The sequence below is a fragment of the Flavonifractor sp. HCP28S3_F3 genome (assembly GCF_052065355.1).
Classification (GTDB): domain Bacteria; phylum Bacillota; class Clostridia; order Oscillospirales; family Oscillospiraceae; genus Flavonifractor.
Map to the genome: position 1 here is coordinate 449,743 of NZ_JBQHUF010000001.1, position 55,783 is coordinate 505,525.

At 56.5% G+C, this 55,783-nt stretch carries 59 protein-coding genes, 1 other RNA gene and 1 riboswitch (2 of these 61 running past the window's edge); of the genes, 48 read left to right on the plus strand and 12 right to left on the minus strand.

Annotated elements, in window-relative coordinates:
• On the plus strand, positions 1–594 hold the 3' portion of the coding sequence (locus ACTNB1_RS02275) for an AI-2E family transporter (RefSeq protein ID WP_441167650.1). The gene continues 576 nt to the left of window position 1, outside the view; only the last 594 of its 1,170 coding nucleotides appear in the window; the start codon falls outside the window, past its left edge; its stop codon occupies positions 592–594.
• Between the two features lie 36 nt (positions 595–630).
• Here the strand turns inward: ACTNB1_RS02275 and dapB are convergent, their stop codons facing one another.
• From dapB to asd, 3 genes are read right to left on the minus strand one after another with little or no spacing between them, the layout of a single operon-like run.
• A complete protein-coding gene (dapB, locus tag ACTNB1_RS02280; RefSeq protein WP_441167651.1) occupies positions 631–1,389 on the minus strand; it encodes a 4-hydroxy-tetrahydrodipicolinate reductase in 759 nt (252 codons plus the stop codon).
• 22 nt (positions 1,390–1,411) lie between these two features.
• A complete protein-coding gene (gene dapA, locus ACTNB1_RS02285; RefSeq protein ID WP_441167652.1) occupies positions 1,412–2,305 on the minus strand; it encodes a 4-hydroxy-tetrahydrodipicolinate synthase in 894 nt (297 codons plus the stop codon).
• 8 nt (positions 2,306–2,313) lie between these two features.
• Positions 2,314–3,399, minus strand: a complete 1,086-nt coding sequence (gene asd / locus ACTNB1_RS02290; RefSeq protein ID WP_441167653.1) for an aspartate-semialdehyde dehydrogenase — start codon at positions 3,397–3,399, stop codon at positions 2,314–2,316.
• Positions 3,400–3,555: 156 nt separating this feature from the next.
• Positions 3,556–3,732, minus strand: a riboswitch (Lysine riboswitch).
• A gap of 89 nt (positions 3,733–3,821) precedes the next feature.
• Here asd and ACTNB1_RS02295 point away from each other — a divergent pair.
• Together ACTNB1_RS02295 and queA are read left to right on the plus strand one after the other, a co-directional pair.
• Complete coding sequence (locus ACTNB1_RS02295; RefSeq protein WP_441167654.1) at positions 3,822–5,516, plus strand: SpoIID/LytB domain-containing protein; 1,695 nt, start codon at positions 3,822–3,824, stop codon at positions 5,514–5,516.
• Positions 5,513–6,544, plus strand: a complete 1,032-nt coding sequence (gene queA / locus ACTNB1_RS02300) for a tRNA preQ1(34) S-adenosylmethionine ribosyltransferase-isomerase QueA (RefSeq protein WP_441167740.1) — start codon at positions 5,513–5,515, stop codon at positions 6,542–6,544. Before ACTNB1_RS02295 ends, queA begins: the two co-directional genes overlap by 4 nt.
• On the opposite strand, the gene ACTNB1_RS02305 is transcribed toward queA, so the two are convergent.
• On the minus strand, positions 6,531–7,604 hold the full coding sequence (locus ACTNB1_RS02305; RefSeq protein ID WP_441167655.1) for a tetratricopeptide repeat-containing glycosyltransferase: 1,074 nt from the start codon (positions 7,602–7,604) through the stop codon (positions 6,531–6,533). The genes queA and ACTNB1_RS02305 overlap by 14 nt on opposite strands.
• A gap of 64 nt (positions 7,605–7,668) precedes the next feature.
• Positions 7,669–8,979 (minus strand): collagen-like protein, encoded by a 1,311-nt coding sequence (locus ACTNB1_RS02310; RefSeq protein ID WP_441167656.1) that lies wholly within the window; start codon positions 8,977–8,979, stop codon positions 7,669–7,671.
• A gap of 167 nt (positions 8,980–9,146) precedes the next feature.
• Here ACTNB1_RS02310 and trxA point away from each other — a divergent pair, with 167 nt between their 5' ends.
• The 24 genes from trxA (at position 9,147) to ACTNB1_RS02430 (ending at position 27,250) form a co-directional block, all read left to right on the plus strand.
• A complete protein-coding gene (gene trxA, locus ACTNB1_RS02315; protein ID WP_441167657.1) occupies positions 9,147–9,461 on the plus strand; it encodes a thioredoxin in 315 nt (104 codons plus the stop codon).
• A 19-nt stretch (positions 9,462–9,480) separates the two neighbouring features.
• Positions 9,481–10,398, plus strand: a complete 918-nt coding sequence (gene trxB / locus ACTNB1_RS02320) for a thioredoxin-disulfide reductase (RefSeq protein ID WP_441167658.1) — start codon at positions 9,481–9,483, stop codon at positions 10,396–10,398.
• Between the two features lie 16 nt (positions 10,399–10,414).
• A complete protein-coding gene (locus ACTNB1_RS02325; protein ID WP_441167659.1) occupies positions 10,415–10,861 on the plus strand; it encodes an RrF2 family transcriptional regulator in 447 nt (148 codons plus the stop codon).
• Complete coding sequence (locus ACTNB1_RS02330; RefSeq protein ID WP_441167660.1) at positions 10,851–12,149, plus strand: redoxin domain-containing protein; 1,299 nt, start codon at positions 10,851–10,853, stop codon at positions 12,147–12,149. Before ACTNB1_RS02325 ends, ACTNB1_RS02330 begins: the two co-directional genes overlap by 11 nt.
• Before the next feature lie 100 nt (positions 12,150–12,249).
• Entirely contained in the window at positions 12,250–13,380 is a 1,131-nt protein-coding gene (gene tgt, locus ACTNB1_RS02335) for a tRNA guanosine(34) transglycosylase Tgt (RefSeq protein WP_441167661.1), read from the plus strand.
• 104 nt (positions 13,381–13,484) lie between these two features.
• On the plus strand, positions 13,485–13,835 hold the full coding sequence (gene yajC / locus ACTNB1_RS02340; RefSeq protein WP_441167662.1) for a preprotein translocase subunit YajC: 351 nt from the start codon (positions 13,485–13,487) through the stop codon (positions 13,833–13,835).
• A gap of 64 nt (positions 13,836–13,899) precedes the next feature.
• Positions 13,900–14,325 (plus strand): TIGR04086 family membrane protein, encoded by a 426-nt coding sequence (locus ACTNB1_RS02345; protein ID WP_441167663.1) that lies wholly within the window; start codon positions 13,900–13,902, stop codon positions 14,323–14,325.
• Between the two features lie 58 nt (positions 14,326–14,383).
• A complete protein-coding gene (gene scfA / locus ACTNB1_RS02350; RefSeq protein ID WP_007489363.1) occupies positions 14,384–14,524 on the plus strand; it encodes a six-cysteine ranthipeptide SCIFF in 141 nt (46 codons plus the stop codon).
• 68 nt (positions 14,525–14,592) lie between these two features.
• Positions 14,593–15,972: a thioether cross-link-forming SCIFF peptide maturase gene (gene scfB, locus ACTNB1_RS02355; RefSeq protein WP_441167664.1), complete on the plus strand. Its 1,380-nt coding sequence runs from the start codon at positions 14,593–14,595 to the stop codon at positions 15,970–15,972.
• Positions 15,973–16,285: 313 nt separating this feature from the next.
• Positions 16,286–16,918, plus strand: coding sequence for a stage II sporulation protein M (locus ACTNB1_RS02360; protein WP_441167665.1), 633 nt, complete (start codon positions 16,286–16,288; stop codon positions 16,916–16,918).
• Between the two features lie 25 nt (positions 16,919–16,943).
• Positions 16,944–17,822, plus strand: a complete 879-nt coding sequence (gene xerD / locus ACTNB1_RS02365; protein ID WP_441167666.1) for a site-specific tyrosine recombinase XerD — start codon at positions 16,944–16,946, stop codon at positions 17,820–17,822.
• A gap of 106 nt (positions 17,823–17,928) precedes the next feature.
• Positions 17,929–18,462, plus strand: a complete 534-nt coding sequence (ruvC, locus tag ACTNB1_RS02370; protein WP_441167667.1) for a crossover junction endodeoxyribonuclease RuvC — start codon at positions 17,929–17,931, stop codon at positions 18,460–18,462.
• Between the two features lie 11 nt (positions 18,463–18,473).
• Positions 18,474–19,079 (plus strand): Holliday junction branch migration protein RuvA, encoded by a 606-nt coding sequence (ruvA, locus tag ACTNB1_RS02375; protein ID WP_441167668.1) that lies wholly within the window; start codon positions 18,474–18,476, stop codon positions 19,077–19,079.
• A gap of 11 nt (positions 19,080–19,090) precedes the next feature.
• Complete coding sequence (locus tag ACTNB1_RS02380; protein WP_441167669.1) at positions 19,091–19,741, plus strand: DUF6054 family protein; 651 nt, start codon at positions 19,091–19,093, stop codon at positions 19,739–19,741.
• 12 nt (positions 19,742–19,753) lie between these two features.
• Positions 19,754–20,809: a Holliday junction branch migration DNA helicase RuvB gene (gene ruvB, locus ACTNB1_RS02385; protein ID WP_441167670.1), complete on the plus strand. Its 1,056-nt coding sequence runs from the start codon at positions 19,754–19,756 to the stop codon at positions 20,807–20,809.
• A gap of 13 nt (positions 20,810–20,822) precedes the next feature.
• Positions 20,823–21,200: an SdpI family protein gene (locus tag ACTNB1_RS02390; protein ID WP_441167671.1), complete on the plus strand. Its 378-nt coding sequence runs from the start codon at positions 20,823–20,825 to the stop codon at positions 21,198–21,200.
• Positions 21,201–21,206: 6 nt separating this feature from the next.
• The gene (glmM, locus tag ACTNB1_RS02395) at positions 21,207–22,559 is read left to right on the plus strand and encodes a phosphoglucosamine mutase (protein ID WP_441167672.1); all 1,353 of its coding nucleotides are present in this window, start codon (positions 21,207–21,209) and stop codon (positions 22,557–22,559) included.
• Positions 22,560–22,634: 75 nt separating this feature from the next.
• On the plus strand, positions 22,635–23,270 hold the full coding sequence (locus ACTNB1_RS02400; RefSeq protein ID WP_441167673.1) for a sigma-70 family RNA polymerase sigma factor: 636 nt from the start codon (positions 22,635–22,637) through the stop codon (positions 23,268–23,270).
• 76 nt (positions 23,271–23,346) lie between these two features.
• Positions 23,347–23,628, plus strand: coding sequence for a zinc-ribbon domain containing protein (locus ACTNB1_RS02405; protein ID WP_087334122.1), 282 nt, complete (start codon positions 23,347–23,349; stop codon positions 23,626–23,628).
• A gap of 124 nt (positions 23,629–23,752) precedes the next feature.
• On the plus strand, positions 23,753–23,959 hold the full coding sequence (locus ACTNB1_RS02410) for a DUF1858 domain-containing protein (RefSeq protein ID WP_130868238.1): 207 nt from the start codon (positions 23,753–23,755) through the stop codon (positions 23,957–23,959).
• A 57-nt stretch (positions 23,960–24,016) separates the two neighbouring features.
• Entirely contained in the window at positions 24,017–24,730 is a 714-nt protein-coding gene (locus ACTNB1_RS02415; protein WP_441167674.1) for a tRNA (adenine(22)-N(1))-methyltransferase, read from the plus strand.
• Positions 24,718–25,515, plus strand: a complete 798-nt coding sequence (locus ACTNB1_RS02420; protein ID WP_441167675.1) for a Nif3-like dinuclear metal center hexameric protein — start codon at positions 24,718–24,720, stop codon at positions 25,513–25,515. The genes ACTNB1_RS02415 and ACTNB1_RS02420 overlap by 13 nt, the downstream gene beginning before the upstream one ends.
• Positions 25,516–25,587: 72 nt before the next feature.
• Positions 25,588–26,316, plus strand: a complete 729-nt coding sequence (locus tag ACTNB1_RS02425; RefSeq protein WP_204883744.1) for a YebC/PmpR family DNA-binding transcriptional regulator — start codon at positions 25,588–25,590, stop codon at positions 26,314–26,316.
• A gap of 73 nt (positions 26,317–26,389) precedes the next feature.
• On the plus strand, positions 26,390–27,250 hold the full coding sequence (locus ACTNB1_RS02430; RefSeq protein ID WP_441167676.1) for a putative ABC transporter permease: 861 nt from the start codon (positions 26,390–26,392) through the stop codon (positions 27,248–27,250).
• Positions 27,251–27,290: 40 nt separating this feature from the next.
• Here the strand turns inward: ACTNB1_RS02430 and ACTNB1_RS02435 are convergent, their stop codons facing one another.
• From ACTNB1_RS02435 to ACTNB1_RS02445, 3 genes are all read right to left on the minus strand, one after another.
• Complete coding sequence (locus ACTNB1_RS02435; protein ID WP_441167677.1) at positions 27,291–27,932, minus strand: MerR family transcriptional regulator; 642 nt, start codon at positions 27,930–27,932, stop codon at positions 27,291–27,293.
• Positions 27,933–28,038: 106 nt separating this feature from the next.
• An RNA gene (gene rnpB / locus ACTNB1_RS02440) (RNase P RNA component class A) lies at positions 28,039–28,388 on the minus strand.
• Positions 28,389–28,444: 56 nt separating this feature from the next.
• Positions 28,445–28,738 (minus strand): hypothetical protein, encoded by a 294-nt coding sequence (locus ACTNB1_RS02445; RefSeq protein ID WP_441167678.1) that lies wholly within the window; start codon positions 28,736–28,738, stop codon positions 28,445–28,447.
• A 237-nt stretch (positions 28,739–28,975) separates the two neighbouring features.
• Here ACTNB1_RS02445 and murD point away from each other — a divergent pair, with 237 nt between their 5' ends.
• The 8 genes from murD to ligA all read left to right on the plus strand — a co-directional run bounded on the left by murD (position 28,976) and on the right by ligA (position 38,166).
• Entirely contained in the window at positions 28,976–30,367 is a 1,392-nt protein-coding gene (gene murD, locus ACTNB1_RS02450) for a UDP-N-acetylmuramoyl-L-alanine--D-glutamate ligase (protein ID WP_441167679.1), read from the plus strand.
• A gap of 24 nt (positions 30,368–30,391) precedes the next feature.
• Positions 30,392–31,426: a M42 family peptidase gene (locus tag ACTNB1_RS02455; RefSeq protein ID WP_441167680.1), complete on the plus strand. Its 1,035-nt coding sequence runs from the start codon at positions 30,392–30,394 to the stop codon at positions 31,424–31,426.
• On the plus strand, positions 31,423–32,448 hold the full coding sequence (locus ACTNB1_RS02460; RefSeq protein WP_441167681.1) for a M42 family metallopeptidase: 1,026 nt from the start codon (positions 31,423–31,425) through the stop codon (positions 32,446–32,448). The genes ACTNB1_RS02455 and ACTNB1_RS02460 overlap by 4 nt, the downstream gene beginning before the upstream one ends.
• A gap of 3 nt (positions 32,449–32,451) precedes the next feature.
• A complete protein-coding gene (locus ACTNB1_RS02465; protein ID WP_441167682.1) occupies positions 32,452–33,447 on the plus strand; it encodes a M42 family metallopeptidase in 996 nt (331 codons plus the stop codon).
• A gap of 33 nt (positions 33,448–33,480) precedes the next feature.
• A complete protein-coding gene (locus ACTNB1_RS02470) occupies positions 33,481–34,734 on the plus strand; it encodes an aminotransferase class I/II-fold pyridoxal phosphate-dependent enzyme (RefSeq protein WP_441167683.1) in 1,254 nt (417 codons plus the stop codon).
• 42 nt (positions 34,735–34,776) lie between these two features.
• The gene (gene yunB, locus ACTNB1_RS02475; protein ID WP_441167684.1) at positions 34,777–35,469 is read left to right on the plus strand and encodes a sporulation protein YunB; all 693 of its coding nucleotides are present in this window, start codon (positions 34,777–34,779) and stop codon (positions 35,467–35,469) included.
• 83 nt (positions 35,470–35,552) lie between these two features.
• On the plus strand, positions 35,553–36,245 hold the full coding sequence (locus ACTNB1_RS02480; RefSeq protein ID WP_441167685.1) for a VanZ family protein: 693 nt from the start codon (positions 35,553–35,555) through the stop codon (positions 36,243–36,245).
• Entirely contained in the window at positions 36,187–38,166 is a 1,980-nt protein-coding gene (gene ligA / locus ACTNB1_RS02485) for an NAD-dependent DNA ligase LigA (protein ID WP_441167686.1), read from the plus strand. Before ACTNB1_RS02480 ends, ligA begins: the two co-directional genes overlap by 59 nt.
• A gap of 37 nt (positions 38,167–38,203) precedes the next feature.
• Here ligA and ACTNB1_RS02490 read toward each other — a convergent pair whose 3' ends face one another.
• Positions 38,204–38,797, minus strand: a complete 594-nt coding sequence (locus ACTNB1_RS02490; protein WP_441167687.1) for a helix-turn-helix domain-containing protein — start codon at positions 38,795–38,797, stop codon at positions 38,204–38,206.
• Between the two features lie 144 nt (positions 38,798–38,941).
• On the opposite strand from ACTNB1_RS02490, the gene ACTNB1_RS02495 reads away from it, so the two are divergent.
• From ACTNB1_RS02495 to ACTNB1_RS02520, 6 genes are all read left to right on the plus strand, one after another.
• Positions 38,942–39,148 carry a 4Fe-4S dicluster domain-containing protein gene (locus ACTNB1_RS02495; RefSeq protein WP_441167688.1) on the plus strand — a complete coding sequence of 69 codons (207 nt, stop codon included), beginning with the start codon at positions 38,942–38,944 and terminating at the stop codon, positions 39,146–39,148.
• Positions 39,145–39,777 carry a 4Fe-4S binding protein gene (locus tag ACTNB1_RS02500; protein ID WP_441167689.1) on the plus strand — a complete coding sequence of 211 codons (633 nt, stop codon included), beginning with the start codon at positions 39,145–39,147 and terminating at the stop codon, positions 39,775–39,777. The genes ACTNB1_RS02495 and ACTNB1_RS02500 overlap by 4 nt, the downstream gene beginning before the upstream one ends.
• Positions 39,774–40,082, plus strand: a complete 309-nt coding sequence (locus ACTNB1_RS02505; protein WP_441167690.1) for an ArsR/SmtB family transcription factor — start codon at positions 39,774–39,776, stop codon at positions 40,080–40,082. The genes ACTNB1_RS02500 and ACTNB1_RS02505 overlap by 4 nt, the downstream gene beginning before the upstream one ends.
• Before the next feature lie 107 nt (positions 40,083–40,189).
• A complete protein-coding gene (locus ACTNB1_RS02510) occupies positions 40,190–41,077 on the plus strand; it encodes a DNA/RNA non-specific endonuclease (RefSeq protein ID WP_441167691.1) in 888 nt (295 codons plus the stop codon).
• A gap of 15 nt (positions 41,078–41,092) precedes the next feature.
• Entirely contained in the window at positions 41,093–42,373 is a 1,281-nt protein-coding gene (locus tag ACTNB1_RS02515) for a 2-hydroxyacyl-CoA dehydratase subunit D (protein ID WP_441167692.1), read from the plus strand.
• Positions 42,370–44,025, plus strand: a complete 1,656-nt coding sequence (locus ACTNB1_RS02520; RefSeq protein WP_441167693.1) for an acyl-CoA dehydratase activase — start codon at positions 42,370–42,372, stop codon at positions 44,023–44,025. The genes ACTNB1_RS02515 and ACTNB1_RS02520 overlap by 4 nt, the downstream gene beginning before the upstream one ends.
• A gap of 273 nt (positions 44,026–44,298) precedes the next feature.
• Here the strand turns inward: ACTNB1_RS02520 and ACTNB1_RS02525 are convergent, their stop codons facing one another.
• The 3 genes from ACTNB1_RS02525 to ACTNB1_RS02535 are packed head-to-tail and all read right to left on the minus strand — an operon-like array spanning position 44,299 to position 47,488.
• Positions 44,299–45,636, minus strand: a complete 1,338-nt coding sequence (locus ACTNB1_RS02525) for an MATE family efflux transporter (RefSeq protein WP_441167694.1) — start codon at positions 45,634–45,636, stop codon at positions 44,299–44,301.
• A gap of 18 nt (positions 45,637–45,654) precedes the next feature.
• Positions 45,655–46,671 (minus strand): asparaginase, encoded by a 1,017-nt coding sequence (locus ACTNB1_RS02530; RefSeq protein WP_441167695.1) that lies wholly within the window; start codon positions 46,669–46,671, stop codon positions 45,655–45,657.
• A gap of 16 nt (positions 46,672–46,687) precedes the next feature.
• Positions 46,688–47,488: a M55 family metallopeptidase gene (locus tag ACTNB1_RS02535; RefSeq protein ID WP_441167696.1), complete on the minus strand. Its 801-nt coding sequence runs from the start codon at positions 47,486–47,488 to the stop codon at positions 46,688–46,690.
• Positions 47,489–47,735: 247 nt separating this feature from the next.
• Here ACTNB1_RS02535 and ACTNB1_RS02540 point away from each other — a divergent pair, with 247 nt between their 5' ends.
• The 7 genes from ACTNB1_RS02540 to ACTNB1_RS02570 all read left to right on the plus strand — a co-directional run.
• A complete protein-coding gene (locus ACTNB1_RS02540; RefSeq protein WP_441167697.1) occupies positions 47,736–49,346 on the plus strand; it encodes an ABC transporter substrate-binding protein in 1,611 nt (536 codons plus the stop codon).
• Positions 49,347–49,442: 96 nt separating this feature from the next.
• On the plus strand, positions 49,443–50,408 hold the full coding sequence (locus ACTNB1_RS02545) for an ABC transporter permease (RefSeq protein ID WP_441167698.1): 966 nt from the start codon (positions 49,443–49,445) through the stop codon (positions 50,406–50,408).
• Between the two features lie 6 nt (positions 50,409–50,414).
• Positions 50,415–51,332 carry an ABC transporter permease gene (locus ACTNB1_RS02550; RefSeq protein ID WP_441167699.1) on the plus strand — a complete coding sequence of 306 codons (918 nt, stop codon included), beginning with the start codon at positions 50,415–50,417 and terminating at the stop codon, positions 51,330–51,332.
• 13 nt (positions 51,333–51,345) lie between these two features.
• Positions 51,346–52,326, plus strand: coding sequence for an ABC transporter ATP-binding protein (locus tag ACTNB1_RS02555; protein ID WP_441167700.1), 981 nt, complete (start codon positions 51,346–51,348; stop codon positions 52,324–52,326).
• A 1-nt stretch (position 52,327) separates the two neighbouring features.
• Complete coding sequence (locus ACTNB1_RS02560) at positions 52,328–53,371, plus strand: ABC transporter ATP-binding protein (protein ID WP_441167701.1); 1,044 nt, start codon at positions 52,328–52,330, stop codon at positions 53,369–53,371.
• Positions 53,368–54,837: a leucyl aminopeptidase family protein gene (locus tag ACTNB1_RS02565; protein WP_441167702.1), complete on the plus strand. Its 1,470-nt coding sequence runs from the start codon at positions 53,368–53,370 to the stop codon at positions 54,835–54,837. The genes ACTNB1_RS02560 and ACTNB1_RS02565 overlap by 4 nt, the downstream gene beginning before the upstream one ends.
• A gap of 4 nt (positions 54,838–54,841) precedes the next feature.
• Positions 54,842–55,783 carry the start of an alpha/beta hydrolase family protein gene (locus tag ACTNB1_RS02570; RefSeq protein WP_441167703.1) on the plus strand. 1,065 nt of this gene lie beyond the right edge of the window, so the window shows 942 of its 2,007 coding nt (coding positions 1–942); its start codon is at positions 54,842–54,844; the stop codon falls past the right edge of the window.

A 55,783-nucleotide genomic window follows, 5' to 3' on the forward strand; every position in this document is an offset into this window, starting at 1 on the left:
TCCGTATATATGCTGGCAGGGAAGGGGCGGCTGGTTCCTCAGCTGAAAAAAATCATGTACGCCGCCCTGCCCAAACGCCGGGCGGATTGGCTGCTGGATGTGTGCAGCCAGGCTAACCGGATCTTTGTAGGCTTCATCAACGGCAAGCTCATTGATTCCGCCATTATCGGTGTGCTCTGCTTTATCCTCTGTCTGATCTTCCGCATCCCGTATCCTATGCTGGTCAGTGTGGTGGTGGGTGTCACCAATATCATTCCGTTCTTCGGCCCTATCATCGGTGCCATTCCCTGTCTGATGATTTTGGTCATCGTAGACCCCTGGGCGGCCCTGCGGTTCTTCTTCCTGGTTATCGGCCTCCAGCAGTTCGACGGGAACATCCTGGGTCCCAAGATTTTGGGCGACAGCACCGGCCTGTCTGCGATCTGGGTGCTTGTTGCCATCGTAACTTGCGGCGGCCTGTTTGGTTTCCCAGGTATGGTGCTGGGTGTGCCGACCTTTGCGGTACTGTACTCTCTTGTCCGTGACTGGGTTAATAAGCGGCTGCGTAGAAAAGGAATTGACGGGAACGGAAAACCGATTGATCCCGCCACATAAAAAAGAGACCGGAGGGTAAAACCCTCCGGTCTCTTTTTACGCTTGCAGAAGATCAGACATGGAGTAGAGGCCCGGCTTTCCCACTGAAGCAAGGAAACGGGCGGCCCGCACTGCACCGGAGGCGAACACGTCCCGGCTCATAGCGGTGTGACGCAGCTCGATGACCTCGTCACGACCGGCAAAGATTACTTCGTGATCTCCTACGATGCCGCCGCCTCGGACAGAGGAGATGCCGATCTCCGTTTTTCCTCTGGCACGGCGCACTGACTGTCGGTCATAGACATACTCGGGTTCGTAGGGGAGTACTTCCGCTGCGGCGTCAGCAATCATCAGCGCCGTACCGCTGGGAGCGTCTACCTTTTTGTTATGGTGGCGCTCCACAATTTCCAGGTCATAGCCTTCGTTCAGTGCCCGTGCAGCAGAGCGCACCAGTTCCAATAAAACATTGACGCCGAGGGACATATTTGCGGAACGGAAAATAGGGATTACAGCCGCAGCCCGGTCGATTGCCGCAAGCTGTTCCTCAGAGTATCCGGTGGTAGCCAGCACCAGGGGGATGTGCCGCGCCATACCAAATTCCAGCAATCCCTCCAGCGCGGCAGGAGAGGAGAAATCCACCACCACGTCAGCCTCTCCTTGAAACTCAGCGGGGGAGGAGCAGACGGGAAAATCCCGATCACCGGCGCCCAAAAGGTCGATGCCGGCGGCGATCTCAAATTCCGGATCAGCAGAGCAGATGGTCTCCACCACCCGCCCCATCCGGCCGTTGCAGCCGGAAATAATGAGCCTGACCATATTCCAACATCCTTTCCGGCGCTCAGGCGCTGAGCAGGCCCAGCTTCAGCATGGACTGGCGCAGTGTCTCCAGGGGACCGTTCGTCATATCACACAGCGGCAGACGGAGGGAGCCGACCCCATAGCCCGCCAGGTTCATAGCAGCCTTGATAGGAATCGGATTGACCTCCAGGAACAGCGCATCAATAAAATCCATGTACTTGAGCTGGAGCTGAGAGGCCTCATGGAAGCGGCCGTCCAGGCACAGGTGAGTCATCTGGACCATGACCTCCGGAGCGATGTTGGCCACTACGGAAATCACGCCCTTGGCACCCAGACTCATCATAGGCACCACCTGGTCGTCATTGCCCGACCAGATGTAGAAATCGTCGCCGCAGATGGCACGGGTATGAGCCAGCAGGGAAAAGTTGCCGCTGGCCTCCTTGACGCCGTTGATGCGGGGATGCTGGGAGAGAACGCGGTAGGTCTCAGCGGTAAAGGATACGCCGGTCCGGGACGGAACGTTATAGAGAATCACGGGAAGTTCCGTCCGGTCGGCTATGTATTCGTAATGCTTGATGAGGCCGGTCTGAGACGCCTTGTTGTAATAGGGAGTTACATGGAGCAGGGCGTCGGCTCCGGAGTCCTCCGCATGCTGGGACAGGTAGACGGCAGCGGAAGTATCGTTGCTTCCCGCGCCGGCAATGACCTTGACCCGGTGGTTGACGTGCTTGACACAGTACTCTACCACGGCGATGTGCTCCCGGATAGTAAGGGTGGAGCACTCACCGGTGGTGCCGCAGACGCAGATAGCGTCCACACCGCGCTGGATCTGCTCGTCGATAATGCGGCCGAACAGGTCATAGTTGACAGCGCCGCTCTCGTCAAACGGAGTTATAATAGCGGAACAGGCTCCGGTAAAAACAGGCTCTCGCATAATATGGGTTACCTCCTTAAAATGTAACCCTCCGCGCACAGAAGCTCGGCAAGAAGGACTGCGCCGCCCGCGGCGCCGCGAAGGGTATTGTGGGACAGGCAGACGAACTTGTAGTCGTACTGCGTGTCGGGACGCAGGCGGCCGATGCAGACCGCCATACCGTTCTCAGTCATCCGATCCATGCGGGTCTGAGGACGGTCGGGCTCCTCAAAGTAGTGCAGGAACTGCTTGGGAGCGGAGGGCAGGGCCAGCTCCTGGGGCCGGCCGGAGAAATTTGCCCAGATATCTTTGATTTCATCCATGGAAGGTTTGTTCTGGAAGCGGACAAATACGGCGGCCATGTGGCCATTGGAGACGGGTACCCGCAGGCACTGGGCAGTGATGGCGGGAGAGTCGGCATTGACGATCACACCGTTCTCTACCTTGCCCCACAGCTTCATGGGCTCCTGCTCGCTCTTCTCCTCCTCGCCGCCGATATAGGGAATCAGATTGTCCACCATCTCCGGCCAGGTCTCAAAGGTCTTGCCCGCGCCGGAGATCGCCTGGTAGGTGCATACCAGCACCTGATCCAGGCCGAAGCCGCGCAGGGGGTGCAGGGCGGGAACATAACTCTGGAGGGAGCAGTTGGACTTGACAGCCACGAACCCGCGCTCCACCCCCAGTCGCTTTCGCTGGGCCTCTATCACTTTGATATGTTCGGGATTGATCTCAGGCACCACCATGGGCACGTCGGGAGTCCAGCGGTGGGCAGAGTTATTGGAGACCACAGGGCACTCGTGCTTGGCATAGGCCTCCTCCAGTGCCTTGATCTCCTCTTTCTTCATGTCAACGGCGGAAAAGACAAAATCCACCTGAGCGGTAATAGTCTCGATGTCGTCAGTAGCGTTGAGTACCACCAGATTTTTGGCGCACTCAGGCATGGGCGTCTCCAGAGCCCAGCGGTTGCCAATGGCTTCGGCATAGGTCTTGCCCGCGGAACGGCTGCTGGCCGCCACGGCGGTAAGCTCAAACCAGGGATGATTCTCCAGCAGTGTGACAAAACGCTGTCCCACCATACCGGTAGCTCCGATCACGCCAACTTTGTACTTTTCCATGCTCAATACCTCCATTGTTCCTCTCCAGCCTATTCCGGTCCCTGCTTGTTTGAGACCAAAAAACGGGCTGGGGGTAAAAAGAAAATCAGCAGTTTACAGAACTGCTGATTTTGTACTATAATGACAGGGACAGACTGCCCCCGACAATATCCTCCAAAAGCAGACAGCGCTCCGCCGCAGCTGCGGCGACAGCCGAACAGCTCTTAACTGAACGGCCAGGCGGCGCTTTCGTCGGGAAGGCGTCCCTTCGGCGGCGCACCCTTTCGCGCGGTTCTCCGGGCCCGATCGCCCTCCCCGCGCTACTTTTGAACAGCCGCGACCTCTATCCTGCAAAATGAATTGCAATTTTGCTATGTAGTTTGTGAAATTGTACCACAAGTTTAGTCGGAGTGTCAACGAAAGTGAGTTGAGAAAATTACCAAATGAAACGATCCCTGAAGAAAAGATTTGTGCAGTTTGCGGCGGCGGCCCTGTCCTGCGCACTGTTGGTCGCCCTTCCTGTCGGCAGAACGCAAGCTGCTTCTGTGGCAGTGGACCCCACGATTCGTGTGGGACTGTTTTACGGAAGTACCGCTCTGCCCGGAGCCAATCTGCTCAACGATGTGGGCAGCGGTTATCGGATGGGCTATTATGATTCCAACCGAGTCTTTCAGCAGTTGGCGCAGACAAGTGAGACTGCCATCTCTGTGGTCAAGACCCAGAACGTCTATTATGGAACTGTAGGTAACTGGTCGGGCTACTATGATACCATTACTTCCAATATCGCGGTAGGCTGCTATCATCTGAAGCTGCCCGATACCTATAGTACCTATGAGCAGGCCGCGGCAGCTGCATCCCAATGGTCTGGCGGCTTTGTAGCTTGGGTGGACGGCAGTTATCAGGTGCGGGTGGGCGCTTATACGGATAGTGCCTCTGCGCAGGCGGCCCAGACTGCGCTTGGATTGACAAACGCCACGATCACCGGCACTTCCAGCGCCGGAGTTTCTGTTGTAAAGACTGGGACCAGCCAGATTCTGTTCCAATTTGACAGTACCAGCGGCCTGTGCCTGGGCATCAAGCCCGGACTGAACGACAGCGTAAAAACGGAAACGATCTTCCGGGGCAATACCTATTATGGTGGTTTCCAGTATCGGCGGGTCGGCGGCGGCAACCTGACGGTGAGCAACGTGATTTCCCTTGAGGACTACGTACAAGGCGTGATTGTGGAGGAAATGAGCGCATCCTGGCCTCTGGAGGCGCTGAAGGCTCAGGCAGTATGCGCCCGCACCTATGCTTATCGGAACTACGTGGCACAAAAGCACAGCAGTCAGGGCTTTGACCTGTGCAATGCCACCCATTGTCAGGCGTACAGCGGCATGGACAGCGTGACTGCCGCGGGCAGCCGGGCCGTGACCGAGACCAGGGGAGAGTACCTGTGGTACAACGGATCTCTGATCGATGCAGTTTATTCCTCCCACGACGGCGGGGCCACGGAGAGCGCAGTTAATGTCTGGGGCAGCGATGTACCTTACCTGATCGGCAAGGAGGACCCCTATGAGGCTTCTGTGTCCAGCAAGGTCCCTAATTATAACTGGACTGTGACCTATACTGCCCAGGAGCTTACCGATCTGCTCAACTCCAAGGGATATGTCAACTCCGGTATCGTGGATTTCCGGGTGACCAAGACAAGTCCGACCGGCAACGCCATTGAGATCACCTTTACCGACTCCAGCGGTAAGAGCTGGAGCAAGATCCGGGACGATTGCCGTACTTTCCTGGGTCTGCGTTCCATCCACTATACCGTCTCCAGCAGCGGAGGCACTTCCTCCGGTTATGCGGTCAACGGAAGCGGCGTGCTCAGCTCTCTGACCGGAGCTTATGCCATCGACGGCAGCGGCAGTACGGCAGCTCTGACAGACGGCAGCGTATATGCCATTGGAGGAGACGGAACAGTCTCCCAAGTCAAGCCCTCCGCTTCCACTGGCAGCGGATCCACTGTGTTTACCATTACCGGCTCCGGCTGGGGCCATAACGTGGGCATGAGCCAATGGGGAGCCTATGCCATGGCCCAGCAGGGGTATACTTATAAGGATATTCTTAGTTTCTACTACACTGGAATCGAGGTGCGCCAGCCATAAAAACCGCAGATTTTGACTTTTACCTGCCCGATGAACTGATCGCGCAGACCCCTCTGGAGCGCCGGGATGCCTCCCGGCTGTTGGTGCTGAACAAGCACACCGGGGCTACCAAGCATATGCATTTTTACGAACTGCCCAGCCTGCTGCGTCCCGGAGACTGTTTGGTACTCAACGACTCCCGGGTACTTCCGGCTCGCCTGATTGGCCACCGGGAACCGGGCGGGGGTGCCGTGGAGGTGCTCCTGCTCATCGATCGCGGAAACAAGACCTGGGAGTGCCTGGTCCGTCCCGGCCGCAAAATGAAGCCAGGCACCAGAGTTTCTTTCGGAGACGGCACACTTACTGCTGAAGTTACCGAAGTGCTGGAGGGCGGTAACCGTTTGGTCCGTTTCGAGTACGAGGGAATTTTTTTGGAAAAGCTGGAACAGCTGGGTAAGATGCCTCTGCCGCCCTATATCAAAGCGGAACTCCAGGATCCGGAGCGCTACCAGACCGTCTACTCCCGTGAGGTAGGCTCTGCCGCCGCGCCCACCGCCGGACTCCACTTTACCAAAGAGCTGCTCAAGCAGGTGGAGGATATGGGTGTGCGCCTGGCCTATGTGACACTCCATGTTGGTCTGGGTACCTTCCGTCCCGTGAAGGAAGAGGATATTCTGGATCACGAGATGCACTCGGAATACTGCATGATCTCTGCCGAGACAGCAGAGATCATCAACCGCACCAAGCGGGAAGGCGGACGGGTGATCTGTGTGGGTACCACCTCCTGCCGGACCATTGAGTCCTGGGCAGCGGAGGACGGCACATTAAAAGAAAGCGCCGGTTGGACCAACATCTTCATCTACCCTGGTTATCGCTTCAAGGTGTTGGACTGCCTGATCACCAATTTCCATCTGCCGGAGTCCACCCTTATCATGTTGGTGTCCGCTTTGGCGGGCCGAGAGCATATCCTGGCCGCTTATAAGGAGGCAGTGGATATGAAGTACCGCTTTTTCTCCTTCGGTGACGCTATGTTCATCACATCTGACTGAGCAGCGCAACATTGCCCGCTAGACGCTGATCGGTAGGGGAGAGAGCCAGGGCTTTCCGGGCCTCCTCCAGGGCCAGAGCGGTACGCCCCGTATGAAAATAGGCCTGGCAGCGCAGGTCATGAGGCAGTGGGCCCCAGGGCTCCGCTTCACAAATGTAGCTGTCTGGCCGCACGGTAATGGCCAGCGCACAGCCAGTAAAATAGAGCACGCCCTCCCAGTCTTCCTGCTGGTAGAGCATTTGCGCCATTTCTATCCAGGGTTCCCGCAGATGGGGAGCCTGGGCAATGGCCTGGAAGAGCCAATTTCTGGCCTGCTCCGGTTCGCCTTTTTCAAGGTAGGACCTGGCAATGTAACGCATGGATGCGGCCCGTTCATCGGCCCAGGTAGCTGACGGCATGGCCAAATGGCGCTTCAAGGTGGCAATACAGTCATCCCAGCGTCTGTAAAACATATATTCCCGGCCCAGATAATGGACATTCCGGTCGTCATCCGGCGCTTCCTGAACAGAGAGCTCCAGCAGAGCCAGGTATTGTCCCCGTGATTTTGTGTGGTCTGGGAGGTGGTCCAGTTGGACCCCAACAGCCGTTACCATGGGCCCCGGGAGACCGGGGCCTTCCCATTGGAGCACTTCATGGACCGGATGGACCCAGCGGTAACCGTGGCGGCGATGAATCTTTTCAGACCAGAATACCACACCTTCGCTGCCGTCCGGCTGGAAGGACCAGGTGTAGCGGTAACGTGCCTGACCCGCCCTGGGGATCCAAGCAGTTTCCAAAGCCTGCCGCCAGCCGGGGTGAAACACCTCGTCAAGGTCGGTGCAGATACAGATATCTGTGTCCTCAGGCACCAATTCCAGGGAGCGGTTCCTGGCGGTATCAAAGCGCCATGGGTTGATCAATTCGGTGGCTACCGTGGCGCCCCGACTGCGGAGCAATTCAACGGTTTCGTCCGTGGAGCCGGTATCCAGCACGAACACCTGGTCTGCCTCAGACATGGAATCCATCCACCTATGAACGAACTGTGCTTCATTTTTGCAGATGGCATATACTGCGACCTTCATAGCAACCTCCTGTTTCCGTCATGCTTGGAAAGCCGGGCCCTGAAGGCCCGGCTTTCTGCGCTTTTTAAGAAGAAAGATCTCCCAGTCTGGTTATATTGAGTGTAATCGCGCTGGGGGTATTGTCCGCGCCCTGAGGAACGACCTGCAGGGTGGTGGGAACTTTGGAAATGGAGAGCGGAATGGAAAACGAGATGGGTACGCTCTCTGTGCTGTTCTGGAAGTTATGAGGAATAGATGCGCCCGGAACAACAGAGCCATCCTGCTGCAGAGATGTGACGATATTGACCGGGAATTCGGAATTGGGGCTGGCTGACAGTACACCATGAAAATCGGCCTGATACAGGCCAGGCTGATTGATGGTAAAGCTCCCGCTTCCAGCCGTATGGGAGATCGCATCTCCGGTGGTGACTCCGTTTCGGTCAAACAGCATGGGAGAACTGGAGGAAACAGGCTGACTGGGGGTAGAATATGCAGAAAATAGGGAACTGGTCTGAGTTGTTCCCGTAGCGCCTTGGGGGCCAGTAGGGCCAGTGGGACCAGTAGGGCCGGTAGGACCGGTGGGACCAGTTGCGCCAGCAGCGCCGGTAGGACCGGTGGGACCAGTCGCGCCAGCAGCGCCGGTAGGACCGGTGGGACCAGTCGCGCCAGCAGCGCCGGTAGGACCGGTGGGGCCAGTTGCGCCAGCAGTACCGGTAGGGCCGGTGGGGCCAGTTGCACCAGCAGCGCCGGTAGGACCAGTGGGACCAGTCGCGCCAGCAGCACCAGTAGGACCGGTGGGGCCAGTTGCACCAGCAGCGCCGGTAGGACCGGTGGGACCAGTTGCGCCAGCAGCACCAGTAGGACCGGTGGAGCCAGTTGCACCAGCAGCGCCGGTAGGACCGGTGGGACCAGTTGCGCCAGCGGCACCAGTAGGACCGGTGGGGCCAGTTGCACCAGCAGCGCCGGTAGGACCGGTGGGACCAGTTGCGCCAGCAGCACCGGTAGGGCCGGTTACACCATCGGGACCGGGAATGCCCTGGGGGCCGGTTGGGCCGACGGCGCCGTCTGGTCCAGGATTACCCTGAGGGCCGGTAGGACCGGTGGGACCTGTTGCACCTGCGGGGCCAGTCGGACCAGGCGTAGCGGGTCCTGTGGGACCCGTGGGTCCTTGAGCTCCGGTGGGGCCAGTCGGACCGGGTGCGCCTGTTCCGGCAGGGCCGGTGGCACCGGTAGGACCAGTCGGTCCCGTGGCTCCTGTGGGCCCCATAGGTCCTGTGGGACCCGGAATAGGATGGGGAGGGGGACAGGGGGGCGGGCAGCAGCCCGGCGGACAGCAGCAGGCTGCGCCCTCTTGCTTCCGTTTCCACTCCCAATCAGTGGGATGATAGTGATTCATGATATACTCCTTTATCCGCTTGGCTTGTGGGGATACCACATGACAGCCTATGCCGCATACGAAAATAGTGTGCGGAAGCGAATGGGGGTTGACAAGGCTAACTGTAACTGATATAGTTACAGTATAAATTGAAACTAAAAAAGTTACAAATGGAAAGGATGTTGAATATGACTCCCATTACCATTACAAAAGAGAATTTTGAAACTGAGGTCCTTCGTTCCGAACTGCCGGTACTGGTAGACTTTTGGGCCCCTTGGTGCGGATACTGCCGCCGGATCTCCCCAGTGCTGGATCAACTGGCCCAGCAATATGACGGCCAGCTGATCGTTGGTAAGATCAACATTGACGAGCAGCCCGAGCTGGAGGAACAGTTTGGCGTGGAGATTATTCCTACTCTATTCCTGTTCCGGAATGGTGTGGCCAGTGAGCCCATCGTCAATCCCGGTTCCAAAGCTCAGATTGTAGAGTGGGCCGGTCTGTAAAGAAGGGAGCGGGAGCGACATGAAAACCTATGACGTACTTGTAGTGGGCGGAGGCCCGGGCGGCTATACGGCAGCGCTGTATGCGGCCCGAAGCGGCCTGTCCGTTGCAGTGCTGGAAAAACTGTCCGCCGGCGGACAGATGGCTACCACGTCTATGATTGACAATTATCCAGGATTTCCTGATGGAGTGGATGGCTTTGATCTGGGTCAGCAGATGGAGAAGCAGGCTCAAAAGTATGGAGCGGAGACTATCTACGGCGAGGTGACCGAGGTGGATCTGCATGCTGAGCCGAAGATCGTCCGCAGCAGCGAGGGCGATTTTTCCGGTCGGACTGTGATCCTGGCCACTGGAGCTTATCCCAGAGAATTGGGGCTCCCTGAAGAGCAGGAACTGCGGGGCAGAGGTGTGGCCTACTGTGCCACTTGTGACGGCATGATGTTCCGGGGCAAAACGGTAGTGGTAAACGGTGGCGGTAATACAGCGGTGGAGGATGCCCTTTATCTCTCAAAACTGTGTGCCAAGGTCTACCTGGTCCACCGCCGGGACCAGCTCCGTGCCTCCGCTGTCTACCGCAAAGCGCTGGACGAGCAGGGCGTAGAGATTCTGTGGAACAGCCGAGTCACAGAATTGAGAAAGGAAAAATACCTTACAGGTGTTGAACTGGAAGATGTAAAGACCGGTGAGAGGCGGGAACTAGCCTGCGATGGGATTTTCGTGGCCATCGGCCGGGTGCCGGATACCGCCCTCTTTGCTGGACAGGTCGAGCTGGATCCGACCGGATATATCGTAGCGGACGAGACCTGCCGCACCAATGTGTCCGGCGTATTTGCCGTAGGTGATGTGCGTACCAAAGCGGTGCGGCAGGTGGTTACCGCGGCGGCGGACGGCGCCAACGCCGCCCATTTCGCGGAAGAATACCTGATGGAACAGCTGTAAAGGGTAGGGACCTGACATGAATGGATTGTTCTGCGTGGCTGCCCACGCTCTGATCTACCTGGATAAACGTGGCTGTATGCTGTCCAGCGAGGAGCTGGCAGCCAATATCTGCACCAATCCCGCACGGGTGCGGAAGGTAATGGCAAAGCTGAAAAAAGCGGGACTGGTGGCCACCAAGGCGGGCAATGACGGCGGATATCACCTGCTGTGTGCTCCCAATGAAGTAACCCTGGAGCAGATCGCGGATGCGTTGGAGGTACGGTTTGTGGAACCCGCCTGGCACAGCGGAGCAGGGGTAGATTGCGGCTGCTTGGTGGCTTCAGGCATGGCTGGGGTCATGGATGTGTTGTTTGATGACCTGGACCGGCAGTGCCGAGCGCATTTGTCCCGACTTACACTGGCCGATTTGGAGATGCAGCTGGAACAGGCAGCTGATGGAAAGGAGACCGACCATGGGCTTTGATCTGGAAACCAGCGTACCTGCTCTTACTGTTCTGATCCAGGGATTGCTTAGCTTTTTCTCGCCTTGTGTCCTGCCTCTGGTGCCCCTTTATGTCAGCTATCTGGCTGGCGGTGCCGGGAAAGTGGATGCAAATGGCGTTATCCGCTATCCCAGAGGAAAGGTGCTGATCAATACCGTCTTTTTCGTGATCGGTGTCAGCTTTACCTTTTTCCTGCTCGGATTTGGCTTTACAGCTCTGGGGCGCTTTTTCACCAATTACCAGACCTGGTTTGCCCGAATCAGCGGCATCATTATGATTCTGTTCGGCGTTTATCAGTTCGGATTTTTTGGAAAATCTGCCACGCTGGAGCGGGAACATCGGCTGCCCTTCCGGCTGGATCGCTGGGCCATGAATCCGCTGGTGGCACTGATTCTGGGATTTACCTTCAGCTTTGCCTGGACGCCCTGCGTAGGACCTACTCTGAGCAGCGTGCTGTTGATGGCGTCCTCCGCCTCCAGCGCATCCAAGGGATTTCTGCTGATCGCGGTCTATACAGTCGGCTTTGTGGTCCCGTTCCTGGCGGTAGGCCTGTTTACAAGTACGGTGCTTGGATTCTTTAAGCGGCATCAGAAGGTAGTGCGCTATACAGTCAAGATCGGGGCGGCACTGCTGATTCTGATGGGCATTATGACACTGACCGGATTTATGAATGGCATTACCGGTTATCTGTCCAGACTGACAGGGGACAGCACTTCTCAGGTGCAGACAGAGCAGAGTGTGCCGCCTGCTCAGCAAAGTGCGGCAGCGGAGACGGATGAAGCGCAGCCCAGCCCTGAAAGCACTCCGCGGCCGGTAGTACCTGCTCCGGATTTTACCCTCACGGACCAGTACGGCAATACCCATACGCTGTCTGATTATGAAGGCAAAACGGTATTTCTCAATTTCTGGGCTACCTGGTGCGGACCCTGTAAGCGTGAGATGCCGGATATCCAGAAGCTCTACGAATCCTACGGCGAAAACGAAGGTGATGTGATCGTGCTGGGGGTAGCCAGTCCCAAAACGGAACAGAATCCCTTCACCAGCGAAGGAACCCAGGAGGAAGTGGAGCAGTTCCTGGAGGATAACGGCTACACCTTCCCGGTAGTTATGGACCTGACAGGAGAGATTTTGTCTGCCTATGGAATTTCTGCCTTTCCGACTACTTTTATGATCGATTCCAACAACAACGTATATGGCTATGTCCCCGGCGCTTTGACCGGCGACATTATGGAGTCTATCATCCAGCAGACCATAGACAGAGTAGCGTGAAGGCAAGGGCCTCCGGGAAACCGGAGGCCCTTGCCTCTTGTTATTTTTCCGCCGGTCTGGTATGATGGGAACAATTGATGACAAAGGGGTTTTCTGAACTGTGTTTGAAGTGATCAAGACCGAAGGGAAGGCACGGCGTGGCGTATTTACCTGTGCCCACGGTACGGTGCAGACGCCGGTCTTTATGAATGTAGGCACTCAGGCAGCCATCAAGGGAGCGGTCTCCGCCTTTGACCTGAAGGAGATCGGCTGCCAGGTGGAGCTGTCCAACACCTACCACCTCCATCTCCGGCCCGGTGATCAGGTGGTACGCCAGATGGGGGGACTCCACAAATTTATGCGGTGGGATGGGCCCATCCTAACCGATTCCGGCGGATTCCAGGTATTTTCCCTGTCTGGTCTCCGGAAGATCAAGGAGGAGGGGGTCACTTTCGCCTCCCATATCGACGGCAGACGGATCTTCATGGGACCGGAGGAGTCCATGCAGATCCAGTCCAACCTGGGCAGTGATATTGCCATGGCCTTCGACGAGTGCGTGGAGAATCCAGCCACCTACGAGTATGCCAAGGCTTCCTGTGAGCGCACCCTGCGCTGGCTGGAGCGGTGCAGGGCGGAGCATGACCGACTCAACTCCCTGCCTGACACGGTGAATCCTCACCAGATGCTCTTTGGCATTAACCAGGGCGCCACTTTTGCTGATCTGCGAATCTGGCACATGAAGGAGACCGCCAAGATCGACTGCGAGGGATACGCCATCGGCGGGCTGGCAGTGGGGGAGCCTACCCAGGTGATGTATGATATCATTGACGCGGTGGAACCCTATATGCCGGCGGACAAGCCCCGGTATCTGATGGGAGTGGGTACGCCCTCCAACATCATTGAGGCCGTGGCGCGAGGTGTGGACTTCTTTGACTGCGTCATGCCTGCCCGTAACGCACGCCATGCCAAGCTGTTTACCTGGTCTGGCGCTATGAATATCCGCAACGAGAAGTACAAGCTGGATGAGCGGCCTATTGATCCGGAATGCGATTGTCCGGTGTGCCGGAATTTCTCCCGTGCTTATTTGCGCCACCTGTTTGTGGCAGATGAGATGCTGGCTATGCGCCTGGCAGTGCTGCATAACCTGTATTTCTACAACAAGCTGGCGCAGCGGATCCGGAATGCTCTGGATGCCGGGGAATTCGCTGCTTTCCGTGCCGAATACAGCGAGAAGCTGGCGGGGCGGCTGTGAACTTTTGGGGAAATAGCGGAAAAATGCTTGTCAAATCCTGAGATTCGTTTTATAATGTCCCATTGATGACGTATCACGTCAAGTAACTATCGGAGGGGATCAATTTGCTGACACAGATTGCGGGCGGCATGCTGACCAACACTGGAACTCAAGGCGGCGGCATAAGCATGATCATTATGGTCGTGGCCATGATCGCCATTTTCTACTTCCTGCTCATCCGTCCTGAGAACAAGAAGAAGAAAGCGGCAGCCAAGATGCGTTCCGAGCTGGCGGTGGGTGATCAGATCACCACCATCGGCGGTATTGTTGGCACTATCTGCGCCGTGAAGGAAGACACCATCGTGATCGAGACCAGCGCAGACCGGGTCCGCATCGAGTTCACCAAGTGGGCTGTCTCCACCAAGGGCACCCAGGCCGTGGAGGATGGCGCCGGCGAGACCAAGGACAAAAAGTAAGACATAAGAACGCCCTCCCTGCATAGGTTTCAAGTAGGAACCGATGGTAAGGGAGGGTGTTTTTATGCGGAAAAAAGAGGAAGACCAGAGTGCCCGCCTCATCCGCTGCGGATTGGGGATCCTGCTGGGCGGTGTACTGGCTCTGGCAATCTGCTGCCTGTTCCTGCTGGGGGCTTCTGTGGCCATCTCCAGCGGACTGGCCGGGGAAGAGCTGATCTATCAGCTCACCATCGTGGGCTGCGTGCTGGGCGGCTTTGGAGGTGGCCTGTTTGCAGTCAGGCAATGTGGGGGAGCGCTGCTTACCGGATTAGCCGTGGGGGCAGTGCTGTTTCTGCTGCTGCTCACCATCGGCGCGCTTTTCTTTGAGACAATGGAACTGCAGGCGGGCGGGATCGGTCTGCTGTGCGGCGGCCTTTGCGGTGGGGCGGCTGCCGGCCTGCTGGGCGGCGGAAAAGGAAAGCCGGCCCGGAAAAAACACAGAAAGCGTTGAAATCTGGCTGTTCCTGTGTTATAATACCCACAACCTTTGTTTGGGGAGGGAAATCAAAATGAAGCATGTGAAGACGCTCAACGGCGCGACTTTGAAGAAGAGCGCCGCCCACGGCGGCTGCGGCGAGTGCCAGACCTCCTGCCAGTCCGCCTGTAAGACCTCTTGCACTGTGGCCAACCAGAAGTGCGAGAACCAGTAAAAAAACAGGGGAAAGGGTGGGTGAACAGCCCACCTTTTTCTATGCCCTGAGGAAGGAATAAAAAAGTTATGGTACATACCTTTCGGAGCCTCGGCGTCAATGTAGCCGTGGATGTGAACAGCGGCGCCGTCCATGTGCTGGACGGGCTGATGTATGACCTGCTTACCGCGCTGGCGGAGCGGGATGAAAACGGCGCCCTCTTGAGTGGTCCGCTGCCGGCCGAGCTTTCGGCACTGCTGCCTCAGCACGACCCCGCCGCCCTTGCCGACGCCTGGGAGGAGCTGGGTGAGCTGAAGGCCCAGGGCCTTCTGTTTGAGGAAGACGATTATATCGACCGAGAGAAAGCCGCTTCCATGCAGCAGCAGGCCCTGGTGAAGGCCCTCTGCCTGCATGTTTCCCACGACTGTAACCTGCGGTGCAAGTACTGCTTTGCCTCCACTGGCGATTTTGGTACCGGCAAGCGGATGACGATGGATGTGGAGACCGCCAAGAAGGCCATTGACTTCGTCATCGCTAAGTCCGGCAACCGCCGCAACATTGAAGTGGACTTTTTCGGCGGGGAGCCGCTGATGGCCATGGACACCGTCAAGGCCACCGTAGAATACGCCCGCTCTATTGAGAAAGAGCACAACAAGTGCTTCCGCTTCACCATCACCACCAACGGCGTGCTGCTCAATGACGAGAACATTGAGTACATCAACCGGGAAATGTCCAACGCAGTGCTCTCTCTGGATGGCCGGAAGGAGGTCAATGATGACCTGCGTCCCACCGTCAATGGCAAGGGTTCCTATGATGTGATCGTGCCCAAGTTCAAGAAGCTGATCGAAGGGCGGGGCACCAAGGATTATTACCTGCGCGGCACCTTCACCCGGTTCCACAAGGACTTTGCCGAGGACGTAAAGGCCCTTGCAGCTATCGGCAAGCATGTGTCTGTGGAACCTGTGGTAGGGAAGGAGGACGATCCCTACGCGCTCCAGGAGGCCGACCTGCCTGAGCTGAAGGCGGAGTACGAGCGTTTGGCTGAGTACCTGAAGGATCACCCGGAGACCAACTTCTTCCACTTTAACGTGGACCTGGCCCAGGGCCCCTGTGTCATCAAGCGCCTGCGGGGCTGCGGAGCCGGCTGCGAATATGTGGCCGTTACCCCCGACGGAGATATCTATCCCTGCCATCAGTTTGTGGGCAACGAGGACTATAAGCTGGGTAACGTGTTTGACGGCACCTTCAATAAAGACCTCTCCGGTCAGTTTGCTGCCCTGAACATCTACACCAGGGAGGAGTGTTCCCGCTGCTGGGCCCGTTTCTATTGCTCCGGTGGCTGCTCTGCCTCTAACCTGCTTGTCAACGGCGACATAAAGCATCCCCATAAAGTAGGCTGTGAATTGGAGCGCAAGCGTCTGGAATGCGCGATCGCCCTGCGAGCTATTGCCGCAGGCATGGCTGAGTAACCTATACAGAATGTAATTATACAAAACGTAATCACGCGAGGCAGTACATTCCATATATATGCCGTCGAAAATGGTCAAAACACTAGATATTGAGCTAGAGATCGGCGTGTTGAATGGCACGCCGATCTCTTTAGTGCACACAGTTTACATAATTAAGTAAACATAAAACTTTGGCATAATAGACAAAATTCATCTTTTTCTTTAAGAGTTCTTGCACAAGAGGCGTAGGTAAGATATAGTAATATAAAACTGGGTGCGCTTTCCGGTTCTTGCCGCTCCTGTACAGGCATAAACTGCCTGGGGGTGAGACATCATGCGCAGAGCCGTTGGAGGCACCTGGAATGTACCGGAGGAGCGGATCTTACCCGCTCTGGCGGTCTTATCAGTTAGTTTTTTACTGGGAGGGCTTGCGGGCTGTCTCATGTCCACCTTCGTGGGAGGGGCCGGGCAAGAGAGTCTGAAAGCTTATCTGGAGCATTTTCTCAGCACAGCCCAAAGCAGCGGAGCTGCCGCGCCGGGATTGGCCGTCCAGTTATGGGATATTCTGCGCTGGCCAGGGCTGGCGCTTCTGCTGGGTTTTACGGCACTGGGTGTGTTGGGCCTGCCGCTTTTATTTGCGGCCCGTGGTTTCCTTCTTGCGTTTTCTATCGCCGCTTTTGTACGGGTGTTCGGCAGTGCCGGATGCCTGCTGGCCTTTTTGGTGTTCGGTGTGGGCGGCGGTTTTTCAGTTCCGGCACTCTTTGTGTTGGGTGTACAGAGCCTGACGGCGTCAAGAAGCTTGGCAAGCCGTTTTCTGGGAGAGGGTAAAGCACCATCTCCCTATGGAAAGGCTTATTTTCTGCGCTGCGGCGGCTGTGCGGCAGTGCTATGTGTGTGTGTCGTTTTGGAACGCTTCGCTGTGCCGGCCCTGGTGTCGGGAACAGCGGGGTTTTTGATGGGCAGATAGAGAAACGTGAGAAGGTGTTGGACAGATGGAGTATCTGGCAGAATATGAACGGTATTTGAAAGAAGATAAAAAGGCCCTGCCCAATACGCTCAGTTCCTATTTGCGGGACATCCGGCAATATATGGCCTGGCTGACAAGCGAGGGCCTGACCCCAGAGCAGGCGGCACAGAGCGATGTGGAGGGCTATATCCGCAGCTTGAGTGCCAAGGGAAAATCTGCCGCTACGGTGACCCGCTCGCTGGCATCGCTGAAATCGTTTTATACGTATCTGCTGGGGGAGGGCGTGGTAATCGTCAACCCGGCCAAAGGTCTGACGCCCGCCAAGGTGGAGCGTAAGCTGCCCCATATCCTGACCGCCAAAGAGGTAGAGTTGTTTTTGGAACAGCCAGACGCCTCCGACGCAAAGGGCTGCCGGGACCGGGCCATGCTGGAGCTGCTGTATGCCACTGGCATCCGGGTATCAGAACTGATCGGACTGGATCTGGACAATGTCAATCTGTCTGCCTGCTTTATCCGGTGTACCAGTCACGGTAAGGAACGCATCATACCCTTGTATCCCGCCGCAGTAAAGGCCCTTCAGGATTATCTGGATCACGTCCGGCCTCAGGTTATTGAGCACCCTGACGAAAAGGCCCTGTTTGTCAATATGAACGGAGAGCGAATGAGTCGCCAGGGTTTTTGGAAGATCATCAAGCACTACCAGGAGACGGCGGGAATCCAGAAGGACATTACCCCTCACACCCTGCGGCACTCATTTGCAGCCCATCTGCTGGAGAATGGCGCGGATCTTCACTCTATCCAGGAGATGCTGGGTCACGCGGATATCTCGTCTACCCAGATTTATGCTCAATTAGTTAATCAGAAGCTGAAAGACGTCTACAACAAAGCCCATCCCAGAGCTTAAAACGAAGGCCGGCGCATAACAGCGCCGGCCTTCGTTTGTGTCTTGCGCCAGGTGAACGGCCGTGGTAAAATAAATTCTGTATGGACAGAGGAGGGGAGCCGAGATTATGCTAATTTTAGGGATCGATCCCGGCTTTGCCATCGTAGGCTTTGGCCTGGTGGATGCTGCGGCTGGCCGACAGCGACTGGTGCAGTGCGGCGCCATTACCACTCCGGCTGGAGAACGCCTGCCCGCCCGGCTGAAGCAGATCTCAGACGATATGGACCTGTTGCTTGAACAGTTTCGGCCAGAAGCCATGGCAATTGAGGAACTGTTCTTCAATAACAACATCACCACCGGTATTGGTGTGGCTCAGGCCAGGGGGGTGCTCCTGCTGGCAGCAGAGCGCCACGGAATACCCATCTATGAGTATTCCCCCAGCCAGGTCAAACAGGCGGTGGTGGGCTACGGCAAAGCGGAAAAGCGACAGGTCATGGACATGACAAAGCGTTTGCTGAATCTGAAAGCGGTACCGAAGCCGGATGATGCGGCCGATGCGGTGGCCATCGCACTGTGCCACGCCCGGTCCTTTACCTCCCGCATGCAGAGCCCTGACGCCGCCCGGCCGGGCAGCGGTCGGTACGCGGTACATCAAGACTAGGAGTTTATCGTATGTTTTACTATGTGAACGGAACGGTGGCCCACACCGCGCCCTATCTGGCGGTCATCGACTGCGGCGGGGTGGGCTATGCCTGCCGCACTACTAACAATACCCTGGCCCGTTTGAAAAAAGGGGAGAGCGCCAAGCTCTATACTCACCTGAACGTCCGTGAGGACGCTATGGAACTCTATGGCTTTGCCACTGAAAATGAACTCAACTGTTTCCAGCTGCTCATTTCGGTATCCGGCGTGGGCCCCAAGGCGGCTATCTCTATTCTGTCCGCCGCCACCCCGGAATCCCTAGCCATGAGCATCATCACCGGGGACGAAAAGGCCCTCACTGTGGCCCAGGGCATTGGTAAGAAGATTGCGCAGCGCATCATTCTGGAACTGAAGGATAAGCTGGCCAAAGGTCAGATTAGCCCTGGCGGCGAGGCCTATGGTGGCACTGGAGTCACCGTTATCCCGGAAAACAAGTCCTCCGAGGCCGCCGCAGCCCTGGCGGTGCTGGGCTACTCCCAAACCGAGATTGGTATGGCCCTCAAGGGCATCGATCTGGAGGCTCTGAGCCTGGAGGAGATCATCAAGCAGGCACTGAAGAAAATGGTGAAAGGATAGGGAGGAGCGGTATGTCCAAGCTGGAGCGGCATCTTACCGGCAATTTTGATGATCTGCTGGCGTATCTCCATACCGGCATCCTCAACGGAAGCACCTCGGCCAGCTATGAAGAAGGCAGCGACTACAGCGGCACGGATTTCCGCTGCGCTGTCCGGGTGTATGAGCGGTACAGTTTCGTCGGCGGCAACCGGGTGAGTTTGAGCCTGACCCTGGTGGGACAGGGGGACCAGATCTTCCTGTCAGCCATTACCTCCGGCGGCAGCCAAGCTGTACTCTTCAAAATCAATACTCTGGGAGAGAAATCCTTTCTGGATCAGACAGCAGAGCTACTGGACAGTTGGCAGCCAACTCCCGATCCCTCAAAGGCAGCTGGAGAACAAGCAGAAAAGCGCCCATGTCCCTGCTGCGGCAACTACACCTTGTGCACAGAGTCGCCGGGTAGTTATCAGCTCTGTCCGGTCTGCCGTTGGATCGATGACCCCTGGTCAACGGAACATCCGGAAGAAGTCGGTGACTATAACGAGGTTGCTCTGGAAGCAGCCCGCCGAAACTATCAGATATTTGGCACCTGTACCGAGGACAGGCGCAGTCAGGGCCGCCCGCCGGAGCCCGAGGAGCTTCCGGAGATCTATCTGCGAATAAACGCCCCCACAGAGCAATGAGGAAGTGAGACTTTGAGCATCGCATTTTCTGAAGATGGGTTTGAAACGGAAGAGCCTCTGGTGACCACCTCCCTTACCCGGGATGATGAGAACGAGGGTTCTCTGCGGCCCAAAACATTAAACGAATATATCGGCCAGCAAAAGGCCAAAGGTAATCTGGAGGTATTCATCCAGGCGGCCAAGATGCGCAACGAGCCCCTGGACCACGTCCTGCTCCATGGCCCTCCGGGCCTGGGCAAGACCACGCTGTCCAATATCATTGCCAATGAGATGGGGGTCAACATTCGCATTACCTCCGGCCCCGCCATTGAGAAGCCGGGGGATCTGGCGGCCCTGCTCACCAACCTGAATGAGAACGACATTCTCTTCGTGGATGAGATCCACCGGCTCAACCGCTCGGTGGAGGAGATCCTGTATCCCGCCATGGAGGACTTTGCCATCGACATCATCATTGGCAAAGGGCCCTCTGCCAACTCCATTCGGCTGGATCTGCCCAAGTTCACTCTCATCGGCGCTACCACCCGGGCCGGTCAGCTTTCCGCGCCGCTTCGGGACCGATTCGGCGTGACCCTGCGTTTGGAGCTCTACACCCCGGAGGAACTGGCGCTTATCGTTACCCGGTCGGCGGGGATTCTGGATGTGCCCATTGAGGCAGACGGAGCCATGGAGATCGCCAAGCGCAGCCGCGGCACGCCCCGTATCGCCAACCGAATGCTGCGCCGCGTCCGAGACTTCGCTCAGGTGAAAGCAGGAGGCGTCATTACCCGGGATGTGGCAGACGCCGCACTCACAGCTCTGGAGGTAGACCACCTGGGGCTGGATGCCATCGACCGCCGGATGCTCTCCAGCATCATTGCGCACTATGGCGGCGGCCCGGTGGGATTGGAGACCCTGGCGGCCACCATCAATGAAGAAGCGGTCACTCTGGAGGACGTGTATGAGCCTTATCTGATGCAGATGGGTTTCCTTACCCGTACCCCCCGTGGCCGGTGCGTTACTAGACGTGCCTATGAACATCTGGGCCTGCCCGTCCCTGGCGGTGCCGGTATGGAGCAGCTCAGCCTGTAAGGGGACGCATGTGATGGGCTTTTGGATCTTCTGCCTGGCCATGAATCTGCTGATACCTGTTATCATGCTGGCTTTCGGTTGGCTTTTTCAAAAAAAGCCTCCCCGCCGGATCAACGGCGTTTACGGTTATCGCACAGTCCGCTCCATGAAAAACGAGGAAACCTGGCTTTTTGCGCACAAGATCTGCGGCAGGCTGTGGTTCCGGTTGGGCGTGATTCTGCTGCCGGTAAGCGCATGCGCTATGCTGCCTGTCATGGGTCAGAGCGTCGATACCGTAGGCATCTGGTGCTGTGTGGTGGCGGCTGTTCAGCTTGCAGTATTGGTCGGCAGCATTTTTCCGGTGGAACAAGCTTTGAAACGAACTTTTGATGACTTCGGAAGAAAGAGGTAATTAAATATGGGTAAATTGTTTGGAACCGACGGCATCCGCGGAGTAGTTAACGCCGGCCTGGACGCGGAACTGGCTTTTCAGGTAGGTCTGGCGGCCGCCTATGTGATGCAGCAGGAAAAAGGGGAGGGGCAGCCTCGCTTTGCCATTGGCAAGGATACCCGTATCTCCTCTGACCTGCTGGAAGGTGCTCTGATCGCTGGCCTTTGCTCCGCAGGTGCCGACGTGCTCCATCTGGGCGTGATCCCCACTCCCGCTGTGGCCTGGGTGACGGTGGACAGCGGCTGTGATGCCGGCATCGTTATCTCCGCTTCCCACAATCCTTTCGAGCACAACGGCATTAAGATCTTCAACGGCCAGGGCTTCAAGCTCTCCGACGAGCTGGAAGGGAAGATCGAAGACATCATCCTCAACAAGGTAGCCGTGCCCCGCAAGACCGCCGGTGAAATCGGCCGGGTGGTGTACGCCGACCAGAAGGAGAGCCAGGATTACATTGACTACCTGGTGTCTACCATTGATTCCGACCTGTCTGGCCTGAAGATCCTGGTGGACTGTGCCAACGGCGCCTCCTCCGCCACCGCCGGACGGCTGTTTGACAGCTTTGAGGACCTTCACGCCGACATTATCAACGCCGATCCTGATGGTGTGAACATCAACAACGGCTGCGGCTCTACTCATCTGGACGGTCTGAAATCCATGGTGACGGCAGGGAAGTACGACCTCGGCATTGCCTTTGACGGAGACGCCGACCGCTGCCTGATGGTGGACGAGACCGGCGAGGAGATCGACGGTGATCAGGTCATCGCCGCCTGCGGCCTGGAGCTGATGGGGAAGGGCAAGCTGCCCGGCAACGCCATCGTAGGCACTGTTATGAGCAATCTGGGCCTGCATGTGTTCTGCCGGGAGCACGGCATGGAGCTGTTCTGCACCAGCGTGGGCGACCGAAACGTGCTCGAAAAGATGGAGGAGTGCGGCTATGTCCTGGGTGGTGAGCAGTCCGGCCATACCATTTTCCGCAAGTACGCCACTACCGGTGATGGCCAGCTTACTGCGCTGCAGTTCTTGGCGCTGCTCCATCGCTCGGGCAAGAAGGCCTCCCAGCTGGTGGAGGGCTGCAAGCGCTATCCTCAGGTACTGATCAATGTGCCTGTGGCCGATAAGGCCAAGAAAGAGGCTATCATGGCCGCCCAGGAGATTAAGGAGGCAGTGGCTCAGCAGGAGGCCGCTCTGGCTGGTTCCGGCCGGGTTCTGGTACGCCCCTCCGGCACGGAAGCCCTGATCCGGGTGATGGTAGAGGCGAGCAGCCAGGCGGATGCACAGAAAATTGCAGAGTGCTTGGCAAATGTGATAAAAAATTACTGAGCATTTGGAAATATTTTTCGTTAATGCTTGACAAAACGACGGAATGACGCTTATAATGTTGCAAGGAGAAACGGCATGATACTAGAACAAAGCAACCCTCACGAGCCCAGTGATGAATCCCTGTGTGCGCAAGCTGCTGCAGGTGACCGCAGGGCGGAGGAGACCCTTGTTGTACGCTACAACCGCTTGGTGCGGATGTGCGCCCGGCCTTATTTCTTAGCGGGCGGTGACAGCGAGGATCTGATTCAGGAGGGAATGGTAGGTCTGCTGGGTGCCATCCGGGAATATGATCCGGACAAGGCGGCGTCCTTTCGGACCTATGCGGAGGTCTGTGTGAAGAACCGGCTGTTCTCCGCCGTCAAAGCAGCAGCAAGAGATAAGCACACACCGCTGAACAACTCTGTTTCATTTGAAACCCCTCTTTTTTGCGGATCCGGTGAGCGTTTTGCCTGCGGTACACCCGGCCGCCAGGCGGAAGACCCGGAGGAGATCTTCCTGAGCAGAGAGGCGTTCCGTGAACGTATGAAAGCGCTCCATGGCCAGTTATCCGGCTTTGAAGCGAACATACTCAGGTTGTATTTGAACGGTCTGTCCTACTCCGAGATTGCGGCCGAGGTAAACAAGTCCCCCAAGTCGGTGGACAACGCTGTCCAGCGAATCCGTCGGAAGCTGGCGCAGCACTCTTCATCTGGCGACTTCAGCGCAAGCTGAACGCATATTACAACTGTCCCAGCACGATCGGATGTTCCGGAGGATCTGGGCAAAGAAGCAAAGAGAGGGTATCATCATGTACGAAGACAAGACTCTGGTATGTAAGGAATGTGGCCAGGAGTTCGTGTTCACCGCCGGTGAGCAGGAATTCTACGCTGAGCGCGGCTTCCAGAACGAGCCCCAGCGCTGCAAGGCTTGCCGTGACGCTCGCAAGGCTGCTTCCCGCGGCCCCCGCGAGTATTTCACCGCTACCTGCGCTGCTTGCGGCGGCGAGGCCAAGGTTCCCTTCGAGCCCAAGTCCGACCGTCCTGTGTACTGCAGCGACTGCTTCGCTCGCATGCGCGGCGAGCAGCACTAAGCCGCACACGAAAGGGCGCCCATCCGGGCGCCCTTTTTCTTTGCGGAAATTGCAACAATCTCTTGCCAAACAACGGAAAATAGGATATACTACCGATATCCTAGAAATTTGGAGGTATTACCCCATGGCTCAGATTACCAAAGATACCATCATCGGCGACATCCTGGACATCGCCCCTGAGACTGCTCCTATCTTCCTGTCTATCGGCATGCACTGCCTGGGCTGCCCCTCCTCCCGCGGCGAGACCGTGGAGGAAGCCTGCATGGTGCACGGTGTGGACGTGAACGAGCTGCTGGCCAAAATCAACGCCAGCGTTGGCGCCGCCCAGTAAAAACGCAATAAAAAAGGAGCGGTACAGCCGCTCCTTTTTTATCAGGAGGAGATACCGATGCGGACCTTTGAACTCTCGCCACGCCTGCGGTCAGTAGCGGATATGGTGCCGAAAGGCGCAAAGCTGGCGGATATTGGAACAGACCACGCCTATCTGCCGACATGGTTAATCCTGCACGGTGTGATCGATCGTGCCATCGCTGCCGATCTGCGGGAAGGGCCACTGGAGCGCGCCAGACTGACGGCGGAGAAATATGGGCTTGGGGATTATATGAGCTTTCGCCTATGCGACGGCTTGTCCGGCGTGGGGGAGGAAGAGGCGGATGTGATCTCCATCGCCGGTATGGGCGGAGAGACTATCGCGGAGATCCTGGCTGCGGCGCCCTGGACGAAGAGCGGAGAAAAATTGCTTTTGCTCCAACCTATGAGCGCCCAGCCGGAACTGCGGAGCTGGCTGCAGAGCCACGGCTACGTCATCTGCCGCGAGGTGCTGAGCAAAGAAGGGGATACCCTGTATGTCACCTTCCAGGTGACAGTGGGGCAGATGGCGCCGCTGTCGGCCGGTGAACTTTGGGCAGGACGGCAGCAGCAAAGTGACAATGCACCTCTGCGGGCAGAATATTTGGACCGTTTGATGACTCAGAGCAGCCGGGCGCTGGAGGGACTGCGGCGGTCCGCACGGGCGGCCGAGGATGGACGTTTGGCAGAAATGGAGCGTCTTTATCAGGATTTGCTCCATCTAAAGGAGGAATGGGCAACATGGCAACAGTAAGAGAGATTTATCAATATCTGGACGGATTGGCTCCCTTTTCGCTGCAGATGGACTTTGATAATGCCGGTTTTCTGGTGGGCAGGGGAGACCGGCGGGTGGACAAGCTGCTGGTGAGCCTGGATATCACGGAGGAGGTGGCGGCAGAAGCAGCGGAATTGGGATGCCAATTGATCGTCTCTCATCACCCGGTGATTTTCTTCCCGGCCAAGTCCATCACTGACGGCGACCCCACCGGTCGTACCCTGCTGTCTCTGGCAGAGCATCAGATCGCCGCTATCTGTGCCCATACCAATCTGGATGCAGTACACGGCGGCGTCAACGATGCCCTGGCTCAGAAGCTGGGACTGGTACAGATCGAGCAGCTCAACCAGGACGGCGTGGATGCCTCTGGCCGGCCCTACGGCATTGGCCGGGTGGGCAATACCGCCGGCGTTCCCCTGTATGCCCCTGCCTTTGCGGCATTTGTGAAAGAGACTCTGGGTGCCAACGGTGTGCGCTATGTGGATGCCCGCCGCCCGGTGCGCCGGGTGGCAGTGGGTGGCGGCGCCTGCGCTGACATGCTGAAAGACGCTCTGGCTATGGGCTGTGATACTTTTGTGACCGCCGATGTGAAGTATAACGGCTTCCTGGACGCCAAGGCCCTGGGAGTCAATCTCATTGATGCCGGCCACTATCCTACCGAACAGGTTGTGGTGCCTGTGCTGGCCAAATGGCTGGCCTCTGGTTTCCCCAAAGTGGAGATCCTGACCACACAGCGGCATAAAGAGGCCTTTTCCTATCTGTGAGGGGTTGCCAAGCGGGAGCAAACGTGATAAACTAGATGCGCTGATTTTCGACGAGGAAGGGAACGAGTACCAATGTCAGGACATTCCAAGTGGCATAATATCCAGAAGACCAAGGGCGCGGCCGACGCCAAGCGCTCTCAGATCTTTACCAAGATCGCCCGCGAGATGATCGTGGCCGTCAAGACCGGCGGCAGCGGCGACCCCAACAACAACTCCCGTCTGGCCACCGTTATCGCCAAGGCCAAGGCGGCCAACATGCCCAACGACAACATCAAGCGCACCATCGACAAGGCTCTGGGCTCCGGCAACACCGACAGCTATGAGAACGTGGTGTACGAGGGCTATGGTCCCTCCGGCGTGGCTGTTATCGTGGACGCCCTCACCGACAACCGTAACCGCACCGCCCCCGAAGTGCGCCATCTGCTGGACAAGTACGGCAAGGGCCTGGGCGCTACCGGCTGTGTGTCCTGGTCCTTTGACCGCAAGGGCGTGATCGTCATTGAGAAAGAGGATCTGGACGAGGATACCGTCATGATGGACGCGCTGGACTGCGGCGCCGACGACATGCAGGTGGAGGACGAGGTGTTTGAGGTCTACACTGATCCCGACTCCTTCGGTACCGTGCTGGCCGCCATGGAGGAGAAGGGCTATACCTTCGTCCAGGCTGCCGTGGAGATGGTGCCTCAGAACTACGTCAAGCTGGAAAATGAGGACGACATCAAGAATATGGAGAAACTCATTGACCTGCTGGAGGACAATGACGACGTGCAGAACGTCTGGCACAACTGGGATCAGGACTGAGTTCCAATGGATTTAAAAAGCGGGAAAGCCCCAGGCTTTCCCGCTTTTCCGTTTTAATGAGAAAGGGGTAAGCATGGATCTGTCGCTGTTATGGATGCTGGTGCTGGAGTTTTTCCTGTTCTCCTGCCTCGGCTGGGTGATGGAGGTCACTCTGAAGTACATCCAATTTCACCGTTTCATCAACCGGGGCTTTCTCATCGGCCCCTATTGCCCCATCTACGGCTGGGGCGTAGTGACGGTCACCCTGGTGGTGGGCGGACTGGCAGTCCGTCGGGGAACACTGGGCGAGACCTTCCTGGCAGGCATGGTGCTCTGCGGAGCCCTGGAATATTTCACCTCCTGGTATATGGAGAAACGATTCCACGCTCGTTGGTGGGACTATAGTCAGAAGCCCATGAACCTGCATGGCCGGATCTGGATCGGCAACCTGCTTCTCTTTGGAGCGGCCTGCGTGGTCATCGTTCACGTCATCGATCCTGCATTTTTCCACTGGATGGAAGAATGGGATCCACAGGTCCTCAGACTGACTGCACTGGGTGTAATTGCGCTTATGGTTGCCGACTACATCACAGCCCATTTCCTGATGGGCGTGGTGCGTCGGGAGATCGATGGCCAGGTAGGAGACAACACAGAGGAGATCAGCAAGCAGGTCCACGCCCTGCTCCATGACCGGAACCTGCTGATCCGCCGTATCCATCAGGCGTACCCGAACCTCCAGGCTCGTCCTGGTCATTTGACCCAGCAGTTGCGTGATGCACGGAAGGCATATAAGCAGGCAGCCAAGCAGGTCAAACAGGAACTGAAACATATAGCCCAGGACACCCGTGAGGATGTACGAACTGATTTGGAGCATGGCCTGCAGCAGGCTGAGGCTGCCCGCGTTCATCTGCGGGAGATTCAGAAAAAGCTTACCATCCACCGAGAGGATGACTAACAACCACCGCCCCTGTCATATGACAGGGGCGGCCTCTGTTTTACGGGATATATTCAAAGTGCTGGTACAGCCATTTGCCCGCCTTGCTGCCCAGCACCAGGGCGATGGGCAGGACAAATATCACAAAGGGCAGAATCAACACTAGTATATTCATAAAGGCATAGAAGAACAAGTCGGAGAAGCCGGACAGAGCGTTCACCAGACAGGCGTACAGCCGCAAGGCCAGGATCACCGCCAGGATCATGCACAGATTCTCCCAGATGGATTCCCAGTTCAGCCGGGCGGCCGGACTGTACTGATCGGTGGAGGGCAGGTTTCGGCAGGCAACCTCACGCTCTAACAGGGCGGCATAGTTTTCAAGGTTGTCAGCCTGCGCAGCATCTGCGCTGCTCACCCTCTCATAAGAATCGATAGCCGCCCGAAGGCGCTGCCGCAGAGCGAATGCAGCAGCCGGTGCGTTCTTTTGATAGTCCAGCCCCATGGAACGGATCTCTTCAATGGTAAAGCCAGCCTTTCGTAAAACCGCGATGGCCCGGAGGCGCTCCACGTCGGTCTCTGAAAAATCCAGCCAGGTACGGCCGCCCCGGCGCTGGGTGTGAGGCATTACCAGCTGTTCCTGTACATAGAAGCGGACTGCCCGCTCTGTAAGCCCGGTAGCCTCACAGATTTCCTTCATCTTCATGTCCTTGCCTCCTTTGCTAAAAGTCAGTGTAGCATCTGACGTAAGGTAAGTGTCAAGGATATTTCCATAAAAAACGGCCCGGAGCGCTGTGCTCCGGGCCGCTGTATCTGCAAGTAAGCCTGTAAGCCGGGTTCTGTCATTTAAGACAGCCATCTATCTCGACGCACCGTCGCCGGTACGCTCAAGCCGCCTCCTCGGGACGGCCGGGCCAGCCTTATGTCCCTCCACGGCGTTGCTCCGGATAGAGTTTACAGCGATGGACGCTTGGCACGCCATCGGGTGAGCTCTTACCTCGCCTTTCCACCTTGACCGGCCAAAGGCCGGCAGTCTATTTCTGTTGCACTTTTCCTGGGGTCGCCCCCGGCGGGTGTTACCCGTTATCCTTGCCCTGTGGAGCCCGGACTTTCCTCACAACCGGGCCTTTCGCCCCGGCCGCGCGGCTGTCCAGCTTGCTTGCGTAGGGTATTTTACCGTATTCCTGCTCGATTGTCAAATCAAAAGCCGCTCCCGCTTCAATACTGTTTCCGAATAAATTCGCCGAGGCCTCCTCCAACGGAAACCCCTATGGCCGCTGCTGCAATCAGGGACACGATGAGCATCAGCCACCCAGCCCTGGTTAGGATCCAAAGGGCAGCCGAAATGAAGATAACCGCAAACAGCAGTGGCTGTGCCGCATGACGGAACGCCTTTTTTCGAGAACCTTCGTCCGCACTCCTGGCCCTCCCGTAGGTTCGGACGCCGCTGATGAGTAGAAGCAGGGCAAACACGAAAAACAGGACGGTCAATACAGTTTCATATGTTCCCATAACAGCGCCTCCTTTTCCGCATAGACGAAGAATTACTCTAATATATTGTGTTTTTATCATATAATATTTTCCAGTCTTTTGCAAGACTGGCGCTCTGGTTAGGTATGTTTCATCAAACCAACGGAGTTTTCTATTTCGGTACTTATCTTGACCATGGAGAAAAGCTGATCCTGATTGAATTTCCCCTTCAAGTAGGATATAATAAATTGGTTAAACTATGAAAAGGGAGGAACTGTTATGAAGCGTTCCACCATACAGGAATATCTGGCAGGACTGAAGGGCAAGCGGGTGGCCGTTATCGGCATTGGCGTGTCCAACACCCCGCTGATCAAAATGCTGCTGCGGGCCGGAGTAAAGGTCACCGCCTGCGACAAGAAGGCCAAGGAATCCTTTGCCGGACTGGCGGAGGAGCTGGAGAGTCTGGGCGCCACGCTCAAACTGGGACCTGACTATCTGAAGGATTTGGATTTCGAGGTCATCTTCCGCACACCGGGTATGCGGCCCGATCTGCCCGAGCTGGTGGAGGCCCTCCAGCGGGGGGCTATCCTCACCTCTGAGATGGAGGTATTTTTCCAGGTCTGCCCCTGCAAGATCATCGCTGTAACAGGCAGTGATGGCAAGACCACCACTACTACCATTATCGCCGAACTGCTGAAAGCAGCTGGACAGACGGTATACGTAGGCGGAAATATCGGCAGACCTCTGCTGCCCGATGTGGACGGTATGGAGGAGGGAGATGTGGCAGTTCTGGAACTGTCCTCCTTCCAGCTGATGACCATGGATCGCAGCCCTGATATCGCTGTGGTCACCAACCTGGCTCCCAACCACCTGGACGTACACAAGTCCATGGAGGAGTACGTGGACGCCAAGAAGAATATTTTCCTCCATCAGGGATCCGAGGGCCTGCTGGTGCTCAACCAAGACAACGAGATCACCCGCAGCTTTGCCCCCGAAGCGCCGGGCCGCGTGACCTTCTTCAGCCGTCGTCAGGAGCTGGAAAAGGGCGTATTCCTCAAGGACGGTGTCATCTGGGTGCGCAACGCCATGCACGAACGGCCTGTTCTGCCGGTGGCGGATATCCTGCTGCCCGGTGACCACAACGTGGAGAACTACATGGCTGCCATTGCCGCTCTGGACGGTCTGATTCCTGACCAGGTGATCCGGGAGTTCGCGGCAAAGTTTGCCGGTGTGGAGCACCGGATCGAGCTGGTACGTACCCTGAACGGTGTTAAATATTATAACGACTCCATCGCATCCAGCCCGTCCCGCACCATCGCCGGTCTACGCTCCTTCCAGCAAAAAGTCATTCTGATTGCAGGCGGCTATGATAAGCACATCCCCTTTGACGTGCTTGGCCCTGAAGTTATAGAACATGTCAAGGAACTGTTCCTGACAGGCGATACCTCCGCCAAGATCCGTGCTGCGGTGGAAGGGGCACCTGGATATGATCCTGCCCAGCTTCCCATCACAGTGATCGACGATTTTGAGGAGGCCGTGCTGGCGGCCCATCGGGCGGCCAAGCCAGGGGATGTAGTGATCCTGTCTCCCGCCTGTGCCTCTTTTGATAAGTTTAAGAACTTTATGGAGCGGGGCGCTGCTTTTAAGAAGATCATCTATGGTCTGTCGTAACATCATGAAGGAGTGAACATTCTGTTGGATATCAAAAAGATCCTGGAGGAGCTGTGCGGATGCACAGCTCCCTCCGGGTTTGAGGGACCGGCAGCCCAGACGGCCTCCCGGCTGCTGGAGCCGCTGGTGGACGAAGTCAGTATTGACCGGATGGGGAATGTGATCGGTGTCCGCCGCTGTGGCCGTCCTGGGGCCAAAAAGCTGCTGCTGGACGCCCATCTGGACGAGATCGGCCTGCTGGTCACCGGCGTAGAAGACGGTTTCCTGCGCTTTCGCTCCATTGGCGGAGTGGACCCCCGGATGCTGCCCGGCCGAGAGCTATGGGTCCTGACCCAGCCACCCATGCCCGGTGTGGTGGCCTGTCAGCCGCCCCATCTCCACGATGGAGACGCGGAGAATAAGTCCATTCCTATTGCAGACCTGCGTATCGACGTAGGTCTGTCCCAGGAGCAGGCAGAGACCAGAATCCCTGTGGGTACTCCGGTGGTGTACCGGGGCAGCTGCTTTGCCCTGGGAGCAGAGCAGATGTGCGGCAAGGCCATGGACGACCGTTCCTGCTTTGCCGTCCTGCTGCGAGCTATGGAGCTGCTGGCGGATAAGCAGTTGGACGTGGACGTATATGTAATGGGCTCCACCCGGGAAGAGGTTTCCGGGGCAGGTGCCACGGTAGGTACCTGGTCGGTACAGCCTGACTGCTGCGTGGCGGTGGACGTGACCCATGGCCGCACCCCTGACGGGCCCGCAGATAAAACCTTTACCTTGGGCGGTGGTCCGGCCATCGGCGTGGGTCCCAATATGACGCGCTGGATGACCAAACGCATGCTGGACAAGGCAACGGAAAGGAAAATTCCCTACCAGCAGGAGGTTATGTCCGGCCACACGGGCACCAACGGCTGGGAGATGCAGATCAGCCGGGAGGGCGTGGCCACTTCGGTGCTTTCTCTGCCGCTGAAGTATATGCATACCCCCATTGAGACTCTGTCGCTCAGCGATCTGGAGCAGACTGCCCAGCTGCTGGCAGCATTTACTGAGGATCTGGGAAAGGAGTGGCCGCTGTGAAAGACCTGGTCATGAGACTGAGCGCCCTCAGCGGCGTGTCCAGCTGGGAAGATGAGGTGCGGGACTTCCTGAATGCGGAGGCCGCACCCTATGCCCAGGAGATCCGTACCGACGCGCTGGGCAATCTGATCGTGTTCAAGAAGGGTACAAAGGCGGCAGGAAACAAGCTGCTGCTATGTGCTCACATGGATGAAGTAGGCCTGATGATCCGCCATATCACGGATGACGGCTACCTGAAGTTCAGCACTGTAGGCTCTATTGACCGGCGGGTATTGCTGGGCAAGCCGGTGCTGGTGGGTCCTGACCGTCTTCCCGGTATCATTGGGCTGAAGGCCTACCATTTAGTGAGCCGGGACGAGGAAAAGAACGTTCCCAAGCTGGATGACTATTATATCGACATCGGCACCAAGAACAGGGAAGAAGCAGAAAAGCTGGTCAGCCTGGGGGATGTAGCAGTCTTTACCACCCAGCCCGAACTGTTTGGCGACGGTCTGCTGAAAGGCAAGGCTCTGGATGACCGGATCGGCTGTGCGGTACTGCTTTCCCTGTTAAAGGAAGAACTGCCTATGGACTGCACCTTCGTCTTTACCGCTCAAGAGGAGGTGGGTACCCGGGGCGCTTTCGGCGCGGCCTTTTCCGTAACGCCGGAGCTGGCCCTGGTGGTGGAAGGCACCACCGCCGCCGACCTGCCGGACAGCGCACCTCATCAGAAGGTGTGCGCCTTGGGCAAGGGCGCGGTACTCACCTTTATGGATCGCGGCTCCATTGCGGATCGCGGCCTGTTTGAGCGACTCCGGGCCCTGGCAGAGGAAAAGCACATTCCCTGGCAGCTCAAGCAATTTGTGTCCGGTTCCAACGACGCCTCCGCCATCCAGCGCACCAAGGCCGGCGTCCGTACCGCGGTGCTCTCCGCACCGGTGCGCTATATCCACGCACCTGCCAGCCTGGCCTGTGTCAGCGATCTGGATGCGGTGCTGGCTCTGGCAAGAGCGCTGATCCACGATGTGGCCAAGGAGGTTTAAGAAATGGATATTTTAGCGACAATGCAGGCGCTGAATGCCTGTCATGGGCCCTCGGGCAACGAGAGCCAGGTGGCTCAGGCTATCGAAAAACTGGCAGCTCCCTTTGTAGACGAAATCACTACCGATACCCTTGGTAACCTGATCTGCCATAAGAAGGGAAGCGGCAAAAAGGTCATGTTTGCCGCCCACATGGATTCCATCGGTTTTATCGTCACCCATATTGACGAAAAGGGTTTTTTGCGCTTTGGTCGTATTGGTGGCCTGTCTGCGCATGAAGTGCTGGGTACTCCTATCCGATTCAAGAATGGGGTGCGGGGTGTGGTAGCCTGTCCGGGCAAGACCGACCCCAAGGAGATGAAGCTGGATGACCTCTACCTGGATATCGGTGCCAGGGACGAGGCGGAGGCCAAGTCCATGGTGCAGGTGGGGGATACCGCTGTCTATGATACCACAGCCTTTGTGAGCGGCTCCCGGATCGTGTCCCCTTATCTGGATGACCGCATCGCCTGCGTGGTGTTGCTGATGGCGATGGAACAGCTGAAGGAGACGGAAAACGATCTCTACTTTGTCTTTACCGTTCAGGAGGAGGTGGGCATCCGGGGCGCCCGCACGGCTGCCTACGGCATTGATCCGGACTACGGCATCGCCGTGGACGTCACCGATTCTGACGATATCCCTGACGCTCCTCACGAGTGTTCCAGCGTAGCAGGGAAGGGTGCCGCCATCAAGGTGATGGACAGTTCCGTCATCTGCCACCCGTCAGTGGTAGCCAAGCTGGAGGCCCTGGCCAAAGAGCAAGGGATCGCCGCCCAGAAGGATATCCTGAAAGCTGGCGGCACCGATGCCGGAGCCATCCACCAGACTCGGGCGGGCGTTTATACCGGCGGTATCTCCATTCCCACCCGGTATATCCACACCCCTCAGGAAATGGCTGACCTGGATGACATCAAGGCCTGTGCCGACCTGACGGCGGCCTTTGCCCAGGCCAAGCTGGATTAAGAAATATAGAGATATCAGGAAGGTTAAAGGAATATGTCTTTACAGATAAGTGATAAAGTGAAAGCCCTGGCTGCTCAGGCCCAGGCTAATATCCGTCCTCAATTTGACCGTATCGATGCCATCGCGGAGGAGAATACTGCCAAAGTGCTGGCCGCCTTCCAGAAGCACCGGGTATCTGAGGCACACTTTGCAGGAACCACTGGTTATGGCTATGACGATCTGGGGCGGGACACCCTGGACCTGATCTTTGCAGATCTGTTCCATACAGAGGACGCACTGGTGCGGGTACAGTTCGTCAACGGCACCCATGCCATCTCTTGCGCCCTGTTTGGAGCACTGAAGCCGGGGGATGTTCTGGTATCCGCTGTGGGTGCTCCCTACGACACCATGCTGGGGGTCATCGGCGTAGTGGACAAGGGTCCTGGCTCTCTGAAAAGCTACGGAATCGAGTATAGACAAGTAGATCTGGTTGACAATGCTCCCGACCCTGTGGGATTGGCGGAGGCGGTAAAGGATCCCCGAGTAAAGGCCGTGCTGATCCAGCGCTCCCGCGGCTATGCCACCCGGGACTCTCTGTCCGTGGCCAAGATCGGAGAACTGGCCAAGGTGGTCAAGGACAACAATCCCAATGCAGCGGTGCTGGTCGACAACTGCTACGGTGAATTTGTGGAGACCGTCGAACCCACCCAGGTGGGTGCCGATCTGGTGGTGGGCTCTCTCATTAAGAACCCCGGCGGCGGTCTGGCCCCTACAGGAGGCTACATCGCTGGGCGGCATGATCTGGTAGAAGGCGCGGCCATGCGGCTCACCACCCCCGGCATCGGCAAAGAGTGCGGCTCCACCTTTGGCAGCAATCGCAGTCTCTATCAAGGCCTTTTCCTTGCCCCCCATACCACCGCTCAGGCGGTGAAAACAGCTGTTTTTGCCGCCCGCATGATGGAGCTGCTTGGCTATCAGGTGGACCCGGCCTCTGACGCGGTGCGCCACGACATTATCCAGATGATCCATTTTGGCGATCCCGAGCCTTTGAAAAAATTCTGCAAGGGTATCCAGTTCGGCGCTCCGGTGGACTCCTATGTGACCCCGGAGCCTTGGGATATGCCGGGCTACGACTGTCCCGTCATCATGGCAGCAGGTGCCTTTATTCAGGGTGCCTCCATTGAACTGTCCTGTGACGCCCCCATGCGGGAGCCTTACACCGCCTATTTCCAGGGTGGTCTGACCTATGAGAGCGGCAAGGCAGGGATCATGCTGGCGGTGGAGGAACTGCTGCGCGCCCAGGCATAAGGGCAAGCAGGTATTGCATAGCCTCCCATAGGAGGTGAGGCTATGACCAGACCCAGGTACCGTCCCTGGCTTCGTATGCCGCAAGTAAAGCACCGAGGTTCGGCTGTTCGGCGAAGCAGGGGATTGCTGTTGTCGGCCCTTCTGGGTGTAGGGCTGGCTTTGCTGGCCATCGCCGCCCTTGACAATGCTCTGCGGCCGGTGGTTACCACTCTGGCCCAGGCAAAGACAGAAAATGTAGTTATCGGCATCATCAATGATGCAGTGATGGAGACCCTGTCGGCGGAGGCTGTAGCTTATCAAGACCTGGTGAGTCTAGAGCGGGATAGCAACGGACAGGTAACCCTTCTCTCCACGAATTCTGCCAAGATGAACGCCCTGCGCAACCAGATCCTGCAGACTGTACTGGCGAAAGTGGATTCCCTGAACAGCGAGGATCTGGGGATTCCCCTGGGCAGCATAACGGGACTGTCCACCGCCTCCGATTGGGGACCGGATCTGCCAGTGCAGGTTCTGGCAGCTGCCACACCCACGGCGGAATTTCGAAACGTGTTTACCTCGGAAGGGATCAACCAGACCCTGCACCAAGTCATGCTGGACGTACAGGTTGACATCACCCTCCTTATACCTGGCGGAAAGACGGAGACCCAGGTGAGCGCAGAGGTATGCGTGGCGGAGACTTTACTGCTTGGACAGGTACCTGACACCTATCTGGAGATGCCTTCGGTTGGCTCGTAAGAAAATCGCAAGAAATTTACAAGGGAAGGCACAGATACCGCCCTTTTCTTTCTGCTACAATGAGGGAAAAGGGGGAATGTACAATGGATACACTGCTGTGGTATTGGGAAATCACTCTGGACTATATTGCGGAAATGCTGCCCTGCATGGTGATCGGAGGGGCCGTATTTTTGATCCTGCTGCCCGCCCGCCAAAGAAAGCTGCATGAAAACCATCTGAGCAGCGGTAAGATCCGTGAGACGGCCCTGTTCCTCTTTGTGATGTTCTGTACAGGCCTAGCGTCCCTCACCGTATTTCCCTCAGGTTTCTGGACTATGCGTCACTGGCAGGATGCGTTCTCCGGCTCGGGGGTGCTGTGGCCGTTCATTCCGCTGTCCCAGTCTGTTTCCAATATCCAATGGATGCCGACCCTGTTTCGGACAGACATCACTCTTGGTGAGTGGGGGCTTTATATGATGATGGCCAACGCCCTCATTTTCCTGCCAATGGGCTTTTTCCCGAACCTGCTGTGGCGCCGTCCCAAATGGTGGAAAGGCCTGCTGGTGGGTTTTTGCAGTTCCTTTTCCATAGAGTTTCTGCAGCTATTTGCTGGCCGGTCTACCGATGTTGACGATTTGATCCTGAATAGTTCAGGTGCCTTCCTGGGCGGGCTGTTGGCCCTGCTTCTGGGTAAAATGGTGCCAAATTTGACCCGAAAATTCCAAGTGGAGGTCCGCTATGGACGAGAAACAGGAGATTCAAAACCTGCGCCGGGAACTGGAGCAGGCCAATTATGAGTACTATGTGCTGGATAATCCCAGCATGTCCGACTACGACTTTGACCATAAGCTCCGCCGCCTGGAGGAGCTAGAGGCCAAATATCCGGAGCTGGTGACGCCTGATTCGCCTACCCAGCGGGTGGGCGGCAAGGTAGCCGATGGTTTTTCTGAGGTTCACCACCGGGTCCCCCTGGAGAGTCTTCAGGATGTATTCTCCTTTGAAGAGCTGAGTGACTTCGACCAACGGGTACGTGAGACCCTAGCGGCTGGTGTGGAGTACGATGTGGAGCCTAAGGTGGACGGACTTTCTGTGGCTCTGGAATATGAAAACGGATTGTTTATCCGAGGTGCTACTCGGGGTGATGGACAGGTAGGAGAGGACGTAACGGAAAACCTCAAGACCATTCCTTCCATCCCGCTGCGTCTGCCGGAGGCTTTGCCATCCCTCATTGTTCGCGGCGAGGTATTCATGCCCAAAAAAATCTTCGAACAGCTTAACGCCGACCGGGAACTGAAGGGGGAAGCTCTCTTTGCCAATCCCCGCAACGCTGCCGCCGGTTCCCTGCGGCAGCTGGACCCCAAGATCGCCGCTTCTCGCAAACTGGATATCCGAGTGTTCAATATTCAGTGGGCGGAGGGAAAAACCTTTACCACTCATACAGAAACCCTGAAGTACTTGCAGGAGCAGCGCTTTAAAGTGATTCCACATTACAGTTGTTCCACGATTCAGGAGGCTGCGGAGCGCATCGCCGCCATGGGGGACAGCCGGGAGGAATTTCCCTTTGATATTGACGGCACAGTCGTAAAGGTAAATAACCTTGCAGAACGTGAGGTTCTCGGCTCCACCGCCAAATTTCCCCGTTGGGCGGCGGCCTACAAGTACCCACCCGAGCAGAAGGAGAGCGTAGTAGAAGACATTGTGGTTCAGGTAGGCAGGACCGGCGTTCTCACGCCCAAAGCGGTTGTAAAGGCTGTTCGCCTTGCAGGAACAACTGTCACCAACGCCACGCTTCATAATCAGGATTTCATCACCGAGAAGGATATCCGCATTGGTGATACGGTGCTGGTACAGAAGGCGGGGGAGATCATCCCAGAGATCGTATCTGTTCTGAAGGAGAAGCGCCCGGAGGGCACGGTACCTTACCATCTGCCCGACCACTGCCCGGTATGCGGCGCTCCGGTGGCCCGTGACGAGGACGGAGCACATATCCGCTGCACCGGCGCCGAGTGTCCTGCTCAGCGACTGCGGCACATCGTCCACTTTGCCAGCCGGGATGCCATGGACATTGAGGGCCTAGGACCTGCTGTGGTAGAGAGCCTGGTGGGTGCCGGGCTGGTAAAGGGTCCCGGAGACCTGTACCAGCTGCATGCCGGAGACGTAGAACTTCTGGAGCGGATGGGCAAAAAGAGCGCGGAGAATCTGATGACCGCCATCGAGAAATCCAAGTCCGCCGGTCTGGGCCGTCTGCTGTTTGCCTTCGGCATCCGGCAGGTGGGTCAAAAGGCAGGCAAGGTACTGGCTGCCCGATTCGGTACCCTGGATGCCCTGATGACCGCCACAGAAGAGGATCTGACCGCTGTGCCTGATATCGGCGGCATCACGGCAAAAAGTCTGTTGGACTGGTTTGCCAATGACCAGAGCCAGCATCTCATCCGAACCCTTCGGGAGGCCGGGGTATCTTTTGACAGTACTGAGGCTCCGGTTGGGGACAGGCTGGCAGGCAAGACCTTCGTTCTCACCGGCACACTGCCTACAATGGACCGGAAAGAAGCCGCCGCCCTTATTGAAGCTCAGGGCGGCAAGGTCTCTGGTTCGGTCTCCAAAAAGACCAGCTATGTAGTGGCAGGTGAGGCCGCTGGCTCCAAGCTGAAAAAGGCCAATGACTTGGGCATTCCTGTATTGACAGAGGATGAGCTGATGAAGCTGCTCTCCGAATAAAAACAGCCCCGGAAGCAAATGCTTCCGGGGCTGTTTTTTAGAATTTTAGTTTATGTTTTTGCAGTCCGTGCCTGGTGCAGTATAAATAGAGCATACCATCCCGTCGGCTGGCAGGGATACGCACCGCTGGTTCCTGTTCGGGATAAAGCCGGATGAGCAGCACCCGGTCGTCCTGAACATAAGCGGCAAAGCGCAAAAAGTGGTCCTTTTGCATAGGATGATCCCAGGAAATGTAGTAGTCCAGGTCCATTTCTTCCACTTTCACGTTTAACTGTTCTGGTTCGGCAGCAGGGGAGAGCGGCTCCAATTTTCGGCCGCAGCAGAAGATACCACAGTCGCCTGTACTTGTCAGCAGATTCCCACACACGGGGCAGACATAAAAACGGACCTTGGCCATATTGCCCGGGTCCGGACGGTTAGCACTCAGTTCTCCCTGAAGCAGCTTGAGCAGGTCTGCTCCTAATAAATCGGCCAATCCCTCCCACAGAGCGGGATCCGGGCAGCCCTGCCCGCACTCCCATTTGGAAACGGTCTTATGGCTGACGTGGAGCCCGTCGGCCAGCTGCTTTTGGGTCAACGCTCGTTCCCGACGCAGCTGCCGGATAGACGCCCCTATTTTCATATAGTCCATGTCGTTCACCTCGTTCCTATTATAGAAGGATCTTAAAAAAACCGCAATCCACGCAGCGGAGACCGACAAAAAAGGCTTGCAAACCATATTCTATTTTGATATATTAGTAATTGCTTAATTACTTAATTATTGGAGGATCCATCTATGTCATCCAAGCGCTTTGCTCTGGTAGATCCAGCTTACTGTGTGGCCTGCGGCTGTTGTGTGAAGGTCTGTCCTATGTCTGCCATCGCCGTGTGGCGGGGTGTAACGGCTCAAGTGGATTGCGTTCGTTGCGTGGGCTGCGGAAAATGCGTGAAAGAGTGTCCGGCGGGCACTATTTCTCTGATGGAGCGGGAGGAGCAGGCATGAACAGGAAAAAGCATTGGTATGACTATCTCTGGATCGTGACTCCCATCTATCTGGGGCTTGGCTTCTTCAACATCCTGTTCGCCTGGCTGGGGATGCTCTTTTTCTGTCTGCCACTGCTTATCGCTATCTTTGGTGGAAGCAAGCTCTACTGCAACCGCTACTGTGATCGAGGCCAGTTCCTGGGTCTGCTGGGCGGACGTCTGAAGCTCTCCCGAAACAAACCCACCCCTCACTGGATGCGCTCCCCAGTATTCCGGTACGGTTTTCTGATCTTTTTCTTCATCATGTTCTTTCAGATGCTGTGGACCACTTACCTGGTAGGCGCTGGGGCACAGAACCTGGGGCAGTTCGTCAAGTTGTTCTGGACCTTCCGTCTGCCCTGGCACTGGGCCTACCATGGTACGCTGTTCGCTCCCTGGGTAGCACAGTACGCCTTTGGTTTTTACAGCATCATGCTTACCTCTACCCTGATTGGTTTGATCGTGATGGTCCTGTTCAAACCGAGAAGCTGGTGCGTGTTCTGTCCCATGGGCACTATGACCCAGCTGATCTGCCGTCTGCGGGCAGGGAAACCGAAACAGGCCGTCTGCGGGAACGGCTGCTCTTCCTGTGGGGGGTGCAGCAAATGAAAGATGATACCATGCGGGCACAGGCCAGAACTATCTCGGAATTGATGGCGCAGCTTGCCAATGAAAACCGCCTGCTCCTATTGTGCGCCCTGATGGAGGGACCTATGACGGTAGGTGAGTTGGCAGCGGAGGTACCCAATATCACCGCGCCTGCCCTGTCTCAGCACCTCCACCGCCTGAAGGAAGGCGGACTTGTTCAGGCTGAAAAGCAGGGCCAGTATGTCAGATACTCTCTGAAAGACCCCAGGCTGTACGCGCTGATGCGTGTTCTGAAACACGAATACTGCACATCGGACGGTCAATAGGCAAAGTGCCGGTCTGCTATAGCAGGCCGGTACTTTATTTTGGTTTGTCACGCCGCTGCCCGATGTGCTATAATGCTCAGGAATCCCTAGGAAAAGAGGTTACTTCCATGAAACGAGCCCGTGCCTGGTTTCTCATTCTGACTGTGCTCTGCACGCTGCTGTGCGGCTGTGAATCCCTCACCACCTCCGTTTCTGCTCCGTCCTATACGTTGGACGATCTGCCGGACTATTCCGGAGAGCCTTATGTGATCCTCAACGAGAATCAGCCGGACTTCCCGGAGGAGGATTTTACCACCAATTCCTTTGAGACCTACAGCCCGCTGGATGAATTGGGCCGCTGTGGGACAGCCTATGCCAATATCGGCATCGATCTGATGCCCACCGAGGAGCGGGGAAGTATTGGCCAGGTTAAGCCTTCCGGGTGGCACACAGTCAAGTACGACTGTGTGGACGGCAAATATCTCTACAACCGCTGTCATCTGATTGGCTATCAGCTGGCAGGTGAAAACGCCAATGAGGAAAACCTCATTACCGGCACCCGTTATCTCAACGTGGAGGGCATGCTCCCCTTTGAGGACCAGGTGGCTGATTATGTGCAGGAGACGGACAACCATGTGCTCTACCGGGTGACGCCCATTTACGAAGGTCAGAACCTGCTGGCCAGCGGTGTGGTGATGGAGGCAGAGAGCGTGGAGGACAATGGCCAGGGGGTACGTTTCTGTGTCTATGTCTACAATGTTCAGCCTGGAGTGGCTATCGACTACGCCACCGGAGACAGCTGGCTGGAGACGGATTCTCAGCCTACAGAGTCACCTACTGAAACAACGGCGGTTGAAGAGGAGCATTATGTGCTCAATACCAATTCCATGAAATTTCACCTGCCTACCTGTTCTGGCGTAGAGAGTATGAGCCCAGCCAACCGCCAGGACTATACTGGTTCCCGTCAGGACCTGCTCGATCAGGGGTACTCTCCCTGCGGAACCTGCAAACCTTAAGGAAGAAGGACAACCATGGGAGATATCGTTACCCTGTTTGGAGAGATCGTACAGAAGGAGTGCCGTAAAAACCCCTTGGCAGCCCGCCGTCTGCTACGCTTCGGCTATCGCGCCAAAAAGCTTCAGCTTATGGCCGCACCCGGAAAATACACTACAAAGGCGGCCCAGATGGCAGCAGTTCAGACCATGACCTCCATGATTGCACCTCTGGCCCAACCCGAGCGGGCTGCCATGGTCAGTTTGTTCCTGCCCTGTGAGCCGCTCCAAGTAGTGGGACTGCACCCATACTCCTGCGAAGGATTTGGCTGCTTTTTGGCCGGTACCCAGGCAGAGCAGGAGTTCCTGCACTACGCCGAGAGTGAGGGATTGCCTGAGACCTTCTGTTCCTATCACAAGATTTTTATCGGAGCGGCGGAAAAAGGCCTGATGCCCAAGCCTCGCTTCATCCTGAACACTACCTTGGCCTGCGATGCCAATCTGCTCACCTTCCGGCGCATGGCGGAGTATTTTCAGGTACCGCAGTTTGTAGTGGATGTGCCCTATGAGCCCAATGAGGATGGGGTGCGCTATGTGGCGGACCAGCTTCGTGAGATGATCCGCTTTGTGGAGAAGCAAACAGGCCGTCGGATCTCGGATGATCAGCTCAGCGAAGCGGTGGCGCGCAGTCAACGCAGCATGGACCAGTTTAACGAGTATATGACTCTTCGGGCCGATAAAAAGATCCTGGGAGAGCTGACTGGGGAAATGTTCTCCGCCTTTACGCTCCACACGCTGCTGGGCACGCCGGAAACGGAGGCATATACCAGCCAGTGTCTGAAGGAGATCTCCGGTGCACCCCCGGCTTCTGGTGTTCGTCTGCTGTGGATGCACACCACACCCTTCTGGGTGGAGCCACTCCGTCGGGTAACCGACTTTAATCCCGAGGTGCAGGTGGTGGCCTGCGACATGTGTTTTGAGGGTTTTGTCAAAGCCGATCCCTCAGACCCCTATGACGCCATGGCCCGGCGGGTGGTATACTCCGCCTTCAACGGGCCGGTGACCCGGCGCATCCAGCGGGGCATCGAAGCCGCCCGTCAGGTGAAGGCTGACGGCGTGGTGTGGTTCTGTCACTGGGGCTGTAAGCACACTCTGGGCGGTGCACAGCTGGCCAAGGAGCAGTTCGAGGCGGCCGGTCTGCCCTGTCTGGTGCTGGACGGAGACGGCTGCGACCGCAGCCACGGCGGCGAAGGCCAACTGGCCACCCGTATGGACGCCTTTGTGGAGATGCTTCGTGCGGAAAGGGGGGAAGGGGTATGAGTACCACCTGGTATATCTGTAAATACACCCCCGTGGAACTGCTGGAGGCCTTGGGCGGCGACTGTCAGGTGCTGGACTATATGCCGGAGAACTTTGATCTCAGCGACGAGGTGAGCCACCCCAACCTCTGTGGATTTGGCAAGGCCGTTATTGAGGCCTGTATGGAGGGTAAGGTCAAGGAGCTGGTGTTGGTCAACTGTTGTGACACCATTCGCAGCGCCTACGACGTGCTGCTGGCTCACGGAAAGCTGGATTTTCTCTTTATGATGGACATGCTCCACTGTGTAGACGCCTGCGCCAGAGAAAAGACCAAGCGAGAGCTGCTGCGGCTGGCAAAAGCATATGCGGCCTATAAGGGGACTCAGTTCCAGCTTCAGCGCTTTCGTGAGGTATTCCATCCGGTTTCCCGCCCTTCAGAGCCCTATCTCAGTGTTCTGGGCGGCCGGGTAGGGGACGATCTCTTTGATCTGATGAAACAGACCATGCCTCTGCCCGTGCGCAACGATACCTGCGTACACAACCGGAGCGTTTGTCCGCCGCCGGACGATCTGACCGGAATGGACGAACTGATGGATTGGTATGCTGGGGAACTACTGGGACAGCTGCCGTGTATGCGCATGACGGATGCCGCTGGGCGGAAACGTCTCTATCAGGATCCCCATCTTCAAGGGGTCATCTACCACACCGTAAAGTTCTGCGACTATTACGGATTTGAATACTCCCAGCTGCGGCGGGAGCTGAGTGTGCCCATGCTGAAGGTGGAGTCGGACTATACCCTTCAGAGCAGCGGGCAGCTGCGTACTCGGCTGGAGGCCTTTGCCGAGAGTCTGACACCCCAGGAACAGAGAAGAGGTACGAAACAAATGAACGGGAACGGATACTATGTAGGTATCGACAGCGGTTCTACCAGCACAGATGTGGCGATTCTGGACAAAGACAAGCATATTGTGGCCCAGGTAATTCTGCCTACCGGTGCGGGAGCCGCTGCTGGCGCCGAGCGGGCGCTGGAACAGGCGCTGGAACAGGCGGGCCTGAAAATGGAGGATATCTCTGCCACCGTCACCACCGGCTATGGACGGAGCGCGATTCAGCAGGGAGACAAGTCCATTACTGAGATTACCTGCCATGCCAAAGGTGCCCACTTCCTGGATCCGGAGGTGCGCACCATCATCGACATTGGCGGACAGGACAGCAAGGTAATCCGGGTGGACGAGCAGGGAAATGTGGTCAACTTCGTCATGAACGACAAGTGTGCTGCCGGAACCGGACGGTTCCTGGAGCTGATGGCTCGCACGCTGGAGCTCTCCATGGATGAAATGAGCACCGCCGGACTGAACTGGAAGGAGGAAATCACCATTTCCAGTATGTGCACGGTGTTCGCCGAGTCGGAGGTGGTCTCTCTCATTGCTCAGAACAAGTCCCGGGCGGATATCATCCACGGCCTGAACGAGTCGGTGGCCTCCAAGACCTATGCCCTCTGCCGCCGGATCGGCGGTGAACCGGTCTACATGATGACCGGCGGCGTGTCCAAGAATCAAGGTGTGGCCCAGGCCATCCAGCGGAAGCTGGGGGCGGAACTGCGGATCTCCGACCAGGCACAGCTCAATGGTGCTTTGGGTGCGGCCCTGTTTGCCATGGAACTGGATGGTTAAAAGAATGCCGGGGAGGCGGCAAGGCCTCCCCGGCAGTTTTTATGCCTTGGTGTCAAATGCGGGATTGGTATAGTAGACGTTTTTCTGGTCCATTTTCTCCTTGGCTAGCCGTACCGCCTCAACTATACAGACAGACCGGAATGGAGATGGACAAGCCTCTGATAAAAGGAATACTAGTGAACCGGTTTATTAGGTCGGTTCACTAGTATTTTTTTACGCTTAAATATTTTCAGATACCGTGGCCACGCTCTGGAAAGTGAAGAAGTCCAATGTTTAAGCAATCATATGAACATGTTTCCAGTGTCCCTGGCGGAACCGGAGTACCGTAATCAGACAAGCCGCGATCCATGCTGGCGGCGTACTCAGGTAGACAGCCCGAAATGCTACCGGAGTCAGTGAAAGGACGGCAGTACATACCAGGCGGAGCGTCAGGTCGGTAAAGCTGGATATAACCGGAATGCGGACATCTCCCGCACCCTGAAGGGCGCCATTGAGCACCCGATTGGCAGTAAACACCGGCAGGAGAAGGCACATGACATCCATATGCTCTTTTCCACGGAGCAAAGAATCGCCTGTGATATTAAACAGCCTCAGAATGTACTGGTCACACAGCAGCATGACTCCGCCCAGGACGACGGAAAGCAGCAGCATCCCATACAAAGCAAATCGGATCCCCCGCTCAGCCCGTTCCACCTGCTGGGCGCCCATATTTTGCCCGACAAAGGAGGCCAGAGCCGTGGAGATGCAGATGATGGGGATGTGCATCAGTTCCTCTGTCTTTCCCATAGCCGCGAACCCTTCGATGCTGGCCGGTCCAAAGGAGTTGACCATACGCTGAAGCAGGAGAAAGCCGGCAGACTGGACCACCATCTGAAACGTGACCGGGAGACTGACACGCATGATCAGGGCAAGCTGCTGCTTGTCCAGCCTGGCCCGGCTTGCCACGGGAGAAACAGAGGGGTATTTTACCGTTAGGTAGAGGAATGCCGCAGCCGCAGAGCCGACCTGAGCGATAACAGAAGCCAGCGCCGCTCCTGCCACCCCCCAATCCAGTACAATAATAAATCCCAGATCCAGGATCAGATTCAGCAGAGCTGCCACCATCAGGAAAAGCAGGGATGCCTTCGAGTCTCCAAACGCCCGAGTTATTCCATAAAAGACCTGATACAGCATCTGAAAGAAGAAGCCTATGCTGTAAATGGCCAGATAGGTCACGGCATTCTGCTGCATCTCCAGTGGCGTTTGCAGGAAGGAATGAACAATGGGCCCGGAGAGCAGCGTGCAGATCATGCTGAGCGCAGCACCCAGGATGCCGCAAAACAGAATGGATGTAACCACGGCAGAACGGATTTCCTTGTGCTTTTCTGCGCCCACATACTGGGCCACAATAATGTTGGTGCCGGTACCCATGCCGGATGCGATGGCGCTGGCGATCCAAATAATAGGCCCGGGTACGCTGACGGCACCAAGTGCGGCAGCACTGACGAAGTTTCCCACGACGATGGCATCCACCATGGAATATGTTACCTGCAGCAGCTGAGCGCCCATCATCGGGAGCGCGAAACCAAGCAGCTGCCGCCACTCGGACCCTTTGGTAAGGTCCTTTCCCATTGGCACACCGCTCCTTTCTCAGTTCCCGCTTTCTCCGGGCTGGAGATGGAAGACCAGCTCTGTTCGGCCCACCGGGGTATGGTGGTTGTTGTAAATGTTCATATCCTGATATTCCGTCAGACCCGCCAACTCATCGGCAGAAATGACCTCCATCGAATACAGAACGCGGAGGAGTACATAGGGTATGAGAGAGGAGGCTCCATCTTCCAGCTTGACTGCAATTCCGATTCCCCGGCATTTCAGACCAATGGCATAGAATGCACTGGCCCCGGACTTGCAGAACAGCCGGTCTCCAAAATGTTCCATCAGATACGTACAGATCCGTTCAGCGCCTGCTACCATATAGGGATTGGCGGTCATGGCTCCGGTGATCCGCCGGACAGCCTGCGCACGCCCGGCAGGGAAGAGGTCCGGCATGGACATTCTGGCATACCCCTGTGCAAAGCGGTAAAGAGGGAGGGCGTGGACCGGAACACCGCAGCCGTCGATGGCTGTGCTCAGCTCCTCCGGGCCAGTCCCGCACACATCCAGAATCGTAGAGGTAATGCGCTTTTGTACAGGGTGTTCCGGCTGATCATAACTGTCCAAAGACTCGCCCAGATGCCGGGCGGTGAGCAGCATTCCGGCATGCTTGCCAGAACAGTCACAATAAATCGGCCTTCTTGGCTCTCCGGCTTTTTTCAATGCGTCCTCTGCCGGAACATACATCGGATATTCCGCGCCGCACCGCAGGGAATCGGCACTTAATCCGGCCTTTTCCAGGATGCGCGCCACAGCCTGAATATGGACCGGCTCACCGTTATGGGATGCACAGATTACTGCAAGCTCATCATCTGTGATACCGAAGGCTTCGGCGGCGCCGCTCTCCACCACCGGAATGGCCTGTATCGGTTTGGCGGCAGATCTGGCAAAGATGACCCTGGTGGGATCACCCCAGTACCACAGGATCTTTCCGCTGTGGTCGGCTGCTACGATATGGCCCCAGTGGATCTGGTCCACCAGGCCGCCTCGATATTGATAGGCAATGTCTGGCATGTCACTTCACAGCCTTTCAAAACACAAAGTAGAAGAAGCGAAGGACCTCGCCGTAATCGTCGGTATCAAATGTCAGCGTGGTGGGGGAGACTAGTACGGCTCCCGGATAATGGGAACAGCCGTAGGCATCGTAATGATGATGATAGGTTACCTCCACATGGAAGTGTTCCGGAAGGGGAAGCGGCTTGATCTTACCTGCGGCATCCGGGATTTTTTTCGCCTGCTCGGCCAGCTGAGCCTGCACGGCTTCCGGCGTTTTTGTCAGGACACCATACCCATATCCTGTTTTGGTGGGTACTGTGACCACAGAAGGGATCTGACGCTCCGCCGCGGCGCACACACCGTCATCGCCGCTGACAAACAGCGTGGGTACGCCGCGATAGGCGGCGGCATAAGCGAACATTTCAAATTCACCCCAAATGGCCCCGTTTACCTTCAGCTGAAAGATCCGGGAGCTGACCATGGTGTGTGAGGTGGGGTTGTGAGGAGACGAGGCGGCATCGTGGAATCCAACCATCAGAACGCCGTCGAACGATTCGTCGAAAAGCCCTGTCTTGCCGAAAATCTCGTGGGTCAGGCCGCGCAGCAGGGTTGCCTGAGGCGGCAGCAGGCTGCAGTCGATGTTCCGCCCGTCCCCATGTGCATCTTCGATCACAATCTGGTGCTCACCGCACTTCAGCAGGCTTTCGGCCACGCAGGCCGCTTCCAGGCTCATTTCCCGGGCCATGGCAGGGTACAGGCTGCCTGACGGCCTGGCCTCATCCCAGCAGGACAGCCCGGCCACCCCTTCAATGTCGCACAGCATATAGAACTTCATTGCACGCACATCCCCTTTCAAATCCATTTTCCAACAAGTTGCAAAAGTGTCGAAACAAGTATTGACATTTAATTATCACAAATGTATAATTTTTTATCATAGATATTTTAACGCAATATAGAGCAAAAGTAAATAGCGAAATTTGTTTTGTGATTGCCGCAAAAAGGTCTTATTTTGCTTGCAAGGGGGCAGGCTTAGATAAGAAAGAGCAGGAAACGAGAAAAGAAAGGAAAAAGGAGGTCCCAAAATGAAGAAAAGAATGACATCTCTGTTGCTGGCGGGAGCCATGCTCCTGACGCTGTCACTGACCGGCTGTCAGCCGGATTCCCCCAGTGGTGAAAACAGCCAGCAGCCCGGCACGGAAACCAGCGGTGGTGAGGCCGAAAAGAAAAGCCTGGTAATCGGTGTTGTCAACGACGTGGTTTCCCTGGACCCCGCCGTGAAGGACAGCTCCGCCGAGCAGCAGATCGCGGCTCACCTGTATGATCCCCTGGTGGACTATACCACTGATCTGGAGCGTATCCCCGGCCTGGCTGAGAGCTGGGAGATCCTGGACGACGGCGTGACCTGGGAATTCAAGCTCCGTCAGGGCGTGAAGTTCTCCAACGGCAATGATTTCAACGCTGACGACGTGGTGTTCAGCCTGGAACGCATTATGAACGACCCCACCCTGGAGATGGGCGTTTACCTGATGCGGCTCAAGGAAGTCAAGAAGATCGATGATTACACCGTGCAGCTGGTGACCAAGATCCCCTATCCTGTGTTTTCCGGCAGTCTGAGCATGATTATGATGCTGGACAAGGAAACCTGCGAGGGTCTGACTCCCGAGGAGATCTCCGCCAATCCCGTGGGTACCGGCCGTTACCGTCTGGTGGAACATGTGAAGGAGTCCAGCATCAAGCTGGAGCGTAACGATGAGTACTGGGGCGAGCTGCCTGATGCCGAGACCGTGGAATTCCGTGTGATCACCAACGCCGCCACCCGTACCACCGCGCTTCTCAACGGCGAAGTGGACTTTATCAGCAACATTCCTGTTATGGACGTGGAGCGTCTGGAGAACGCCGAGGGCATCCAGGTCGTCACCGCCCCCAGCCTGTCCTGCACCTATATGGGCTTTGACCAGTATCACGAGACCGGTTCTGCCGGCACCGATGATCCCAACCCGCTGATGAACGTGAAGGTGCGTCAGGCCATCTATCACGCAATCGACATTGACACCATCATTGATACGGTCCTCAACGGTTATGCTACCGTGGCCAGCTCCTATATGCCGGAAATCTGTGTGGGTTATGACCCTGAGATGGAGCGTCCTGCTTATGATCCCGACTACGCCAAGCAGCTGCTGGAGGAGGCTGGCTATGCCGACGGCTTCAATCTGCGTATCGATGCCCGCAGCGACAGCGATTTCAACGCCGATCAGGTAGCCCAGGCTATCGCCAGCTATCTGGGCAAGGTAGGTATCACCGTGGAAGTCAACCTGCTGCCCCGCGCCTCCTTCTATGAGAAGGTGAATCCGGAAGATCTGCAGTCCTCCTGCTTCATCGGCGGCTGGAGCGATACCTCCGGTGAGGGCATGGTCATCCTCAACGACATGATCCACTCCTATGGCGACGGTGTGGGCGAGGGCAACAACGGCCATTACAGCAATGCCGAGGTTGATGAGCTTCTGGCTCAGGCGTCCATTGAGAAGGATATGGACAAGCGTGCCGAGCTGGTAAAGCAGGCTGACGCGATTTCCCGTGAGGAAGCCGGCTATGTACCTCTGTTCTTCAAGGATCAGATCTATGGCGTCCGGGAAGGCATTACCTATACCCCCCGTGCGGGCGACAATATTATGGCATGGGATTTTGAATTCTGATTCTGTGCACCAGGAAGGGGAGGGAAGCCAAATCTCCTCCCCTTCCTTCTTACAAGGCAGCTGAATGGGTCGTTTCCGACTGGTAGAGGTGATTCCGTGGTTAAATACATTTTAAAGCGGCTGTTCCAGATGGTGATCACCCTTTTGATCTCCTCTATTCTGGTATTTATACTGGCCAACTGCATTGGTGACCCGGTCAACATGATCGTCTCACCCAAAGCGCCGCCTGAGGTGCGGGAGCAGGTACGCGAGATGCTGGGACTGAACAAGCCGATATGGGAGCAGTATATCACATTTGTATCTGACGCCATACGTGGGGATTTCGGAAATTCCTACATATATAAGGAGGATGTCCTGGGCCTGATTCTGCAGCGGGCGCCGGCCACCCTGGAGCTGGTGTTTGTATCCGTGATTCTGGCGCTGGTCATTTCCATTCCGCTGGGCGTATATGCAGGCGCCTTCCCAAAGCGGAAATCCAGTTCTCTGATCATGGGCGGGTCCATTCTGGGCATTTCACTGCCCACATTTTTCATTGGCATTGTGCTGATTTTTGTCTTCTCGCTGCTTTTGGGCTGGCTGCCGTCATCGGGGCGAGGGCCAACCGCCACATTCCTTGGTATGAAATTCAGCCTGTTCGTACAGGGTGGTCTGAAATATATCATCCTTCCCGCCGTAACGCTCTCGGTTACCAATATTGCCTCTCTGGTTCGTCTGACCAGAGCCGGCGTGATGGAAAACATGCGCCAGGATTACATTAAATTCGCGCGCGCCAAAGGTGTCTCCACGCGGAATGTTTTGTTTGGCCATGCTCTGAAAAACGCTCTTATCCCGGTCATTACGGTATTCGGCATGGAGATCGGTTCCCTGATCGCCTTTACCACTGTAACCGAGACCATCTTTTCCTGGCCCGGTCTGGGAAAGCTGCTGATCGATTCCATCAACTCGGTGGATCGGCCGGTGATCGTGGCTTACCTGTGCCTGACGACCGTGCTGTTCGTGTTCATCAACTTTGTGGTCGATCTGCTCTACACGATAATCGATCCCAGAATCGAGCTTAGGTGATGCGCTATGAGTGAACAAAGAAAACAGATAGAGGCCGTCCGGGACGGTGCGCTGAAAAAATTCCTCCGCTCAGAGTTTTTCTTCAATTACCGGCACAATGTCTCGGCCATAATCGGTACCGTGATCGTGGTTCTGATTCTGCTTATCGCTGTCTTCGGACCCCTGTTCGCGCCTCAGGACCCCTATGATGTGGCCGGACTTTCCCTGATCGATTCCTATAAGCCTCCAGCATGGCTTGAAGGCGGTGACGCCCGGTTCCTTCTGGGTACGGACAGCCAGGGCCGTGATATGTTGAGCCTGCTCATCTACGGCAGCCGGATTTCACTGTTTATCGGCGTAGTGGGTACCCTGCTTGCGTGTGCCGTGGGTATTACCCTGGGCCTGATCGCCGGCTATTTCGGCGGGAAAGTGGATGCGGTCATTATGCGTCTTGCGGATATCCTGCTGTCCTTTCCGGATATTCTGATCGCACTTTTCATCATGACCATGTTCGGTCGAGGCGTAGATAAACTGCTGATCGTTTTCACCATTCTTGGCTGTGTCAGTTATATCCGCACGGTGCGGGCGGAAGTCCTCTCCGTCAAACAGATCGAATATGTGGACGCGGCCAGAGTTATCGGTCTGCCCAATCCGCTGATCATGCTCCGGCATGTGCTCCCCAATGTCGCTACCACCATTATCGTTCTCTCCACCATGAAGGTGGGCGGACTTATCCTTTCTGAGGCCACCCTTTCCTTCCTGGGTGTCGGCGTCCCGGTGACTGAGCCGTCTCTGGGCATGTTGGTCAAAAACGGATTCGACGTGTTGTTCAGCGGCTACTGGTGGATCGCAGTCCTGCCGGGCGTCTACATCATGCTGCTGGTCTTCGGGATCAATCTGCTGGGTGACTTCCTGAGAGACGAGTTCAATCCCAAACTGAAGTAAAGGAGTGGAAATTGTGGGAAAGACACTGCTGCAAGTAGAACATCTGCGTACCTATTTCCACACCTTTCGCGGCGTGGTCAAGGCTGTGGACGACATCAGCTTTTCGCTGGACGAAGGTCAGGTCCTCGGAATCGTCGGCGAGTCGGGCAGCGGAAAATCCGTGACCAGCTTTTCCATCCTGAAGCTGGTAGAGAGTCCCGGAGTGGTTCAGTCCGAGCACATCTATTTCAACGGTGAGGATATCAGCCGCAAGAGTGAAAAGGAAATGATGAAGATTCGGGGCAAGGACATCTCCATGGTGTTCCAGGACCCCATGACCTCTCTCAATCCGCTCTACACCATTGAAAAGCAGATCACAGAAATGCTGGATCTGCACCAGAAGGGCATGTCCAAGAAAGAGAAGCGGGAGCGCTGCATTGAACTGCTGCGGATGGTGGGCATACCCAACCCGGAGGACCGCCTGAAAAGCTATCCCCATCAGTTTTCCGGCGGTATGCGCCAGCGCGTGATCATTGCAATCGCTCTGGCTGCCAATCCCAAGCTGATCATTGCTGATGAGCCCACGACGGCCCTGGACGTTACCATCCAGGCACAGATCCTGAAGCTGATGGACCGCCTGGTAAAGGAGCAGAACGCCTCTTTGATCCTTATTACCCACGATCTGGCCGTCGTATCTCAGATGGCTGACCGGATCATCGTGATGTACTGCGGCAAAATCGTGGAAAGCGGATCCAGAGATGATGTGATTCGCCGTGCTAGCCACCCCTATACGGTTGGTTTGCTCAACTCTATTCCCCGCATGGCGGAGGAACAGGAGCGCTTGGAATCCATTCCGGGCATGGTGCCCAGCATGCTGGATCTGCCGAACGGGTGTTATTTTGCGCCCCGGTGCAAGTACTGTCAGGAAATCTGCCGCACCCAAGTGCCCACTGAGCAGTCTGTCGGCGACGGGCATGTGGTCTGCTGTCATTTCCCGCTGAAAGGAGGCGACTAGGATGAGCCAGATCCTTCAGGTGGAGGACCTGATCCAGGAATTTGATCTTACACAGGACCTGCTGGATCGGATCAAGTTCAAGCATGGGCACTTTTCCGTGGAGCAGCAGGTAGTGCATGCGGTCAACCATGTGAGTTTTGATATTCAGGAAGGCGAGGTATTCAGCCTGGTTGGTGAGTCAGGCTGCGGCAAGTCTACCACAGCCAGGACTGTTATCCGTCTCCAGGAGCCCAAGAGCGGACGCATCGTGTTTGACGGCAAGGATATTACTCATATGAAGCTCAAGGATCTGCGGCCTATCCGAAGACAGATGCAGATGATTTTCCAGGACCCGTATGCCTCTCTAAATCCCAGGCAGAAAGTGCTGAATATACTGACTGAACCGATTTTATTTCATAAGCTGGCAGCCTCCCGCGCAGAGGCAGAGGAGAAAGCGGTTTATTTGCTGGAGCGGGTCGGTCTGAATCCAGAGCAAGCCAACCGCTACCCCCACCAATTCTCCGGCGGGCAACGGCAGCGTATCGGTATTGCCAGGGCACTGGCCGTGGAGCCAAAGTTTATCATTGCTGACGAACCTGTATCCGCCCTGGACGTGTCCATTCAGGCGCAGATTCTGAATATTCTCATGGATCTTAAGGACGAATTTGGCCTGTCCTATCTGTTTATTGCCCACGACCTGAGCGTGGTAAAACACATCAGTGACCGACTAGGTGTTATGTATCTGGGTACCATTGTGGAGCGCGCTCCCAAGAGAAAACTGTTCCAGAGGCCGCTGCATCCATATACCAAGGCACTGTTTTCTGCCGCGCCCACCATTGATGAGACCAGCATCAGCCAGTCTCAAGAGTTGAAGGGCGAGATCCCCAGCCCCATTCACCTGCCCTCCGGCTGCCTGTTCCACGACCGTTGTCCTATGGCCAGACCAGAATGCGCCCAAATCATGCCGCAGCTGCAGGAAGTGGAGCCGGAGCATTTTGTGGCCTGCCATCTGGCTGGGCCCCGATCAAATCTATCCGATGCTGATAAAGGGAGGAACGCCCTGTGAAATTCGAACTGTGTGCCGGATATGAGGAATGGGAGTGGGACGGCATCGTAGTCCCCGTTTTAGAAGGAACACTGGAAGGGCTGCAGCTGCCCTGCGAGGCTGAACTTCAGGCCGTCCGCAACCAGGCAGTTTTTTCCGGCAAGAGGGGAGAGGTATACCGTTTCACCGCGCTGCGAACCGGCCGCATAATCCAGTATTTTCTGCTGGGACTGGGCAAGCGTGCTACCCTGGAAACTATGCTGCACAGCTGTGCGGAAGTTTACCGACAGTGCCATAATATGCGCCTTTCCCGGGTACTGACCGATCTGCGCAGTTTGGAGACTTTGACGCCCGCACTTCTCAAGAAGTCTGGTGAAGCAATGTATCTGAGCGGGTATCACTTTGATAAATACAAATCTGAGCCGGACCCGGACGGCGTTCAGGAAGCTGCTTTCTGCTGTAATGCCCAGGAAGGATACCTGCAGGCACTCAACGAGGCTGTGATCTGTTGCAAAGCCGCCTGCATGGCACGGGATCTGATCAATGAGCCGCCCACGGTCATGACGCCGGAAAAGCTGGCGGAGGCCGCCGGAGAAATCCTTGCGGGTACGCCAGTTCAGGTAACCGTTTACGGCAGGGAGCAGATCAGAGAACTGGGCCTGACCGCTTTCCTGGAGGTGGGAAAAGGCTCCATTCAGGAACCGAAGCTCATCGTCATGAAGTACGACGGTGATCCTGCCCATCCGGAGCGTCGGCTGGGGCTGATCGGAAAGGGCCTGACCTACGACAGCGGAGGATACTCCCTCCAGTCCTCTGAGTTTATGGAGACCATGCAGCATGACATGAGCGGCGGTGCGGCGGTGATCTGCGCCCTTTGGGCTGCCCAATCCAAGGGCTTGGCACTGAACGTTACTGGTATTGTAGCAGCCTGCGAAAATAAGCTGTCCGCCACCGCCTATGTGCCCGGTGATGTGATTCGCTCCATGTCCGGCCGCTATATTGAGGTCAACAACACTGATGCCGAGGGCCGTATTACTCTAGCTGACGCCGTGACCTATGCCAAACAGTGCTGCGGTGTTGACCGCATCATTGACATCGCAACGCTGACCGACGGCATCCAGACGGCCTTGGGAGACGAACGGTGCGGCCTGTTTACCAACGATCACGGGCTGTCTGCCTATGTGGAGAAGGGCGCCGCCGCCGCTTGTGAGCGCGTATGGGAGCTGCCCTGTGACGAAAATCTCCGCCGTGTGCTGGATTCCAGAGTCGCCCACCTCAAAAACAGCGCTATGGGTTCCAGCGTAGGCGGATATGCCACAGTGGGCGCCATGTTCGTTAAGGAATTTGCCGAGGACACTCCGTGGGTGCATTTGGACATCGGCGGAACGGCATGGAGCCGGAAATGCGAGGGGATCTATACCAAGGGCGGCATCGGCTTTGGCACCAGAATGCTTTATGAAACCATGTGCGAAATGGAGAAGAGGTAGGAACATGGAACAGCTTCAGTTGACCGATTTCCTCAAATACCGCTATCCGTCCGCTGTGGCACTTTCTCCGGATGGCAAACACGCAGCTTTTGCGGTCAAAAGCATTAATCCGGAACAGGACTGCTATGTATGGAGTCTCTGGATATATGACCTGGATACAGGGACCTGTACGGAGGTGCCTGGCGGAGCAGGGCAGCGTAAAGCGGTTTGGGATGACAGTGGGCATCTGCTCATCATTGAGCGGCAGCCTGACCCGGAACTGCTTGCCCAAGGTATTGAGGCATCCTGGAGTACATTGATCCGGCTGAATCCAACCAGCGGTGAAAAGGAACCTTTGTTCCGTCTGCCCGTTCATGCTACATCTGTGTGGCCAGCAGGGAACGGGACCTATATCATAACGGCAGAGACACATCTGGACCAGCCGAACCTGCTGACTATGGAGCCTGATGAACGGGCCAGAGAAGCGGCGCGGCAGCTCCATACCAAGGGCTATAAGACGCTGACAGAACTCCCGCTGTGTGAAAACGGCGTTGGTATGTACAACCAGACCAGAAACACTCTGTTTCTGGTGGGACAAGCCGGTACTCTGCAGCAACTCACTGCTGACGACTGGGATGTAAACCATGTCAGTGTGGCGGACGGACAGGTTCTGTTTACCGCTTTCCCGTTCCGTGATGTAAAGCCGGTCACGGAGGGCATGTACCTCTGGACGGGGGAACGTGAGGAAATCCGTACCCTCATTACGCCAGACAAATACAGCATTGACTTTGTCGGTTTCTGCGGTGGACGCGCACTTTGCCTGGGACTGGTCATGAAGGACTACGGCGTATATGAGCATCCCACCTTTTTCCTGGTGGATGAGGCCGGGGAAACCAACCTGGGCCGGTATGACCGCCGTGTCAACTCAGAAGTGGTTACCGACAGCTTCGATGGCAGCGTACGAGGA

Excerpts from the sequence above, each read along its gene's own strand:
- ACTNB1_RS02535 (WP_441167696.1), bottom strand. The coding sequence starts at position 47,488 with ATGAAGTTCTATATGCTGTGCGACATTGAAGGGGTGGCCGGGCTGTCC.
- trxA (WP_441167657.1), top strand. The coding sequence starts at position 9,147 with ATGACTCCCATTACCATTACAAAAGAGAATTTTGAAACTGAGGTCCTT.
- ACTNB1_RS02425 (WP_204883744.1), top strand. The coding sequence starts at position 25,588 with ATGTCAGGACATTCCAAGTGGCATAATATCCAGAAGACCAAGGGCGCG.
- ACTNB1_RS02410 (WP_130868238.1), top strand. The coding sequence starts at position 23,753 with ATGGCTCAGATTACCAAAGATACCATCATCGGCGACATCCTGGACATC.
- ACTNB1_RS02525 (WP_441167694.1), bottom strand. The coding sequence starts at position 45,636 with ATGGGAAAGGACCTTACCAAAGGGTCCGAGTGGCGGCAGCTGCTTGGT.
- ACTNB1_RS02500 (WP_441167689.1), top strand. The coding sequence starts at position 39,145 with ATGAACAGGAAAAAGCATTGGTATGACTATCTCTGGATCGTGACTCCC.
- ACTNB1_RS02480 (WP_441167685.1), top strand. The coding sequence starts at position 35,553 with ATGGATACACTGCTGTGGTATTGGGAAATCACTCTGGACTATATTGCG.
- murD (WP_441167679.1), top strand. The coding sequence starts at position 28,976 with ATGAAGCGTTCCACCATACAGGAATATCTGGCAGGACTGAAGGGCAAG.
- ACTNB1_RS02560 (WP_441167701.1), top strand. The coding sequence starts at position 52,328 with ATGAGCCAGATCCTTCAGGTGGAGGACCTGATCCAGGAATTTGATCTT.
- ACTNB1_RS02430 (WP_441167676.1), top strand. The coding sequence starts at position 26,390 with ATGGATCTGTCGCTGTTATGGATGCTGGTGCTGGAGTTTTTCCTGTTC.
- trxB (WP_441167658.1), top strand. The coding sequence starts at position 9,481 with ATGAAAACCTATGACGTACTTGTAGTGGGCGGAGGCCCGGGCGGCTAT.
- ACTNB1_RS02490 (WP_441167687.1), bottom strand. The coding sequence starts at position 38,797 with ATGGACTATATGAAAATAGGGGCGTCTATCCGGCAGCTGCGTCGGGAA.
- ACTNB1_RS02400 (WP_441167673.1), top strand. The coding sequence starts at position 22,635 with ATGATACTAGAACAAAGCAACCCTCACGAGCCCAGTGATGAATCCCTG.
- asd (WP_441167653.1), bottom strand. The coding sequence starts at position 3,399 with ATGGAAAAGTACAAAGTTGGCGTGATCGGAGCTACCGGTATGGTGGGA.
- ACTNB1_RS02550 (WP_441167699.1), top strand. The coding sequence starts at position 50,415 with ATGAGTGAACAAAGAAAACAGATAGAGGCCGTCCGGGACGGTGCGCTG.
- ACTNB1_RS02540 (WP_441167697.1), top strand. The coding sequence starts at position 47,736 with ATGAAGAAAAGAATGACATCTCTGTTGCTGGCGGGAGCCATGCTCCTG.
- ACTNB1_RS02515 (WP_441167692.1), top strand. The coding sequence starts at position 41,093 with ATGGGAGATATCGTTACCCTGTTTGGAGAGATCGTACAGAAGGAGTGC.
- ACTNB1_RS02360 (WP_441167665.1), top strand. The coding sequence starts at position 16,286 with ATGCGCAGAGCCGTTGGAGGCACCTGGAATGTACCGGAGGAGCGGATC.
- scfA (WP_007489363.1), top strand. The coding sequence starts at position 14,384 with ATGAAGCATGTGAAGACGCTCAACGGCGCGACTTTGAAGAAGAGCGCC.
- glmM (WP_441167672.1), top strand. The coding sequence starts at position 21,207 with ATGGGTAAATTGTTTGGAACCGACGGCATCCGCGGAGTAGTTAACGCC.
- ACTNB1_RS02520 (WP_441167693.1), top strand. The coding sequence starts at position 42,370 with ATGAGTACCACCTGGTATATCTGTAAATACACCCCCGTGGAACTGCTG.
- ACTNB1_RS02495 (WP_441167688.1), top strand. The coding sequence starts at position 38,942 with ATGTCATCCAAGCGCTTTGCTCTGGTAGATCCAGCTTACTGTGTGGCC.
- ACTNB1_RS02330 (WP_441167660.1), top strand. The coding sequence starts at position 10,851 with ATGGGCTTTGATCTGGAAACCAGCGTACCTGCTCTTACTGTTCTGATC.
- ligA (WP_441167686.1), top strand. The coding sequence starts at position 36,187 with ATGGACGAGAAACAGGAGATTCAAAACCTGCGCCGGGAACTGGAGCAG.
- ACTNB1_RS02465 (WP_441167682.1), top strand. The coding sequence starts at position 32,452 with ATGGATATTTTAGCGACAATGCAGGCGCTGAATGCCTGTCATGGGCCC.
- ACTNB1_RS02295 (WP_441167654.1), top strand. The coding sequence starts at position 3,822 with ATGAAACGATCCCTGAAGAAAAGATTTGTGCAGTTTGCGGCGGCGGCC.
- dapB (WP_441167651.1), bottom strand. The coding sequence starts at position 1,389 with ATGGTCAGGCTCATTATTTCCGGCTGCAACGGCCGGATGGGGCGGGTG.
- ACTNB1_RS02435 (WP_441167677.1), bottom strand. The coding sequence starts at position 27,932 with ATGAAGATGAAGGAAATCTGTGAGGCTACCGGGCTTACAGAGCGGGCA.
- ACTNB1_RS02415 (WP_441167674.1), top strand. The coding sequence starts at position 24,017 with ATGCGGACCTTTGAACTCTCGCCACGCCTGCGGTCAGTAGCGGATATG.
- ACTNB1_RS02405 (WP_087334122.1), top strand. The coding sequence starts at position 23,347 with ATGTACGAAGACAAGACTCTGGTATGTAAGGAATGTGGCCAGGAGTTC.
- ruvA (WP_441167668.1), top strand. The coding sequence starts at position 18,474 with ATGTTTTACTATGTGAACGGAACGGTGGCCCACACCGCGCCCTATCTG.
- ACTNB1_RS02310 (WP_441167656.1), bottom strand. The coding sequence starts at position 8,979 with ATGAATCACTATCATCCCACTGATTGGGAGTGGAAACGGAAGCAAGAG.
- xerD (WP_441167666.1), top strand. The coding sequence starts at position 16,944 with ATGGAGTATCTGGCAGAATATGAACGGTATTTGAAAGAAGATAAAAAG.
- ACTNB1_RS02305 (WP_441167655.1), bottom strand. The coding sequence starts at position 7,604 with ATGAAGGTCGCAGTATATGCCATCTGCAAAAATGAAGCACAGTTCGTT.
- ACTNB1_RS02325 (WP_441167659.1), top strand. The coding sequence starts at position 10,415 with ATGAATGGATTGTTCTGCGTGGCTGCCCACGCTCTGATCTACCTGGAT.
- ACTNB1_RS02445 (WP_441167678.1), bottom strand. The coding sequence starts at position 28,738 with ATGGGAACATATGAAACTGTATTGACCGTCCTGTTTTTCGTGTTTGCC.
- ACTNB1_RS02345 (WP_441167663.1), top strand. The coding sequence starts at position 13,900 with ATGCGGAAAAAAGAGGAAGACCAGAGTGCCCGCCTCATCCGCTGCGGA.
- ACTNB1_RS02390 (WP_441167671.1), top strand. The coding sequence starts at position 20,823 with ATGGGCTTTTGGATCTTCTGCCTGGCCATGAATCTGCTGATACCTGTT.
- ACTNB1_RS02510 (WP_441167691.1), top strand. The coding sequence starts at position 40,190 with ATGAAACGAGCCCGTGCCTGGTTTCTCATTCTGACTGTGCTCTGCACG.
- dapA (WP_441167652.1), bottom strand. The coding sequence starts at position 2,305 with ATGCGAGAGCCTGTTTTTACCGGAGCCTGTTCCGCTATTATAACTCCG.
- ACTNB1_RS02380 (WP_441167669.1), top strand. The coding sequence starts at position 19,091 with ATGTCCAAGCTGGAGCGGCATCTTACCGGCAATTTTGATGATCTGCTG.
- ACTNB1_RS02420 (WP_441167675.1), top strand. The coding sequence starts at position 24,718 with ATGGCAACAGTAAGAGAGATTTATCAATATCTGGACGGATTGGCTCCC.
- ACTNB1_RS02470 (WP_441167683.1), top strand. The coding sequence starts at position 33,481 with ATGTCTTTACAGATAAGTGATAAAGTGAAAGCCCTGGCTGCTCAGGCC.
- yunB (WP_441167684.1), top strand. The coding sequence starts at position 34,777 with ATGACCAGACCCAGGTACCGTCCCTGGCTTCGTATGCCGCAAGTAAAG.
- ACTNB1_RS02530 (WP_441167695.1), bottom strand. The coding sequence starts at position 46,671 with ATGCCAGACATTGCCTATCAATATCGAGGCGGCCTGGTGGACCAGATC.
- scfB (WP_441167664.1), top strand. The coding sequence starts at position 14,593 with ATGGTACATACCTTTCGGAGCCTCGGCGTCAATGTAGCCGTGGATGTG.
- ACTNB1_RS02505 (WP_441167690.1), top strand. The coding sequence starts at position 39,774 with ATGAAAGATGATACCATGCGGGCACAGGCCAGAACTATCTCGGAATTG.
- ruvC (WP_441167667.1), top strand. The coding sequence starts at position 17,929 with ATGCTAATTTTAGGGATCGATCCCGGCTTTGCCATCGTAGGCTTTGGC.